Annotated in this window: 47 protein-coding genes, 1 tRNA gene and 1 riboswitch (1 of these 49 running past the window's edge); of the genes, 26 read left to right on the top strand and 22 right to left on the bottom strand. The window is 45.3% G+C overall.

Annotated elements, in window-relative coordinates; genetic code table 11:
• The 7 genes from QT984_RS13850 to QT984_RS13820 form a co-directional block, all read left to right on the top strand.
• Nucleotides 1-574, top strand: partial view of a response regulator gene (locus QT984_RS13850; RefSeq protein WP_333374207.1) — the end only. 851 nt of this gene lie to the left of the window's left edge; only the last 574 of its 1,425 coding nucleotides appear in the window; its start codon lies off the left edge, out of view; its stop codon occupies nucleotides 572-574.
• A 380-nt stretch (nucleotides 575-954) separates the two neighbouring features.
• Nucleotides 955-1,347, top strand: a complete 393-nt coding sequence (locus tag QT984_RS13845) for a response regulator (RefSeq protein ID WP_333374205.1) — start codon at nucleotides 955-957, stop codon at nucleotides 1,345-1,347.
• Entirely contained in the window at nucleotides 1,344-3,902 is a 2,559-nt protein-coding gene (locus tag QT984_RS13840; protein ID WP_333374203.1) for a response regulator, read from the top strand. Before QT984_RS13845 ends, QT984_RS13840 begins: the two co-directional genes overlap by 4 nt.
• Entirely contained in the window at nucleotides 3,877-5,535 is a 1,659-nt protein-coding gene (locus tag QT984_RS13835) for an adenylate/guanylate cyclase domain-containing protein (RefSeq protein WP_333233414.1), read from the top strand. Before QT984_RS13840 ends, QT984_RS13835 begins: the two co-directional genes overlap by 26 nt.
• 68 nt (nucleotides 5,536-5,603) lie before the next feature.
• Nucleotides 5,604-6,119 (top strand): DUF1499 domain-containing protein, encoded by a 516-nt coding sequence (locus QT984_RS13830; RefSeq protein WP_333210579.1) that lies wholly within the window; start codon nucleotides 5,604-5,606, stop codon nucleotides 6,117-6,119.
• Between the two features lie 658 nt (nucleotides 6,120-6,777).
• Entirely contained in the window at nucleotides 6,778-7,638 is an 861-nt protein-coding gene (locus tag QT984_RS13825) for a DUF2382 domain-containing protein (RefSeq protein WP_333374200.1), read from the top strand.
• A gap of 221 nt (nucleotides 7,639-7,859) precedes the next feature.
• Entirely contained in the window at nucleotides 7,860-8,753 is an 894-nt protein-coding gene (locus QT984_RS13820; protein WP_333374198.1) for a DUF2382 domain-containing protein, read from the top strand.
• A gap of 26 nt (nucleotides 8,754-8,779) precedes the next feature.
• Here QT984_RS13820 and QT984_RS13815 read toward each other — a convergent pair whose 3' ends face one another.
• Entirely contained in the window at nucleotides 8,780-9,025 is a 246-nt protein-coding gene (locus QT984_RS13815) for a hypothetical protein (protein WP_333262597.1), read from the bottom strand.
• A gap of 18 nt (nucleotides 9,026-9,043) precedes the next feature.
• Here QT984_RS13815 and QT984_RS13810 point away from each other — a divergent pair, with 18 nt between their 5' ends.
• A complete protein-coding gene (locus QT984_RS13810; protein WP_333161383.1) occupies nucleotides 9,044-9,529 on the top strand; it encodes a glutathione peroxidase in 486 nt (161 codons plus the stop codon).
• Nucleotides 9,530-10,043: 514 nt separating this feature from the next.
• Entirely contained in the window at nucleotides 10,044-10,505 is a 462-nt protein-coding gene (locus QT984_RS13805; protein WP_333212880.1) for a VOC family protein, read from the top strand.
• Between the two features lie 345 nt (nucleotides 10,506-10,850).
• Here the strand turns inward: QT984_RS13805 and QT984_RS13800 are convergent, their stop codons facing one another.
• From QT984_RS13800 to QT984_RS13780, 5 genes are all read right to left on the bottom strand, one after another.
• Entirely contained in the window at nucleotides 10,851-13,436 is a 2,586-nt protein-coding gene (locus QT984_RS13800; protein ID WP_333374196.1) for a PAS domain S-box protein, read from the bottom strand.
• A 131-nt stretch (nucleotides 13,437-13,567) separates the two neighbouring features.
• Nucleotides 13,568-13,843: a hypothetical protein gene (locus QT984_RS13795; protein WP_333212169.1), complete on the bottom strand. Its 276-nt coding sequence runs from the start codon at nucleotides 13,841-13,843 to the stop codon at nucleotides 13,568-13,570.
• Between the two features lie 544 nt (nucleotides 13,844-14,387).
• Complete coding sequence (locus tag QT984_RS13790; protein WP_333374194.1) at nucleotides 14,388-16,526, bottom strand: ATP-binding protein; 2,139 nt, start codon at nucleotides 16,524-16,526, stop codon at nucleotides 14,388-14,390.
• 147 nt (nucleotides 16,527-16,673) lie between these two features.
• Nucleotides 16,674-17,018 (bottom strand): slr1659 superfamily regulator, encoded by a 345-nt coding sequence (locus tag QT984_RS13785; protein WP_333056031.1) that lies wholly within the window; start codon nucleotides 17,016-17,018, stop codon nucleotides 16,674-16,676.
• Nucleotides 17,019-17,035: 17 nt separating this feature from the next.
• Nucleotides 17,036-18,304, bottom strand: coding sequence for a transposase (locus tag QT984_RS13780; RefSeq protein WP_333212172.1), 1,269 nt, complete (start codon nucleotides 18,302-18,304; stop codon nucleotides 17,036-17,038).
• 553 nt (nucleotides 18,305-18,857) lie between these two features.
• Between QT984_RS13780 and cynS the strand changes: the two genes are divergently transcribed.
• The 7 genes from cynS to QT984_RS13745 all read left to right on the top strand — a co-directional run bounded on the left by cynS (nucleotide 18,858) and on the right by QT984_RS13745 (nucleotide 25,714).
• Nucleotides 18,858-19,301 (top strand): cyanase, encoded by a 444-nt coding sequence (cynS, locus tag QT984_RS13775; protein WP_333055975.1) that lies wholly within the window; start codon nucleotides 18,858-18,860, stop codon nucleotides 19,299-19,301.
• A 359-nt stretch (nucleotides 19,302-19,660) separates the two neighbouring features.
• On the top strand, nucleotides 19,661-21,040 hold the full coding sequence (gene clpX / locus QT984_RS13770; protein WP_333055974.1) for an ATP-dependent protease ATP-binding subunit ClpX: 1,380 nt from the start codon (nucleotides 19,661-19,663) through the stop codon (nucleotides 21,038-21,040).
• Between the two features lie 148 nt (nucleotides 21,041-21,188).
• Nucleotides 21,189-21,335, top strand: a riboswitch (cobalamin riboswitch).
• 22 nt (nucleotides 21,336-21,357) lie between these two features.
• The gene (locus QT984_RS13765; RefSeq protein WP_332960812.1) at nucleotides 21,358-21,768 is read left to right on the top strand and encodes a DUF1636 domain-containing protein; all 411 of its coding nucleotides are present in this window, start codon (nucleotides 21,358-21,360) and stop codon (nucleotides 21,766-21,768) included.
• Nucleotides 21,769-22,034: 266 nt separating this feature from the next.
• Nucleotides 22,035-23,069, top strand: a complete 1,035-nt coding sequence (gene cobW, locus QT984_RS13760) for a cobalamin biosynthesis protein CobW (protein WP_333055973.1) — start codon at nucleotides 22,035-22,037, stop codon at nucleotides 23,067-23,069.
• Nucleotides 23,070-23,307: 238 nt separating this feature from the next.
• Entirely contained in the window at nucleotides 23,308-24,279 is a 972-nt protein-coding gene (locus QT984_RS13755; RefSeq protein ID WP_333055972.1) for a GTP-binding protein, read from the top strand.
• A 98-nt stretch (nucleotides 24,280-24,377) separates the two neighbouring features.
• Entirely contained in the window at nucleotides 24,378-24,623 is a 246-nt protein-coding gene (locus tag QT984_RS13750; protein WP_333273547.1) for a hypothetical protein, read from the top strand.
• A complete protein-coding gene (locus QT984_RS13745) occupies nucleotides 24,608-25,714 on the top strand; it encodes a WD40 domain-containing protein (RefSeq protein ID WP_333055970.1) in 1,107 nt (368 codons plus the stop codon). The genes QT984_RS13750 and QT984_RS13745 overlap by 16 nt, the downstream gene beginning before the upstream one ends.
• A 158-nt stretch (nucleotides 25,715-25,872) precedes the next feature.
• Here QT984_RS13745 and QT984_RS13740 read toward each other — a convergent pair whose 3' ends face one another.
• Together QT984_RS13740 and QT984_RS13735 are read right to left on the bottom strand one after the other, a co-directional pair.
• Nucleotides 25,873-26,709 carry a metal ABC transporter permease gene (locus QT984_RS13740; RefSeq protein WP_333055969.1) on the bottom strand — a complete coding sequence of 279 codons (837 nt, stop codon included), beginning with the start codon at nucleotides 26,707-26,709 and terminating at the stop codon, nucleotides 25,873-25,875.
• Between the two features lie 256 nt (nucleotides 26,710-26,965).
• Nucleotides 26,966-27,685, bottom strand: coding sequence for a metal ABC transporter ATP-binding protein (locus QT984_RS13735; RefSeq protein ID WP_333055968.1), 720 nt, complete (start codon nucleotides 27,683-27,685; stop codon nucleotides 26,966-26,968).
• Between the two features lie 66 nt (nucleotides 27,686-27,751).
• Between QT984_RS13735 and QT984_RS13730 the strand changes: the two genes are divergently transcribed.
• Nucleotides 27,752-28,852, top strand: a complete 1,101-nt coding sequence (locus QT984_RS13730; protein ID WP_333055967.1) for a metal ABC transporter solute-binding protein, Zn/Mn family — start codon at nucleotides 27,752-27,754, stop codon at nucleotides 28,850-28,852.
• Nucleotides 28,853-28,965: 113 nt separating this feature from the next.
• Here QT984_RS13730 and QT984_RS13725 read toward each other — a convergent pair whose 3' ends face one another.
• The 3 genes from QT984_RS13725 to QT984_RS13715 all read right to left on the bottom strand — a co-directional run bounded on the left by QT984_RS13725 (nucleotide 28,966) and on the right by QT984_RS13715 (nucleotide 31,016).
• A complete protein-coding gene (locus tag QT984_RS13725) occupies nucleotides 28,966-29,226 on the bottom strand; it encodes a DUF7219 family protein (RefSeq protein WP_333055966.1) in 261 nt (86 codons plus the stop codon).
• 289 nt (nucleotides 29,227-29,515) lie between these two features.
• On the bottom strand, nucleotides 29,516-29,683 hold the full coding sequence (locus tag QT984_RS13720; RefSeq protein ID WP_333055965.1) for a metallothionein: 168 nt from the start codon (nucleotides 29,681-29,683) through the stop codon (nucleotides 29,516-29,518).
• A gap of 163 nt (nucleotides 29,684-29,846) precedes the next feature.
• Nucleotides 29,847-31,016: an RNA-guided endonuclease TnpB family protein gene (locus tag QT984_RS13715; RefSeq protein WP_333374235.1), complete on the bottom strand. Its 1,170-nt coding sequence runs from the start codon at nucleotides 31,014-31,016 to the stop codon at nucleotides 29,847-29,849.
• A 128-nt stretch (nucleotides 31,017-31,144) separates the two neighbouring features.
• Here QT984_RS13715 and QT984_RS13710 point away from each other — a divergent pair, with 128 nt between their 5' ends.
• Nucleotides 31,145-31,552 (top strand): metalloregulator ArsR/SmtB family transcription factor, encoded by a 408-nt coding sequence (locus tag QT984_RS13710; RefSeq protein WP_333056029.1) that lies wholly within the window; start codon nucleotides 31,145-31,147, stop codon nucleotides 31,550-31,552.
• A gap of 2 nt (nucleotides 31,553-31,554) precedes the next feature.
• On the opposite strand, the gene QT984_RS13705 is transcribed toward QT984_RS13710, so the two are convergent.
• From QT984_RS13705 to QT984_RS13695, 3 genes are all read right to left on the bottom strand, one after another.
• Nucleotides 31,555-31,755 (bottom strand): heavy-metal-associated domain-containing protein, encoded by a 201-nt coding sequence (locus QT984_RS13705; protein ID WP_333055964.1) that lies wholly within the window; start codon nucleotides 31,753-31,755, stop codon nucleotides 31,555-31,557.
• A 306-nt stretch (nucleotides 31,756-32,061) separates the two neighbouring features.
• Nucleotides 32,062-32,913 (bottom strand): 3-deoxy-7-phosphoheptulonate synthase, encoded by an 852-nt coding sequence (gene aroF / locus QT984_RS13700; protein ID WP_333212182.1) that lies wholly within the window; start codon nucleotides 32,911-32,913, stop codon nucleotides 32,062-32,064.
• Nucleotides 32,914-33,055: 142 nt separating this feature from the next.
• Nucleotides 33,056-33,268, bottom strand: a complete 213-nt coding sequence (locus QT984_RS13695) for a hypothetical protein (RefSeq protein ID WP_333055962.1) — start codon at nucleotides 33,266-33,268, stop codon at nucleotides 33,056-33,058.
• 227 nt (nucleotides 33,269-33,495) lie between these two features.
• Between QT984_RS13695 and QT984_RS13690 the strand changes: the two genes are divergently transcribed.
• The 3 genes from QT984_RS13690 to QT984_RS13680 all read left to right on the top strand — a co-directional run bounded on the left by QT984_RS13690 (nucleotide 33,496) and on the right by QT984_RS13680 (nucleotide 34,528).
• Nucleotides 33,496-33,711, top strand: a complete 216-nt coding sequence (locus QT984_RS13690; RefSeq protein ID WP_333055961.1) for a plasmid partition protein ParG — start codon at nucleotides 33,496-33,498, stop codon at nucleotides 33,709-33,711.
• Between the two features lie 204 nt (nucleotides 33,712-33,915).
• Complete coding sequence (locus QT984_RS13685) at nucleotides 33,916-34,131, top strand: hypothetical protein (RefSeq protein WP_190739384.1); 216 nt, start codon at nucleotides 33,916-33,918, stop codon at nucleotides 34,129-34,131.
• Nucleotides 34,121-34,528 carry a hypothetical protein gene (locus QT984_RS13680; RefSeq protein ID WP_333055959.1) on the top strand — a complete coding sequence of 136 codons (408 nt, stop codon included), beginning with the start codon at nucleotides 34,121-34,123 and terminating at the stop codon, nucleotides 34,526-34,528. The genes QT984_RS13685 and QT984_RS13680 overlap by 11 nt, the downstream gene beginning before the upstream one ends.
• Nucleotides 34,529-34,645: 117 nt before the next feature.
• Here QT984_RS13680 and QT984_RS13675 read toward each other — a convergent pair whose 3' ends face one another.
• Both QT984_RS13675 and QT984_RS13670 read right to left on the bottom strand, forming a co-directional pair.
• A complete protein-coding gene (locus QT984_RS13675; protein ID WP_333338972.1) occupies nucleotides 34,646-36,778 on the bottom strand; it encodes a phosphodiester glycosidase family protein in 2,133 nt (710 codons plus the stop codon).
• A 115-nt stretch (nucleotides 36,779-36,893) separates the two neighbouring features.
• On the bottom strand, nucleotides 36,894-42,386 hold the full coding sequence (locus QT984_RS13670) for an AAA family ATPase (protein WP_333374190.1): 5,493 nt from the start codon (nucleotides 42,384-42,386) through the stop codon (nucleotides 36,894-36,896).
• Between the two features lie 1,561 nt (nucleotides 42,387-43,947).
• Between QT984_RS13670 and QT984_RS13665 the strand changes: the two genes are divergently transcribed.
• Nucleotides 43,948-48,675 carry a glutamate synthase-related protein gene (locus QT984_RS13665; RefSeq protein WP_333374188.1) on the top strand — a complete coding sequence of 1,576 codons (4,728 nt, stop codon included), beginning with the start codon at nucleotides 43,948-43,950 and terminating at the stop codon, nucleotides 48,673-48,675.
• A gap of 224 nt (nucleotides 48,676-48,899) precedes the next feature.
• Here QT984_RS13665 and QT984_RS13660 read toward each other — a convergent pair whose 3' ends face one another.
• The 5 genes from QT984_RS13660 to QT984_RS13640 form a co-directional block, all read right to left on the bottom strand.
• Nucleotides 48,900-49,319 (bottom strand): type II toxin-antitoxin system VapC family toxin, encoded by a 420-nt coding sequence (locus tag QT984_RS13660; protein WP_333058478.1) that lies wholly within the window; start codon nucleotides 49,317-49,319, stop codon nucleotides 48,900-48,902.
• Nucleotides 49,316-49,585 (bottom strand): type II toxin-antitoxin system VapB family antitoxin, encoded by a 270-nt coding sequence (locus QT984_RS13655; RefSeq protein WP_333058477.1) that lies wholly within the window; start codon nucleotides 49,583-49,585, stop codon nucleotides 49,316-49,318. The genes QT984_RS13660 and QT984_RS13655 overlap by 4 nt, the downstream gene beginning before the upstream one ends.
• Before the next feature lie 99 nt (nucleotides 49,586-49,684).
• Nucleotides 49,685-53,062: an Eco57I restriction-modification methylase domain-containing protein gene (locus QT984_RS13650; RefSeq protein ID WP_333374186.1), complete on the bottom strand. Its 3,378-nt coding sequence runs from the start codon at nucleotides 53,060-53,062 to the stop codon at nucleotides 49,685-49,687.
• Nucleotides 53,063-53,116: 54 nt separating this feature from the next.
• Complete coding sequence (locus QT984_RS13645) at nucleotides 53,117-53,704, bottom strand: Uma2 family endonuclease (RefSeq protein WP_333273529.1); 588 nt, start codon at nucleotides 53,702-53,704, stop codon at nucleotides 53,117-53,119.
• 53 nt (nucleotides 53,705-53,757) lie between these two features.
• A complete protein-coding gene (locus QT984_RS13640) occupies nucleotides 53,758-53,907 on the bottom strand; it encodes a hypothetical protein (protein ID WP_333212026.1) in 150 nt (49 codons plus the stop codon).
• Nucleotides 53,908-54,108: 201 nt separating this feature from the next.
• On the opposite strand from QT984_RS13640, the gene QT984_RS13635 reads away from it, so the two are divergent.
• The 3 genes from QT984_RS13635 (at nucleotide 54,109) to gcvT (ending at nucleotide 55,883) form a co-directional block, all read left to right on the top strand.
• Complete coding sequence (locus QT984_RS13635) at nucleotides 54,109-54,312, top strand: hypothetical protein (protein WP_333058474.1); 204 nt, start codon at nucleotides 54,109-54,111, stop codon at nucleotides 54,310-54,312.
• 153 nt (nucleotides 54,313-54,465) lie between these two features.
• Nucleotides 54,466-54,538: transfer RNA gene (locus QT984_RS13630), tRNA-Ala, on the top strand.
• 193 nt (nucleotides 54,539-54,731) lie between these two features.
• Nucleotides 54,732-55,883, top strand: a complete 1,152-nt coding sequence (gene gcvT, locus QT984_RS13625) for a glycine cleavage system aminomethyltransferase GcvT (RefSeq protein WP_333233811.1) — start codon at nucleotides 54,732-54,734, stop codon at nucleotides 55,881-55,883.
• 188 nt (nucleotides 55,884-56,071) lie between these two features.
• Here the strand turns inward: gcvT and QT984_RS13620 are convergent, their stop codons facing one another.
• Nucleotides 56,072-56,896: an alpha/beta hydrolase gene (locus QT984_RS13620; RefSeq protein WP_333374183.1), complete on the bottom strand. Its 825-nt coding sequence runs from the start codon at nucleotides 56,894-56,896 to the stop codon at nucleotides 56,072-56,074.
• 59 nt (nucleotides 56,897-56,955) lie between these two features.
• On the opposite strand from QT984_RS13620, the gene gcvH reads away from it, so the two are divergent.
• Nucleotides 56,956-57,345 (top strand): glycine cleavage system protein GcvH, encoded by a 390-nt coding sequence (gcvH, locus tag QT984_RS13615; protein ID WP_333338961.1) that lies wholly within the window; start codon nucleotides 56,956-56,958, stop codon nucleotides 57,343-57,345.
• Nucleotides 57,346-57,671 lie beyond the last annotated feature (326 nt).

Genomic DNA, 57,671 nt, shown 5'->3' with positions numbered 1-57,671 from the left:
GGAAGTAGTGTTAAATAGTGCTTACCAGTTTGCAAGCTTTAAAAAAAGTATTAGCCTGATACAAAGAGCGACAGCGAAGTCGGGAAAAGTAGTATTTGCCTTAAAAACCTACGCTCATTTTGATAGCAAACCAGAAAAAGTCCAGGCGAACTTGCATGATGGCATTGAAACGGTATTAACCCTTTATCAAAATCAGCTAAAACACGGTATAGAAGTAGTTAAAAACTATGGAGATTTACCCCAAATCATGTGCTATCCCGATGACTTAAATCAAGCTTGGACTAATCTCGTTCATAATGCCCTGCAAGCAATGGATTATAAGGGTACTTTAACAATTGAAACTCGGCAGCAAGAGGCAAATATTTTCCTCACGTTTACTGATAACGGCAAAGGTATTCCCTCAGAAGTTATTACCAAAATTTTTCAGCCGTTTTTTACGACTAAATCTGCGGGCGAAGGTAGCGGTTTGGGATTGGATATTGTGAGAAAAATTGTGGCAAAACACGGAGGAACAATTGCTGTAGATTCTGTACCGGGGCAGACAACTTTTACCGTCTCGCTGCCAATTTATTAAACAAAACTTACCTGTAGGGGGCAGATTCCCTATGACCGAAAGCATCCAGGATGCAAGCCCCCGGACTCATTCCTTCGCAGACTCATGACCCAGAAATAAAAAAACTGTATCCGATGAAACTTGCCACCCGAATTGATCCGTGGGGTCAATGCTTCAATTGTTTAATCTAAAATCTAAAATCTCAAGTCGATTGACATTCATTGCTGTCTCGCTGACAAATACAAGATTTATTACAAGAAACCGGGTTAATCTTCGGAAGTCCTATTAAAATAAGGTAGGGGACAGATATCCTGGATTCTTTCCCAAAATCAATAATCTAAAAGCAATGTAAAAGCAAGTCATGTCGGTAAACCTACTAAAATTTAAGCAAAGAGGAAAAGATGAATAGGCCTATAATTCTTTGCGTTGATGATGAACCAGATATTTTGAATACTCTCAAGATTCAGCTAAAGAAGGAATTTAAAAATGATTACTTTTATGAATTAGCTGAAAGTGGTGATGAAGCTTTAGATTTACTGGAGGACTTTCAAGAAAAAGCTCAGGTGATTGTGGTGGTTTCTGATTGGCTGATGCCGGGAATCAAAGGTGACGAACTTTTAATTAAAGTTCACCAAAAATATCCTAAAATTATTAAAGTGATGTTGACTGGACAAGCGGATGCAGCGGCTGTTCAGCGGGCAGTAGAAAAAGCAGATTTATACTGTTGTTTGTACAAACCCTGGCAAAGCAAAGACTTAATAGAGACTATAAAATCTGGGCTGGCTAAGTTATGAAAAAACCTGTGATTGTTTGTATTGATGATGAACCTGATGTTTTGAACAGTTTAAAGATTGAACTGAAAAAGGCGATCGGCGATCGGTGTATAATTGAAACCGCTGAAGGTGGGGCTGATGCCTTAGAGTTGCTGGCAGATTTGCAGGCAGATGAATACGAGATTGCTTTGGTGCTTTCCGATTATATCATGCCGGATATTAAAGGGGATGAACTGCTCAGAAGAATTCACGAAAGCTCGCCGGAGACGCTGACTATTATGCTAACGGGGCAAGCTGATTTGGAAGCCCTGAGCAATGCTATTAAGTATGCTAAATTGTACCGTTATATCCCTAAACCTTGGCAAAATGAAGACTTAAAATTAACAGTAGTAGAAGCAGTTCACAGTTATTTACAAGATCAAAAGTTAACAGATGAAATTCATAAGCGCCAAGAAGTAAACGAGGAGTTAAAGCTAGTAAATGAGGCGCTGTCTGCGAGTGAAAAGCGCCTGAGTCAATTTTTAGAAGCTTTACCAGTGGGGGTATCTGTTTATCATCCCGATGGCTCGATCGCCTATTTCAACCAGGCAGCGCGGGATTTACTGGGTGCAGACACTATCCCGGAAAGCACTGCGGGACAATTAGCTGCGACTTATCAACTTTATGTTGCCAATACTGATGAGCTGTACCCGCCGGATAATCTGCCAATTTTGCGCGCACTGAAAGGAGAATCTGTCAAGGTTGACGATGTAGAAATCCGTCAAGATGGCACAAGAATTGCGATCGAGATCAATACCACGCCGATTTTTGACGCTAGCGGAAATATTGTTTATGCGATCGCAGCTTTTCAAGATATTAGCGATCGCAAACAAGCGGAAAAAATACTAGCAGATTACCACCACACCTTAGAAGCCCAAATTGACGAACGTACAGAACAACTGCAACAAGCTGCATTAGCTGCTGAAGCAGCAAACAAAGCTAAAAGCACGTTTCTCGCCAATATGAGCCACGAGTTACGCACCCCTCTCAATTCTATACTCGGCTTTGCACAAATCATGGAACCCAGTCCGGATCTTACTGTCGAAAACCGAGAAAATATGAGAATTATTCGCCGTAGTGGCGAACACTTGCTTACCTTGATCAATGAAGTCTTAGACTTGTCAAAAATCGAAGCGGGGCGGATGACACTTAACCCGAAAAACTTCGACATCTACCGCTTGCTTGACGATTTGCAAGATATGTTTCAACTGCGGGTACATAATCAAGAATTGCAGTTGCATTTTCAGCGCGATGCTGACGTTCCTCAGTACGTGCGAACCGATGATATTAAACTGCGGCAAGTGTTGATTAATCTTCTGAGTAATGCGATTAAGTTTACCCAAACAGGCGAAATCATCTTAAGAGTTATCAAGTTAGAAAAATCGGGTTTTCTGGATTTACTGGATAGTTCTACAGCTTGCTTTGATACCACAAGAAGTATTCGGGAATTTTCGAGAACTAGCAGTGATTTTGCAAAGGTTGAATGGAGCGATGAGGCTGAGGGTTCAACTGTGCCTGGTTTTTTTCTTCTATTTGAAATTGAAGATACAGGAGTTGGCATTGCTCCTGAAGAATTGGGCAGCATTTTTAATGCTTTTGTGCAAACAGCTTCCGGTCAAAAAAATCAGAAAGGCACGGGTTTAGGATTGAAGATCAGTCGTCAATTTGTCCGCCTGATGGGAGGCGAAATTGTCGTAGAAAGTCAACTGGAACTCGGCACTACTTTTAAATTTGAAATTCCAGTGGGTGCCGTTGATGCTGCTGAGCTTCCCGATCCGGAACTTAACCGCGAAGTGAGTGGTTTGGAACCCAATCAACCGTGCTACCGGATTTTAATTGTGGACGATCGCGAAGACAACCGCCAACTTTTAGTCAAAATGCTTTCTCCTTTAGGTTTCGGGGTGGAAGAAGCCACCAACGGCCAGGAAGCAATAGAAATGTGGGAAAATTGGCATCCGCACTTAATTTTGATGGATGTGCGAATGCCGGTGATGGACGGCTACGAAGCTACTAAACAAATTAAGACTAGAATCAAGCAGAGAGAGCAAGAGGGGGAAATGAATATTTCCGATCCCGAATCCCCGATTCCGAAGATTATTGCTTTGACAGCTAGTACAATTGAAGGAAGGCAAGCGTTTGCTTTATTGGTCGGCTGCGACGATTTTATTAGCAAACCTTTCCGCAAAACCGATATATTTGATGCCATCACCAAACATTTGGGGGTGAGGTATCTCTACTCTAACTCAACGGACTTTATCTCAATAGGCGATCCAAATAATTTATCTGACTCGCTCTCTAATGCTGCGCTTGCTTATTTACCCATACTTCCCGCAGAATGGATAGACAACATGAAGCAGGTAATCCGCAGTGCTGATTTTGACTTAATTGTCAGGACAATCGACGAAATAAGGAGGCCTCATCCTGAATTGGCGGAAATCCTCCAGGGTCATCTCGATAATTTTGATTACCAGAAAATTCTCAATTTAATTGCCGAGGCGGAGGAATCAGATAATGCAGATGAAGGCGGAACAAACTGAAAACCATCAAGCGGATATTTTAGTAGTTGACGATACACCAGATAATCTGCGTTTGTTAATTAGAATTTTGCAAAAAAATGGCTATAAAGTTCGACCAGTTACTAATGGTTTTTCGGCGTTAGATGCTATTCAATCTAGCGCGCCAGATTTGATTTTGCTCGATATTATGATGCCGGATATTGACGGGTACGAACTATGTAAAAAATTAAAATCCCAATTGCAATTTCGGGAAATTCCCATCATTTTCCTGAGTGCGCTGGAAGAAGGAATAAATAAAGCCAAAGCTTTTGAAGTGGGCGGCTCGGATTATATAACTAAACCTTTTCAGGTGAAAGAAGTATTGGCACGAGTCAGCAATCAACTTACTGTGCGTTCATTGCAAATGCAATTGCAAGAAAAAAATCAAAAATTGACCGATCAAAATATCCAGTTGCACCAGGAAATCGCTGAACGCCACCAGGTGGAAATGGAAACAAGATTGCTGCTGCAGGCTACACAAGCTATTAGCAAATCTGAAGATTTTGAGTCGGCTATAGATGTGATCTTAGGTTTAATTTGCAAAACTATTGAATGGAATCTGGGCGAAGCTTGGATTCCTTGCAGTGAGGGTTTTTTAAAATGCGCTACAGGTAGGTACGTCAGTGACTCCAGTTTTGCCCAATTCCAACAAACAAGTTGGGAGTTGATTTTTGCTCCCGGTGTGGGACTTCCGGGTAGGATTTGGCAGTCGCAGCAGTCTGAATGGATAGATGATGTTTCTACTGCACCGGAACAAGTTTTTTTAAGAGCTAAAATTGCGCTGAGTGTGGGATTGAAAGCGGCTTTTGGGGTGCCAATTTTGGCGGAAAACCAAGTGTTAGCTATTTTGATTTTTTATCGCGAGAAAGTTCTGAATTGTCAGCCGCGCTTGTTGGAATTAGTGAGCGCGGTTGCTACGCAGCTCGGTTCGTTGATTCAGCGCAAACAAGCTGAAGCAGCTCTGAAAGTGCAGCAAGAGCAAACAGAAAAATTGCTGCTGAATATTTTACCGAAACCTATTGCGGATCGTTTGCAAAAAGAGCAAAAGTTGATAGCGGAGCATTTTGATGAGGTGAGCGTCTTGTTTGCTGATTTGGTGGGTTTTACAGAGTTTTCGGCTCACAAAAGTCCGACGCAGTTGGTAGAAATTTTGAATGGGATTTTTTCGGAGTTCGATAGGTTGTCTGAATTGCACGGGTTGGAAAAGATTAAGACGATTGGGGATGCTTACATGGTGGTTGGGGGTTTGCCGACGCCGCGGGAGGATCACTCCTCGGCGATCGCACTTTTAGCTTTGGAGATGCAGGCAGCTTTGGGGAGGTTTAATGCCAAAATGGGAGAAAATTTTCAATTGAGGCTCGGAATTCACAGCGGTTCGGTGGTGGCTGGAATTATTGGGATTAGTAAATTTAGCTATGATTTGTGGGGCGATACTGTTAATGTTGCTTCACGCATGGAGTCGAACGGATTGCCTGGTAAAATTCAAGTGACGGAGGCGACTTACGAGCGTTTGAAAGAGCAGTTTGTTTTGGAAGAACGGGGTCATATCCCGATCAAAGGCAAAGGAAAGATGCTGACTTACTGGTTAATTGAAGAACAAAAGAAATCTTTTTAAGTTTATGATGTAAATTTCAATTAATATGAAAGGTAGACCGCATTTATACTTTCAGGAGGGCTAATCCTTTGCAAACAGTTGAAACAAAATCGCCGACAGCGTTGAAAAGAGTCCTAGTTATTTTAATATCACTGCTAGCAGTAGCGGTACTGTCGATCGCTACTTTTATCGCTCTACCCGGAGAAAAAACAATGTTTGCTGGAACTAGACCTGCCAATATCGGAATTCAGTCAGGAAAACTCGCAGCGTGCCCGAGTTCCCCCAACTGCGTCAGCAGCTTCAGTCAAGATGCCGAACACAAAATTGAGCCTTTGGCATACACTTCGTCCCAGAGTGAAGCGATGGTAAAGCTCAAAGGGGCGATCGAGTCCTATGGCAAAACTAAAATTATCACGGCAACTGATAATTACCTGTATGCGGAGTTCACCAGTGCTTTGATGGGGTTTGTTGATGACGTTGAATTTTTGGTAGATGATGGAGCGAAAGTGATCCATGTGCGATCGGCTTCGCGTCTGGGACAGTCGGATTTGGGAGTTAACCGCAAACGGATAGAAGCTATCAGAACTCAATTCAATCAACTCTGAACTTAAAATTTCTAGCTTTCCCGAAGCCCCTCTCCTACACGGCTGTTTCATTATCCGTAGGGGCAAACCCCCCGTGGTTGCCCCGATATTTGAAACACCGATTCCCCACGTCCGTGGAGGGGGTAGGCACGGGGGCGCTACCCCTACAAAACGATGATTTCCCTTCATCCGTGGAGGGGGTAGGCACGGGGGCGCTACCCCTACAAAACCATGATTTCCCCACGTCCGTGGAGGGGGTAGGCACGGGGGCGCTACCCCTACAAAACCATGATTTCCGTGAGAATAAAACAGCCCTGCCCTCTCCTACAAGATGAGGGGCTTTGAGATTTGTGTACTACTATGTAATGTTGATTTGTCACTACCTAGTTAACAATTATTAACAGTAGGCACAGCGCAAAGGAGTGTCCAGCAGGGGGAGTAGGACACCGCAATGCCGTTTTCCTACGGTTGGCTTTCAGTTTTAAAACTTGTTATAAGATTGACGATTTTATAGTTTTACAATCTTTAAAATAGCTGAGCGCGCTAGCACAGAAGAAGAGATGCCGTAGTATTCCTATAGGATTAAACAACCTAAATGATACACTTCTGACTTTAGGGAGAGGGAACTGAACGAATTAATTTCTACTATTAAATTAAGTAGAACAAAGAGGAAAAACACATGGCACTTCAAAAATTAGCAGACTTTTATCCTAATTATCAGGAAGAAATCTTTGCTGGAGACGACATCAAGGGATTTGATGTTTATGCTGGCGACTCGGATGAAAAAGTAGGCACGGTTTATGACGCTTTGGTTGATGACAGTGGTCGTTTTCGCTATCTGGTAATTGATACCGGTATTTGGATTTTTGGCAAAAAAGTATTGTTGCCAATCGGCTCGGCTCGCTTCGACTACGGCGCCCGTCGCGTCCACGCCACAGGTCTTCGCAACAAAGCTCAAGCAGAACAATTGCCAGCTTACAATGAATTAGAACCATTAGATTACGATCGCGAAGAACAGGTAAGAGGCGTCTACCGCAATCAAGACACTGCCGCGGCCCGCACTGCAACTCCTGCTAGCTACGATCGCAGCAGCTACAGCTACGATATGGATCGCCCCCTCTACGAAACCAACGAACAGCAGCACCAAAATCTCAAGCTTTATGAAGAACGCTTGATTGCTAACAAACACCGCGCAAAAACAGGCGAAGTAGCAGTTGGCAAGCGCGTGGAAACTGAAACAGCGCGAGCTTCAGTACCCATTGAAAAAGAACGAGTTGTAATCGATCGAGTAACCCCGGTAGAAGCGGGTCGAGTAGTTTCAGTCGGTGAGGCTGACTTCCAATCAGGGGAAGTTGCACGCATGGAAGTCTACGAAGAAACGGCCGACATTCACAAGGAAGCTTTCGTCCGGGAAGAAGTCAACGTCAGAAAAGAAGTTGTTCGCAGCACGGTTGAGGGCGAAGAAACCTTGCGTCGTGAAGAATTAGACGTTAAGACTGATGGCACTGCGGTTGTAGATAATAAAAATAAAAAGATCTAAACCAACCGCAACAGCTATTGCATAGGAATTGCGCCTTAATGACATAATTCTGTCACCGCGCAGGTTTGATTGAATTGGTGGCGATCGCGCAATTCCTATGTGATTGGCGGGGGGGGTACAAAACTTGTCTAGTTTTGGCAACGTTTATGCACTTTCCCCGCCTTTACCAATTTCCCCTTACCAATTCATAATAAAAATCCCTAAGCAGGAAAGTTTAAAAAATGAACGGTCAAGCATCAGCAGAAAAAATAGCAACTGCCAAATCAATAACCCGTCTCAACCGGGTACCTGAAAAAGTCAGAACTAAGCTAAAAAGTTTTACCGTCAAAGACAACCAAGGTCATTTGGTCGGCAAAGTTAAAGATGTCTATTTTGATGCTAACGGTCAGTTAAACTTTGTCGTGACCGGGCTAGGCAGCGAAAATCCCCGCATTTTTTTATTAAGTGTTAAGCTGCTCAAGAAAGTGGATTATCACCAAAAAGCGCTGTTTGTAACTATTAATTCGGCTCAAGTCGATCTGCTGCCCGTAGTTTCGGCAAATGGCGAGCATCCGTATTTAGAAAATCCCTCGGAACCGGATAATGAATTTAGCAACCGTGAATTAACAAATCCCTCAACAGTTATGTCAAATCTAACAGATGCCGATCGCACTGATGCAAATTGGGAGACCGATCGGGATGAGGAAAACTTGGATATTGTCGATCGAGAAGTAATTCGCCTGCTAGAAGAACGATTGGTGATCAATCGCAGCAAGCGCAAAGTCGGCGAAGTCATAGTACGTAAAGAAATTGAAACTCGGATGGTACAAGTACCTATCCAGTGGGAAAAGCTGATTGTCGAACAAGTCGGCGACGATCCGAAGGTGTTGGCAGAAATAGATTTAGGCGAGGGAAACATCACCGGTATAGATTTGACGGAGATTAAGAGCGATCGCCAAGAACCGACAGTTAAGGCTGAATTTACCTCTGTGCAGAAAGCTAGCAAAATCTTAAATTCGATCGCCTCTCAACCCCGTCACGGTTGCGTCAAAGTCCGCCTAGAACTCGTTCTCGAAGACAAGCAACTTGAGGATACTTACCAAAAATGGATGACGGAACACCACTCAGAGAGTTAAAATATTCGTCCTTTTCGGTCTAGATTTTAGCTATTAGCGAGAAACTTAAATCTAAGAACGGACTGTGGCGATTCGTGCTGGGGAGAAAGTTCACCGCCATCTACTAAGATCATGTTCGGTAAATTAACCGTAATTTTGGTAGTGGCGGGTTTACCAATATCTATAATATAAGCCCGATATCCGTCAACCCGCCCCGACCGGGATATGGAAATTTTTAGCGATCGACCTCTAGACAAAATTGTAGCGACTTGCGGTAAAATTGTGGTGGTCAAATTTAAAAGTATTTGAAAATGCCCAGCACAATCTCCGACATTAAAGTAAAAACGATCGCAGGCGAAGACAAGCAGCTAGGAGAGTACGCTGGCCAGGTACTCTTGATAGTTAATGTAGCTTCCAAATGTGGCTATACACCTCAATACAAAGGACTCGAAGAATTAAGCCAGAAGTACAGCGCGGCTGGACTCCGTGTTTTAGGATTTCCCTGCAACGACTTCGGAGGTCAAGAACCCGGAAGTAATCCAGAAATCGTCAATTTCTGTACTACAAAATACGGCGTCACCTTTGAATTATTTGACAAAGTACGCGCTAAAGGCACTCAGCAGCACCCGCTGTACGCTAAGCTTACGAGTGCAGTCGAGCCCAAGGGTGAGGTTTCCTGGAATTTTGAGAAATTCTTAGTTAGCAAACAGGGTGAAGTGGTTGCCAGATTCCGCAGTAGTGTTGGCCCCGATTCGCCCGAACTGATCGCTGCCATCGATCGAGAATTGGCGAAATAAGAAGTTCGGCAACTAAGCAGTGTACAGGATTTAACTGATTTAACGGATGGATGTTTAGGGAAGAGGGAAGAAATTAATAGGCTTTTTTTCCAATAAGTTGAAAGCTATTTTTTTCCTTCTGCTTTTCCCCCTTGTGTGCAAGCACTAAACCATGAACAAATACCGATGATTGTATTTAATTGGAGAACTGTTTAATTTAATGGAAAATACATCGGGATTAGATTTAGTTGTAGGTGTACTTGCCTTCGCAATTCTGGCAGGTGGTCTGGCCATGCTATTTGTAGGCATGGCATCATTTCCTAAAGAAAAATAACAATACTAGGACTTACTCACAATTGTTGAGAAACCGGGTTTTTTTACGAAAAGACACGTTGTAGACCGCACCAAAGGTAAAAAACCCGGTTTCGAGGCCCCGATTAAGTCCTGACTACCAACTTAAAATGCTTATTTTACAGCAGACCATCTGAATAAATCAAACTCCTTTCAATTTGAACATTCGCAATTGATGACAATCATGCAAACTACCGAAAACAACGTCAAAATTGCCCTCGCGCCGGGGAATTTGCGCCGCGTTCACCATATTGCTTTAAACGTGCGCGACATGAAAGCTTCCCGCCACTTCTATGGTACAATTCTCGGTCTGCACGAACTAACAGGTGCAGAAATTCCCGCAACTTTAACAGAAATGGTAGCCGCTGGTAAAGTCGCTAATTTCGTTACCCCAGACGGTACTGTTATTGACTTATTTTGGCAGCCCGACTTGGAACCGCCAAACCCAGACCCGGAGAAAGCTTTTACCCGCGCCAACCACTTAGCCTTCGATATTGAGCCGGATTTGTTCGATCGCGCTCTGGAAGTGCTAAAGTCAAATCAAATTGCGATCGATAGCGGCCCCGTTACTCGCGCTACAGGACGCGGCATTTACTTTTACGATCCTGATGGATTTATCATCGAAATCCGTTGTGATCCAGCTTAAACACTCGCTATCGGGTTCTCTGTAGTCCGGGTGCACCCTACATTTACTCTTTGGATTGCGGTAATCCCTAACGATCGCTAATTAAATAACTTATACAGCACTTTCCAGGTAAGTGAAGTACAGAGAAACCGGGTTTCTTGAATAAAACCGGTTTCTGGCGAGAAATCCAGAAGAAACCCGGTTTCTGGGGTGTACTTTATAAACCTGGAATCCGCTGTAATTTTAATTATTATTGTGGGATGGGCGTCCCGCCCGTCCAAAAAGGACGGGCGGGAAGCCCATCCCACTTTCAAGAGTGGAAGTTATTTAATTCTCATTCCTAAACATCCTACCTTTAAAGTTGTTTTATTTTCCGTCTTGGCTAATAGGTTGCTTCGGCCAAGTAAACCGAAAAGTTGCTCCCTCACCTTCGGCAGATTCTAGGGAAATAGTGCCCCCTTGACCTTCGACAATTTTTTTCACCAGCGACAAACCAATCCCAGTATTTTCAACTTTATCACGAGCTTCCAAGGTCTGAAAAATCACAAAAACTTTATCGTGATATTGAGGATCAATTCCCGGCCCGTCATCCTCTACAGAAAACTCGTAAAAATCATCTAACTCTTTAACGGATATGTTTACGTGACCCGATTCAGATCGGTTGTGCTTAATTGCGTTGCTAATTAAATTAGAAAAAACCTGCTGCAACAGCAATCTTTCTGCCACAAAAGTTGGCATTTTCGGTTCAACTTTCACCTCAAATCCAGACGGCGGCGCCAACGAATCAATAATTTCGGCTAATAAATTCTCAACTTTTACCATTTCTGAAGGCACTTGAATCCGTCCGACGCGGGAATATTGCAGCAGTCCCTCAATCAAACCTTCCATGCGGTAAACTCTGCCCCGCAGCAGGTTCATTTGGTGCAGAGTATCCTCTGTCATCGACTCGCTGAGGTCTTCTTCTATCCAACTGCTGAGATTGGCGATCGCCCTGAGTGGCGCTTTCAAATCGTGAGAAACTACATAAGCAAACTGGTCTAATTCTTGATTCCGCTTTCTTAAAACATTCGTCGTTTGAGCCAGATTTTGGGCTGTTAACCTCAATTCTTGAGCGCGCAACCGCAGCGATTCCTGCGCTTGTTTGCGATCCCTAATATCTTCAACCACACTCATCAAAAATTGAGTGCCATTTTCTTCTCGCAGCAGCGAAACCGTCAAGTTTGCCCACACCAACTCTCCGTCTTTGCGGATGTAGCGCTTTTCCAAAGAGAAATTTTCAATTTCTCCTGCTAACAATTGGCGCACAAGTTCCTGTTCACTTGCCAAATCTCCAGGCCAAGTAATCTCCTGAAATCTTTTCTCCAGCAATTCTTGCCTGCTGTAGCCCAAAATATCGCAAAGTTTTTGATTGACTAACAGAAATTTGCCTTCCACACTCGCTTGCACCATGCCGACTGCCGCCTGCTCAAAAGTAGCGCGAAACCGCTGGGCGCTTTGGGCTAAAGCAATTTCTGAGCGTTTGCGATCGCTAATATCGTTGCTGATTTCCAAAATAGCAATCGGTTGATCTTGATCGTCGTACTGCAAAGTCCATCGGCTTGCCACCGTTATTTTTGTCCCGTCTTTCTTAGTTCGCACCAGTTCTCCTTGCCAAGAACCCTTCTCGAAAAATACTTTTTGAATTACCTCAAAAGGTTGAGCCCATTCTGTTTGTAAAAGCTTGTGAATATTTTTTCCTACTGCTTGCGACCTCCGCCACCCGTAGAGCCACTTCGCCCCCAAATTCCAATAAGAAATTGCCCCATTCAAGTCTAGTACCGCGATCGTATCGTTGGCCAAATCCAGCATTTGCGCTTGCTTTCGCAGAGTTTCCTCCGCTTGTTTCCGTCCTCTGGCATCGCGGCAAATCGCAATAAACAAGTGTTGATTTGCCAGACGCATTTCGCTGATAGCTAAATCCATCGGAAACTTAGTTCCGTCGTGGCGAATTCCAACTGTTTCTTGTTGGTAAGTCTTCAGCGTAGTATCTGGATGTAACACAAAATATTCGATCGAATAATCCCCCACGGTGCTGTAAGGCTGGGGTTGAGCTATCAGTCGCCGCAAGTTAGAGCCAATTATTCGATCGGCTTTCTCGCCAAAAATCTTTTCTGCTGCCCTATTAAAAGACTCAATATTTCCCCCTGCGTCCAAAGTGATAATCCCGTCAGCCGCATTGTCTACCACAGCTTGAATGCGACTTTTACTTTCTTCCAAGCCTGCTTCCCGCTTCCTTAATTCCTTCTCTAAACCATCAAATAAATACCAGGAAGCCCCGGCGCCAAAACAGCCGCAAAGCAAACCAGCAACTTGCACAAAATTAGTGAAATCTATCAAACCCCGTCTTTGCTGATCTAGAGCTTTCTGGTAGGCTTCGCCGGCATTAGCAAACACATTAATTTTTGCACGCAGGTTATCCCTCCTCGCTTTGCCTTGAGTGAACACCTCAATTATTTCCGGCGACTGCACGCTTGTTGCCGAACTGTCGAGCTTATTCAAAGTGTTTTGCAAGAAATTTATATGCTGTTCGGTACTTTTTTTGATATCTTCAAATCGCTGAGCTTGCAGTGTATTTTCTTGAACCATAACCTTGAGTTCAGCCAGCAGCGGAGGCAAACTCTTCTTGGCTTCTAAGTAGGGCGAGAGAAATGTGCGGCGCTTCGTCAACCCGTAACCTCGAATGCCCGTTTCCGCATCCACCACGAGGGTTAACAAGCGGTTAGTTTCCTGAAGTATTGCCCTATTAGTATCTCCTCGCTCTCTTATCTGTATGGTAATCTCCCGGAGGGCTGCAATTGCTAGCAGGGAAGCAAACAGAAAAATAATGGGGATAGCAACGATGATTGCTCCCCGCTGGCGAATTGGTCGGTCTGTCCATACAAAGTGGAGGCAGCGATCGAGCAAATACTTCACGAATATTGAAGGAGAAAGTTTGCTGCCAGTATATCGCTTTTTGGTCGTTTAGGCTATGGATAAGTTTGTTTTGTTTAGTTGGGCGAGCGTTGGGGACTAACCGTGGAAACTAGATTAGACCCCTGCTATAGCTACCTGCTGACACTAACAGCAGATTTTTTGGCACGGTGTTTAAACGGAGGCAGGGAGAAAGAAAGGACTTTTTTCGACACCGAGACAGCAGGCGAAGCAGAAAGGATCGTTTCTGTTTTACCTTCGTTTTCGCCTTCGGCTTCTGCTTTTAAACTAGAGTCTGTTTCGCCAGTGTTTGGAACACTTGTAACTACAGTAGTCCACCTGCCTGTAGCCGGATCGCGATAACAAGTAAAAGGGTTTATTTTTAGCGGTTGACTGCAAGGTTTAATCATGTAGATGCACTCCTTTGATTCTGAGAAATTGTGCATTGCTTTCAGCAGCAATGCTATCTCGCCCGTAGAAGCAGTATGAAGGCAAAAAGCAGAATTGTGTTTCTGCGTCCAGAGACTTTTGAAACTTCCTGATTTCCTGTTAAATTTTGCCTTCTACTGCTTCGCGACCATAGCATTACTTTTACCAAATTGCCTTTCTGGAAGCAACCCCCCACCGCCTTAATTAGGTTGAGGTGGGACTTGTGAATGCAGCGAGGCCCCCGATCGTGCCTGCAGGACAATCTTGGAATAATATAGGTATTCTAGGCTGAAAAAAAATGCTACTGTGTGATCGACAACAGAGGTCGATCGCGATCGGTGTCACAATTAAAAAGGGAATGGGTAATTGGTAATGGGTAATTGGTAATTGGAAAATTGGTAATGGGGAAATTATTCCATCTTTTGCCATCCGTTAAATCCGTTAAATCCGGTACACAATTTCGGGAAAAATTCCCACCCGTTAAATCCCTTAAATCCCCTACATTGCTAGTTGCCCAACTTGTTTCTAACTAATATCAACTTTTGCATTTAAATGCACCGTAAAAGTAGAGCCAACATCCAACTCACTCTCAACAGTAATATCGCCGCCCATCATCTGGCAAAACAAGCGACTAATGGCCAATCCTAAACCGGTGCCGCCGTACTTGCGAGTAGTCGAAGCGTCCCCTTGAATAAAAGGTTGAAACAAACCCTGCTGCTGTTCGGCCGACATTCCAATCCCCGTATCAGATACCTGTAAATAAACCCAATCGCTGTCGCCTGCGGGTTCGCGAGTCGCGCTCAACAGCACCGTTCCACCTTCGGTAAACTTCAGGGCATTCGAGAGCAAATTGAACAGAATTTGCCGGACTTTAGTCAAATCTGCATACATCACTCCCAAATTTTCAGAGCAAGAAACTTGCAATTGATTGTGATTTTTTTCGACCAAAGGGTGCAAAGTAGCAACAACTTCTTCTATTAAATTACAGAGGTCAAATTTTTCTAAATAAAGCTCCATCCGACCGGCTTCTATCTTAGAAAGGTCTAGAATATCGTTAATTAAAGTCAGCAAGTGTTTGCCGGCGTTATAAATTTTTTGGGTATCGGGAATGATTTCTTCGAGTCCCGATTCCCGTGCTTCTTCTTGTAGCATTTCGCTGTAACCGATAATCGCGTTGAGCGGTGTCCGCAGCTCGTGGCTCATATTGGCTAAAAAAGTGCTTTTAGCTCTCGAAGCTGCTTCAGCTTTGTGTAAGGCTTCTTGCAAGGCTATTTCGGCTCTTTTGCGCTCGGCAATTTCGATGCGGAGCAGTTTATTGGCGGTGGTGAGTTGAGCGGTGCGCTGATCGACGGTCATTTCTAGCTGTGCTTTGGCTTTGGAAAGGGCTTCCTGAGCCCGCTGGCGCTCAAATCCTTCGATCGCCAGTGCTACCAAATTTGCCAAAGAATCAGCGAAGGTGCGCTCCTCCAGAGCCCACTGGCGGGGCGCGCCGATATGTTCGAGAGAGAGAATGCCCACGATCTGGCCACCGAGCCTAATTGCTACATTTAATATGGATGAATTCGGCTTGCTGGCATTTGGCAGCACACCGGAATGTTCGGCGAGGGAAGATGAGTGGGACAAATTTGTTTGTAGAGAGTTTTGAGTCTTTGTCGTAGGTTCTAAACCATTGTCCGATCGCAAATTTTCGCGCGGTGCGTCGCCTTCAACATCTAAAATTGATAAATTTAAATCGCTTGCCGATATGCACTCCCGGCTCAAATGATTCTCCTGGGTGCGATCGTACACGTCGAGACAAACTAATTTGAGGTTGGGGATTTTAAACTTAGAATGATTAACTCCCTCGTGTTGCTCTGGGGCAGCGGTATCTGTCTCGATTGCCTCTGTTTGGTTGTGGGCGAGTAATCTCTCAGTAAAATTTAGCTGGGGATCGCTGGGGTAGCGATTTCCAAATCTTCCATGGTTGTAAAGCCAGACGCTGACTTTTTCGACATCCAAAGTCCGGGCTGCAGCCTCGGTAATTTCGCGAATTCCCACATTCAGCGCACCGCTGTTGAGAGTCCTCTGCCTACCTAGCTGCAACAAAGCCAAACTCTGGCGGCGGAGGCGCTTTTCGCTCTCTTGGAGGGTTTGTTCTGCTTCCTTGCGCTGGGTGAGGTCGTACAAGGCGCACAATGCCGTCGGCTGGCCGTTAAACACCAGCGACTGAACCGAGATCATGGCCCAGAAAGCGGTGCCGTCTGATTTTTTGCAGTGGAGTTCGTAGTTTTGGAGGTATCCGTCCTTAGCAAGTGCCTCAAGTACCTGTGGGCGATCGGCGGGGTTGAAGTAAAAGTCTGGAGTGCTGCAGCCGATCAATTTTTCTAGGGGTATGTTCAGGAGAGAAGCCAATTGAGCGTTCGCATACATAATTAAGCCGTCACAGAGGCGAGAAACTAATATCGGCACGGGAGTTGCCGAGGCGATCGCCCGAAACTGCTCTTCGCTGGAACGCAGCGCCAACTGAGCTTTGCTCAGCAAGTGAGCTTCCATCGTATCTGAATGTTCGGTGGTAGTCTCCAGCAAAAGTTCTAGGTCAACCTTTTCGCGCTTCAAGTTTTCAAGTTCCGCACTCAGCCGCTGAACGTCGAAAAGTAGCTGTTCTGTCGATGGTTCTTCCTGCATAGCAATTGAAAATTGGTAAATTTTAGTCGGTTCTGAAGTTTTTTATGGTTTTGTGCTAGTTTAACTATGACTTATTCCGATTAACTTCAGCCACCCCGATCCTGGTTCGCGGACTTAGCCGGGGATTACTGTCTACCTTTTTCGCTATTATTCCAATTCTAAGTGCAAGGAAGGCATCAGCCGCTGCAAGTTTTTCAGGGATTTTATCTGCCAGGGGATCTGTTTAGAACCTTTGATGGCGATTTGAATATTTTTTTGCTGGCGCACTTTGATCACAAATTTTGAGAGAATATTAATTCCAGAACTATTTAAAAATTCTAGCTTTCGCAAGTCTAGAGTCACCGTGTTTGGGCAGGAGTCAGCCACTTCGTTGAGCAGATCGACGATCGGTGCGTATTCTTCCACCTGGCTGAGTCGGAACGACCCGCTACAGGTGACTGTTTGCGTAGTGCGATCGTACTGGATCGTGTAATCTTTGGTCTGAATCTCCATAGCTGGTAAAAGTATAGTCATTTATAGGCATGGGAGGCTTCAAGTCCCTCCCCCTTCACTTTTACTTTGAGCGGATTAACCCGCCTCGGCTGAACTACGCAGCTCCCTATCCCATCGCTGAAGGCATTTGGGATTGCTTTTCTGAGGATGTTGTACGAAGCGTTGATATCAGAATTAATTAACTGACCAGTCGATGTTTTGTACAAACCTCGCTTGAGCCGCTTACCAGTGAACACAGGCTCTTTATCAGTTTTTCCGTAAACAGGGATTGGGTCTAAGTCCAAAAAACTTGACCGCGACGTGTAGGATTCCTCCTGCACGATTACCTTAATTCCCGCCAACCAAGCTTTGTATTCCAACATCTCAATTAGTCGAGCGTGAGGGAGACTGACAAAGTTTTGGTTGGTTTGCTTCCCTAGATAAATTCCAGTTTTCCACTGTGCATTCTTGCCAATTACTAGCGTCCCAATCTGCTTGGCCGTTAAAATGTCAATAATTAGGCGGCTGGCATGATGTAAGTAATTGTCAACTTTCTGATTGCGACAGCGAGTTAAGCGCTGAATCCGGGGTGAAGTTTTGCGATTCCCTTTCAACTGGGATTGTAATCGTGAACAGCGTTTGTTGTAGAACTGGTTAATCGATTTTAATGGTCGCCCGTTAATCAACAAAGGGATAAATCCCGGCTGATTTGAAGTTAACGCCACTAAATTATCCAGTCCTAAATCAATACTAGCTACAGAGTTGGCATTGCCAAGGGTGGACTCCGCTTCATCATAAATCACCTCAATTACATAGGAATCACATTTCGGAACCAGTCTAACTTGACAAATCTGGTTGGGATTGAGTTGGGTTTTAATTGAAAGTTCAGTGCCGGAAAGTTTAATGATTCCTTTCTTCAACTGTTTGCTGCTAATTGCTTGAATCGTGTAGACGAGAAGGTTTCGCCCTTTAGTCTTATCTTTGTACTTTGGCAATTTTGGGCTACCCGTGAATCTTGAAGAGTCAGCTTTGTAAGCTTTAATGGCTTCAAAAAACGATTTCCAATTCTTGTCTAGCACCATTAAGATTTGCTGACTTACTTTAGCAGGCAAAGCCTTATATGCTTCGTGAGACTTCATCAATCGGTTCATTTCGTTGTAATTGACATAACCCCATCCATAAATAAAGCTCTGACGAATGACGTAATTGGCGGCATTGTAGAGGTTTTTGGACTTGAAAGCTAGTTCGTCTATTTGGGCGAAACGGTGTGACGTTGATTTAATGATGTGCCTCTGTGTTAGTTGCATTTGAGAGTTGCGTTTTTTGGGCGATGCGTATTCCTTGTTCAACACTCACAACAATAGAATACCATTATTGTTTATAATTGCTTATAAACTCAATGAAGTTTTACAATACTTTTGTCAGTTGCCGATTTTGAGTGGTAAAGGGGCTTTGGCTGCGTGAGCGAGGATTGAGCTTCAGGCTAGCACGATCAAAATTCACCCGTTTGCCGAATGCCGAAGGCCTTGGCGTGTGTAACTTTTGTTACATATACTGCCAACTGTACGATTGCCCCTGGGCAGTTAGGAGTTATTTTAGGATTTAGCGGTTGTGATACGAGTTGGCAAAAATAATGCAACTGTTGACTAGCTCTCAACCCTGGTAGTCATCAGTCATTGCCAATCTAACATTTCCAATCTCAAATCTCAAATTGTATGAGTTGTGGGGGTAGACGAGACCAGCTTTTGCTGAAGTTCCGAGCTATCAATTTGATTTTTTTTATCAATTTGGTATTGACAAAATCCCCAAAATGTGAGACATATTGCACATCTGGCACTGAAGTGAAGGGGAGAATATTTAATGGCAATTTCAGGAATTACAGAAAAGCTTTTGGCTGCTAAAAAAGCTAAGGGAATTAGTTTTGCAGATTTGGAAAAAGTTTTGGGGCGCGACGAAGTTTGGATTGCGGCGGTTCTTTACCGTCAAGCTACCGCATCAGCAGATGAAGCCGAGAAAATTGTATCGGCTTTGGGACTAGATAGCGAGACGGCTGCGGTTCTCTGTGAACCTCCGTTAAAAGGTTCTTTGGAATCCTCGGTTCCGGTTGACCCGCTGATTTATCGTTTCTATGAAATTATGCAGGTTTACGGGATGCCACTCAAAGCAGTGATTCACGAAAAATTTGGTGACGGGATTATGAGCGCGATCGACTTTACTTTGGATGTCGAGAAAGAAGCAGACCCAAAAGGCGATCGAGTGAAAATAATTATGTCGGGAAAATTTTTGGAATACAAAAAATGGTAAGCCCGTGCGGCTTTATTTTCAAGTGAAAATGAAAAATTAAAATTGGCTCCCATGACTCATGACTAATCACTAAAGCCTCAAAAGTGTTAACTTAGAAACAGAGATCGCGAAGCTTGACTGCGCCAAAAAACCGAGACAAGCCCCCGACTTAAGTCGTGCAGAGCCCCAAATTTTAGACCCTAGTTCAGCTCCAAAATTCATCTGTGGAGTAAATCTAAAATCTAAAATCTAAAATCTAAAATCGACTGACTGGCTTGGGTGTCCGATCGGGAAACCCCTCTAGGGCACAGCTAAGGTAACTCCCGCGGCAACTTCCCCAGTCGAAACAAGCAACCGCAACCGTAAAGTAAGAGGCAAATATGTCAAAATATGACTCCCATCTCAGATGCTCCTTTTGCGGCAAGTCGCAAGAGTACGTCCGCAAGTTAATAGCTGGGCCCGGCGTCTACATTTGCGATGAATGCGTGGAACTGTGCAATGAAATTTTAGAGGAGGAGTTCTTTGACTCCAGTAAAACAATTGGCCAACAGATTCCCCAATCAGAGGTGCGAGAGTCTCAGGGACAAGGAACCAGGCGCCCAGGTCGATCGAATAAATCGAAAATTGTTTTAGGTCAAATTCCGAAACCAACAGAGATTAAGCAGCATTTAGACAACCACGTCATCGGCCAGCACTCAGCAAAAAAAGTCCTTTCTGTAGCAGTTTATAACCACTACAAGCGCTTGAGCGTTGACCAAGTAAAAGATAGCGACAAGTCTTCCCCTGACAGCGATGTAGAATTGCAAAAATCCAACATCCTGCTAGTAGGACCCACAGGTTGTGGCAAAACTTTGTTAGCGCAAAGTTTGGCGCAAATGCTCGAAGTTCCGTTTGCCGTAGCTGATGCGACGACACTGACAGAAGCTGGATATGTCGGCGACGATGTAGAAAATATCTTGCTGCGGCTGTTGCAAATGTCCGATTTTGATGTGGAAGCGGCGCAGCGGGGCATTATTTATATTGATGAAATTGACAAGATTGCTCGCAAAAGCGAAAACACTTCGATCACTAGAGATGTATCGGGAGAAGGAGTGCAGCAAGCGCTGCTAAAAATGTTGGAAGGAACAGTGGTTAACGTGCCCCCGCAAGGCGGCCGCAAACATCCTTACCAAGATTTTATTCAAGTTGACACTAGCAAAATTCTATTTATTTGTGGCGGTGCTTTTGTCGGTTTGGAAAAAATAGTTGAACAGCGTTTGGGTAAAAAATCCTTGGGCTTTATTCAGCCAACAGAAAGCGACACCAACTCAACTTTGCCGGCGAAGGATAAGCGGGCCGCTGATATTTTGCAGCAGGTACAGCCGGACGATTTAGTCAAGTTTGGTTTAATTCCTGAGTTTGTGGGGCGGATACCGGTGGTGACGGTGATTTCGCCCCTGGATGAAGCAGCTTTGATGCAGATATTGACCGAGCCCCGGAATGCGCTGGTGAAGCAGTATCAAAAGCTGTTGAAGATGGACAGCGTGGAGTTGGAATTCCAGCCGGAAGCGCTACGGGCGATCGCTCAAGAGGCCTATCGTCGTAAAACTGGCGCGAGAGCTCTCCGCAGCATTTTAGAAGAGTTAATGCTGGATGTGATGTACGAGTTGCCTTCTCGCAAGGATGTGGCTAACTGTATGATTACTCCTGAAATGGTCGAGAAGCGATCGACTGCTGAATTGCTGTGGCATCCCGCATGGCGGCAGCACGAAACTGCATAATTTGTAATCTGTAGGGTGCTTGTGGCGCATCCTACAAACTACTAAACCAGCCCCCAGATTTATCCCTGGGCTCGCTTTCTCCCATCTAAAATCTAAAATCTAAAATCTAAAATCTAAAATCTAAAATCGATTGGCGGTAAGTGCGGTATGATGTGATTTCGCGATCGGTTCTAGCGGGGAGCAGCCGTTAGAGGAAACGGGGAAAGTTCGGTGCAAGTCCGGCGCTGTCCCGCAACTGTAATGAAACCCTTGGGGTTTCTCAAGTCAGAATGCCCGCCGATATATAACTCACTTTTGAACGCATCTGCGAGGTACGGATGATGGATGGAATTAACACGGCTGTACGCACAAAGCACAGTCTATTTGTTTGCACTGCTTGCGCTAGTGTTTGGAAAAACGGCAAGCGCGAAGGTAAAAGCGGCGGTCAACAATTTATGGAAAATTTGTCGCAACTCGCTAAAGATTGGGAGTTTTCTGATAAGTTTGAGATTCAAGAGGTTGAGTGCATGAGTGCTTGTAGTCACTCTTGTGCGGTGTCTTTTGCTGCTGTTGGAAAGTACACTTATCTGTTTGGCGATTTACCAGCAAATGAGTCGGAAAGCGTCGAGGCGGTACTCGAATGCGCGGGTCAATACTATGCTAAACCAGACGGTTTGTTGCCTTGGTCTGAGCGTCCTCAAGCTCTGAAAAAAGGTGTTTTAGCAAAGATTCCACCACTACCAAATTAGAGTTTTTCTCCTTACCATGCTCGGCCCATCGGCGATAACTAAGACCACCAATCCGCCAGGGACTTAAGTCCCTGGCTAATAGCGAAAGTCCTCTAAAGAGGACTGAGAATAAAAAATTTAAACTCATTAGTCCTCTTGAGAGGACTTTCGCTTTGAGGCAGGGGTTTAAACCCCTGCCGGAATGTCGGTTTAACGAGTTTCCTGTCAGCAATTGACTGACCCAAAATTGAAAGATATTCAATCACAGTACAACAACTAAATTATCAATGCACAAAATTCCTGTTACTGTCATCACTGGTTTTCTTGGTAGCGGTAAAACTACCTTAATTCGCCACTTATTGCAAAATAATCAAGGTCGCCGCATTGCTGTTCTGGTTAACGAATTTGGCGAAATCGGAATTGACGGAGAACTGCTGCGCGATTGCCAAGTTTGCGACGAAGAAGAAAATGTCAGCAGCAATATTGTTGAACTAACAAATGGTTGTCTTTGCTGCACTGTTCAAGAGGAATTCTTGCCCACTATGCAGGAATTGTTGAAGCGTAGAGAGCAAATAGATTGTATCTTAATTGAGACTTCGGGCCTCGCACTTCCTAAACCTTTGATTCAAGCTTTTCGCTGGCCGGAAATTCGCACGGGTGCTACTGTAGACGGTGTGGTTGCTGTTGTCGATTGCGAAGCTATTGCTAGCGGTTCTTTTGTCGGTGATATCGATGCTTTGATGGCACAGCGGCAGGCTGATGATAGTTTAGATCACGAAACTCCGATCGAGGAATTGTTTGAAGACCAGTTAGCCTGTGCCGATATGGTACTTTTAACGAAGGTCGATCGCGTAGATGTGGAAACTCACAAGAAAGTCCAAAGCTGGTTGCAGCAAGAGTTACGTCCGAGTGTGAAAATTGTGCCCTGCAAAGGTGGCGAAATTAACCCGGATGTGTTAATGGGATTTAATGCGGCGGTTGAGGATGATTTGGAGTCTCGCCCAAGTCACCACGACACTGAGGAGGAACACGAGCACGATGATGATATTAACTCGACTTACTTTATTGCCGATCGCGAATTTGAACCTGAAGCTTTGGTGAAAAAACTGCAATCCTTGATGCAGCAGGAGGAAATCTATCGGATTAAAGGGTTTGTGGCGGTTCCCAAGAAACCGATGAGGATGGTGTTGCAAGGTGTGGGCTCTCGGATAGAATATTTTTACGATCGCCCTTGGCAATCTTCCGAGATCCGTCAAACCAAATTAGTGCTGATCGGTCGAGAGTTAGAGCGCGATCGAATTGCAGCTATGATTAACAATTAATTGTCATCAGTCATTAGCCACACACGCTGACCTCAGAAACCGGGTTTCTTCCTATATTTCTCGTTCTTCCAAAACTCGTAGAAACCCGGTTTCTAGCCCTATGGGTAAGCCCTGAACCAAAGACTGCGTATTCCTGTAGTTAAAAACTCTTAACATTTTTTAATAAACTTGCTACTACCAGCAAGTTTGGTGTAAAATAACGATAATGGTTATCATTGTACACTAATCGAGGTCAAGTATGGTGAGTGCTGGGGCGATCGAATCAGTTCCTGTTACCGTTCTCACGGGCTATCTGGGTGCAGGCAAAACTACGCTACTGAACCGAATTTTAACAGAGGAACACGGCAAAAAAGTTGCAGTCATCGTCAACGAGTTCGGCGAAGTAGGCATCGACAACCAACTGATAATTGATGCCGACGAAGAAATTTTCGAGATGAACAACGGCTGCATTTGCTGTACAGTGCGAGGCGATTTAATTCGGATTATCGGCAACTTGATGAAGCGGCGAGACAAATTCGACCACATAGTCATCGAAACCACAGGTTTAGCCGACCCCGCACCCGTCATTCAGACATTTTTTGTAGACGAAGATATGCGGGACACATTACTGCTAGATGCAGTTGTCACCGTAGTCGATGCCAAGCACATCTGGCAGCACTGGGACGCAGACGAAGCTCAAGAGCAAATTGCATTCGCCGATGTAGTTTTGCTCAACAAAACAGATTTAGTGACTGAGGAAGAATTGGCAGAATTAGAAAAGCGAATTCGCGCCATGAATGCAATGGCAAAAATTTACCGTACTCACAACGCTGAATTACAAATGGATGCTTTGTTGGGCGTCAAAGCATTTGATTTAAACCGGGCATTAGAAATAGAACCCGACTTTTTGGGCGAAGACACTCACGAACACGACGAAACTGTTACCTCGGTAGCAATAGTAGAATCCGGCGCCATTGACGGCAACAAATTTAGCGATTGGGTCGGCGAATTGTTGCGAACTCAAGGCACGAATATCTTTCGGACAAAAGGCATTTTGAATATGGCTGGAGAAAACAACAGATTTGTGTTTCAAGGAGTGCATATGTTGTTCGATGGCAGACCGGATCGACCTTGGAAAGATACAGAAATTCCGAAAAATGAGCTTGTATTTATCGGTCGGAATTTAAACGAAAATCAATTGCGAGAGGATTTTCGTAAATGTCTGGTTTAACTGACATATTGAAGCATTTTCAATAAGCCTTTTAGCAACAGGCAAGATGCCTGTTCCACAAGAAGAGAATTCATCTCTTGTGGAAGGGAACAGGCAAGATGCCTGTTCCACAAGAAGAAAATTCATCTTTTGTGGAAGGGAACAGGCAAGATGCCTGTTCCACAAGAAGAGAATTCATCTTTTTGTGGAAGGGAACAGGCAAGATGCCTGTTCCACAAGATGAAAATTCATCTTTTGTGGAAGGGAACAGGCAAGATGCCTGTTCCACAAGAAGAGAATTCATCTCTTGTGGAACGGGCATCTTGCCCGTTCTTAAGAATAGTACAATATGTCAGATTCAATAAATATGGGTAACAAAAAGACAAATAAAAGTGAACTAACCCTGCAATTTCACGCTAAAAAAATGCTGTCTGACTACGTAACTGCTGTTACTTGGTCGCCGGATGGCAAAACTTTAGCAGTCTGTTCCGCTGCGGGCGAAGTGATGTTAGGGACTGTAGGGACAATGAATGAATTGTCCTTGCAACCGCTACAAACTGCTACGGGTAAATCAGCCGATTGCTTGTCTTTTTCCCGCGACAGTCAATTCCTAGCTGCTGGCGGACAAGACGGACGGGTGCAAATTTGGCGCGTTAATTCTGGGGAATTAATTGCTAATTTGGACAACCAGCGCGTCTGGGTGGACAAGTTAGTTTGGAGTCCGAACTGCAATCAGTTAGCTTTTAGTATGGGCCGCTGCGTTCAAGTTTGGAATGCTGATGATGATGTTGTTGAAGTAACGCTGAATTTCGACTCATCATCTATCCTCGATTTAGCATGGCATCCTGTTGTTAAATATCTGGCAGTTAGCGGCTATCAAGGTGTCAAAGTTTGGGACGGCGAAGACTGGGACGAAGACCCGCACGTCTTGTCAGTACCGTCTGCAACAGGTGCAATTTCTTGGGATACGTCAGGGAAATATTTAGCTTGCGGTAATATTGACAACACCCTAATTGTTAATGAATGGGGCAGTTCTCAACCGTGGATAATGCAGGGTTTTCCGGGGAAAGTTCGGCAGTTAGCTTGGTCGGGTAAAACTAATTCTTTGGGTGCACCTTTGTTAGCTGCTTCGAGTTCTCAAGGCATTTCTGTCTGGGAAAGAGACGCTGATGAAAGAGTCGGTTGGGAAGGTTGGGCGTTAGAAGTGCATGAAAAAGTTGTAAATGCGATCGCCTTTCAACCTACCACATTTTTATTAGCTTCTGCAGCCGCAGATGGTCAAGTTTGTTTGTGGTATGAAGCAGAACAATTGCTGCAAATTCTCAAAGGTGCAGAGGGCGGTTTTTCCTGTCTCGCATGGCATCCCGAAGGCCAGTTTCTCGTGGCTGGCGGCTGTGGAGGCGAATTGCTGGTTTGGTCAAAGTCTATGCGTGGCAAAGGCTTCGGGGGGCGCTAAGTTCGCATAGGCGCCGGTTTGACCAAAACATAAACAATTGAAAACTTTAGGATTTACCCATGGATGCCGAGAAACCGGCTTTTTCGAGCGTCTACTTCGTTGCATACCGCATCGAGTAAAAAACCCGGTTTCTAAGCGTCGAAGTGCGTCCTGGAGTGTTATCCTCTCTTTCTTGTCAAAATCCCTTGACTGGGACTGAACAGCAAAGCTACTAAAAATAACCCAAAAACAACTAATACAATTGCCGCACCAGACGGCATATTCCAATAATAGCTGAGATACATACCAGTCACGCTAGCTGTAATCCCAATAATAGCTCCTAATCCCATCATTAAATGTAGCTCTTTTACCAACAAATACGCCGTCATTCCCGGCCCGATTAACAGCGAAATTACTAACAGCGCTCCCACGGTTTGCAAACTCGCAACAATCGTCAGCGTAATCGCCGAAATCATCCCCAAATAAATCCAGTTTACAGGCAAACCGCAGGCTTGCGCCCCCAGGGGGTCAAAAGTATAGAATAGCAGTTCTTTGTAAAAGATTTTAACGATCGCCAAAATAATCAAAGTTATCACAAAAGTCTGCTGCACGTCAGCAGGTGCAACTGACAATATATTCCCAAACAAAAACCCATCTAGGTCTAATTTTGTTGTCCGCAACAGGCTAATTAAGGTGACGCTAATTGCTAAAAATGTCGATAAAATTAATGCCATGACTGCATCAATTTTTAGGCGCGATTGGGATTGAATCCACGCCATAATCACGGCGCTGATAATTCCCGATATAAAGGCACCGATCGAAATATTGAAACCTAAAGAAAAAGCTACGGGCAATCCTGCTAATACTGAATGGGCAATCATGTCAACCATCATTCCCATTTGCTGTACAATTAGGTATGAACCGACAACGGCGCAGAGAATTCCTAGCAAAATGCCGACGGCGATCGCATTTCGCATGAACTCGAATTGTAGCGGCTCAATTAGTAGGTTTAACATTGAATTAGGTTAATAATAGGTTTTTTTTAACTACAATCAATTGCACAGGCGGGACGCCTGTGCCACAATCCACTTCACAGGCGGGACGCCTGTGCCACAATCCACTTCACAGGCGGGACGCCTGTCCCACAATCTACTTCACAGGCGGGACGCCTGTGCCACAATCAATTGCACAGGCGGGACGCCTGTGCCACAATCCACTTCACAGGCGGGACGCCTGTGCCACAATCAATTTTAAAGATAAATCTTTTTTGGCTTACGCTGACACTAAACTTAAATCGTATCCATAGGCTTTTTGAATATTGGCTGCGGTGAGCACTTCCTGGCAGGAACCGCTCGCAATTAACTGCTTGTTGAGCAATAATAAATTGTCGTACTGTTTTAACGTTTCGCCTAAATCGTGACTGATTACTAGCAATGTTTTATTTTCTGCTTTTAGTTCGGCAAAAATATCGAAAATAATTTCTTCGGTTGCTTTGTCGATCGCGTTAAAAGGTTCGTCGAAGAAAAATAAATCGGCTTGTTGGGCGATCGACCTTGCTAAAAAAATCCGCTGTTGCTGTCCGCCAGACAGTTCGCCAATTTGTCGATCGCGCAAATCCCACATTCCCACCCGCAGCAAAGCGGCTTTGACCAATTCTTGGGACTGCTTCGAGGGGCTGCGAAACCAGCCAGTCTTAACGGTTCGCGCCATCATCACCGCATTCCACACCGTAATCGGATAATCCCAGTCAATTTGCGATCGCTGGGGCACATAAGCCACCCGCGATAACTGCTGCTTCAACAACCGCCCCTGATATTTCACCAAACCGCGACAAGCCGGGATCAATCCCAGCATCGCTTTCACCATCGTGCTTTTCCCCGCGCCGTTGGGGCCGAACACACCCGTTAATTGTCCGGGATCTAACTGGAAATTCACGCTGTTGAGGGCTGCAATTCCGCGATAATTGACAGCCAAGTCTTGCACTTCTAGCATAATTAGAGATTTTGAGAACGATTCTTGTTCGTAGCTACTACAATAGGATAACTCGAAAAAGCAATAATGATTATCGTTCCAAAGGTGAAAATGTTAAAGAACTTGCCTGGAAAAACCCGCAGATTTTGCGGTGCCACTGTTTTGGCAATTGGCTGCGGGCTGGTTGGCTGCAGTGGAGGACAGAACGCAACCAATCCGGTGTCAGAGAGTCCCGCCGCAACTCAAACTCCAGCCAGTCAGGCCGCCAACTTGCCCAAAGTCGTCGCCACGACTGGCGTTATCTGCAACCTAACTAGAGAAATCGCTCAAAGTTCGATCGACACCACCTGTCTAATCAAGCCGGGAGACGACCCCCACGCCTATCAAACTAAGCCGGAAGACCGCAAAGCGATTGAAACCGCAAATCTGATTTTATACGGCGGCTACAACCACGAACCCAGCATCATTAAGTTAATTGAATCTAGCAGTAATTCCGCACCCAAAATCGCCGTACACGAACTCGCAGTTCCCAAACCGCTGATAGGCGAACACGAGCACGAACACGGCGAAGAGAAAGCGGAAAATGAAGCCCATGCAGAAGGCGAAAAAGTCCCTGACCCTCACGTTTGGCATAACCCTCAAAATGGCATCCGTATGGTAGAAACAATTCGCGACCAATTGATCGAAGTTTCTCCCACCAATGCTCAACTTTATACAAAAAATGCAGCCGCCTTAACAGATGAGTTGCAAAAAGTAGATACTTGGATCAAAGCTCAAATTGCGACTATTCCAGCCCAAAAACGCAAGTTAGTAACAACTCACGATGCTCTGAGTTACTATGCCGATGCTTACGGTTTGGAGATGGCTGGAGCTTTACAGGGTGTGACGACAGAGGAACAGCCCACGGCCGCAAGAATTGCCGAATTGTCCTCAGAAATTAAGAGTACAGGAGTGCCGACTATTTTTGCCGAAACTACAACTAATCCGAAGTTGATGGAGACTGTGGCGAGGGAGGCAAATGTCAAAATTTGGGACAAGGAACTTTACAGCGACGAGTTGGGCGGCCCCGGCACCGGTGCTGATACTTATCAGGGAATGCTGAAAACTAATACTTGCACGATTATTTCTGGCCTCGGCGGCAATTGTACTTCCTTTGCAGGAGAAACTGCACCAAATCCCAAACCATAGACTTTCTAAAGTTCGCCTAGCAAGCACCTTACATTTGCTGGATACGCAGCAAAACGCAGCGTTTGCAATCGCAGGGGTTTTCGATTGCAAACGCTGCGTTGGCTGCGATGACTTTAAGGTGAATTTTGCTCCTCGGTACTGGGGGGGTTTTGGCCAATTCCCAATTGCTTCTTAGAGGATTTTAAGTCTTTCCAAAGCATCTTAATATCTTTATAGGCTTTCTCAGCACTAATTTTCCCCCCTGTTTCCAGCGAGCAAATATAAGTTATTTTTTGAGCAAACTCCTGCAAATTGGCATTAAACGCCAAGTTTTCTGGCGTGAAATCACCGTAGTAGCGATTGCGAGGATGTAAAAAATCTTCCCGCTCTTTCATTGCCCCCTCCTAATTTAACTTTTGGTATTCAACTTTTGGTTCGGTCTCTGCTGTTAATAGCACTATTTGTACTCTGTATCGCGGCGCCAACTTGCTTCTATTGTATTGCGTAAGTAGCAATTGTGCTTTTTCGCTCTGTATTTAGTCTATTAATGCAGTCTTAACCTTAAGTTAGCTTTATTTTAACTTTTCTTTAACCTAAAAGCAAAAAAATTGGGAAATGCGCGGTTCGCATCTCCCTTTAGAGATATTTGGCAGTGGGTGATTAACCTTTTCTGAAGCCGAATATTTATTTGTTGCACTCGCAGCCTGTATGGCCGCAGCCTTGGCCGTTGGGGTGTCCGTCAGCGCAAGCACTGGAACAATATGTTTTGCCGTCTTTTTCAATGGCTTCGCTGGGACTGACAACGCACGAACATGAAGGGCAGGCACATTTTGTTTGGGTGGCGGTAGTCATTTGAGCTTCTCCTGGTGGGGTTGTTTGTCTATACTTATATATGAACACATATTCAGATATAAGTCAAGGGAATGTAAAAGTTTTGTTACAAAAGGTTTGCCGATCGCACTAAAATGAAATTGGCATCCACCCCGCCCTGAAGTGCGGGGATTCCCAATCATCACTAATTGGGTTTCTGCTTCATAGCACCAGCCTTCCGAGACTTACTCTCTTCGGGTCTTACAGTTGCTCCACAGACTGAAACGGCTAGCCCAGCCGCCAAAATATTCTTTGCCGCATTGATATCGCGATCGTGGTTTGTCCCGCACTTAGGGCATTCCCATGCGCGAATATTCAAAGGCAATTTCTCAACAATGTGACCGCAGTTTCCACAGCGCTTAGAACTAGGAAACCAGCGGTCTATTTTTATTAAATTTCGCCCGTACCAATCGCACTTGTAGCTTAGTTGGCGAATCAGTTCACTCCAACTAGCGTCACTAATAGCCAGAGCTAACCTATGGTTCTTTACCATATTTTTGATAGCCAAATCCTCAACTACAATCGTTTGGTTTTCACGAACGAGTTGAGTCGTTAGCTTATGAAGAAAATCCTTACGCACATCGACTATCTGTGCGTGGACTTTTGCCACCTGTCTCCGGGCTTTCTCTCGATTGTTGCTTCCCGGATGTTTACGAGCTAAAGCTTTTTGCTTTCTTTTCAACTTTTTCCGAAGCTTTTTAAAAGGCTTGGGATTGGAGATTTTATCGCCGTCGCTAGTAGCAATCAAACTTGTAATTCCCACATCCAATCCGATAGTTTTATCTGTTCGGGGAAGTGGTTGGATTGTGTAGTCATCTACCAATATAGAGACAAACCAAAGTCCAGCGGGTGTTAATTTCACCGTAAGAGTAGAGGGAATGCACCCTTCAGGAATTTGTTTGCTCCAGCGAATAGGTAATGGCTCATTACATTTAGCCAAAAATACCTGCCCGTTTTTCCAGCGGAAGGCAGATTTGGTAAATTCAGCACTACCGCCGTTATGCTTTTGCTTGAAATTAGGATACTTGGCTCGTCCTGCAAAGAAATTGGTGAACGCTGTTTGGAGGTGGCGCAGTCCTTGTTGAAGAGGCACGCAGCTAACTTCATTCAAAAAATCAAGTTCTTCCTCTTTCTTCCAGTTCGTTAGCATAGAGGAAGTTTCGCCGTAGCCAACTCTTTCTTGGCGTTCGTACCAAGATTCTGTCCGGTAAGCCAAAGCCTTGTTGTACACTAACCGAGTACAACCCATTGTCCGTCGCAAGAGTTTTTCTTGCTCGGTGGTGGGGTAGATTCGGTAGCGATAGGCTTTTTCCATATCGTCACAGTCTAACACGTCTTTTGTGATAGAGTTGGCTGAGTGTTGTATATTTTTGTCAAGCCGTCCTATAAGGACGGGGTTTCCACCCAGTTTTTTTGATGAGAACTAAAACCAGCCTGGAAAAGATGTCACCCAACTCTGCTGTTAATGGAGCGATAAGTCAGCCTCACGAACAAAACGATACACCAACGTGCGATCCATCGCACCTAGTTGACTGTTGGCGGGTCGGGGACATCCAAACACAAGTTCTCAACACCGCAAAAGCCCAGCGGATGGCTGAGTTTTTCAGTCTTTTGGGAGATGCGAATCGCCTGCGGCTGCTGTCGGTTTTGGCAAAACAAGAACTGTGCGTGTGTGACTTAGCTGCGGCGTTGAGTATGAGTGAGTCAGCAGTATCGCACCAGTTGCGGGCATTGCGGGCGATGCGGTTGGTAAGTTACCGCAAGGTTGGGAGACAAGTTTTTTATAGTTTACTCGATCGCCACGTTTTTGAACTTTACCAAGCAGTCGCCGAACACTTAGACGAAACCTAATCTTATTCTCCTTGGATGGTGTGGCCCGTAGCTACCACAGCTTGTTTGATTGACTCATCAGAAGCTTGGGCTTCAACAGTAACAGTCTTAGCTGCGACATCCACATTGACAGTAGCTTCGGAGTCAACAGTTTTGATGGCTTTGGTAATTGTATCACCGCAGCCAGAACAGACGATCGAGGGAACCTTAAGTAGTATTGCCATAATAAAAGCCAAATATTGTAGATGACAGTGTTGATTGTGCTTTTATTTTAATCTAATTTCGCTTTCCCCGCAAAAGTGCGCCAGAATAAATTCTGACCCTACAAAAGCCAAGTCCTGCGGCGCCAACTAATGACTAAGGATATCATCTCCGATCGAGCGATTAAAAGGGCGGGTTTTTGAGATTGTTAATTATTGGCAGATATTGTGGGTGAACCCGCCCCTACCGTATTAGGGGTAATCGACCGGACATAATATGACTGATGACTGATGACTAATGACTGATGACTAATAACTAATAACTAATGACTAATGACTGATGACTAATGACTTAATATCTGGTATGCACCGGCCAACGGCGGCGGCTACAGGCCGTAAACTCGCAACTAAATCTACCATATCTGGTAAAGAAAGAGCTTGCCGCGCGTCAGAAACCGATTTTTCTGGTTGCGGGTGACATTCAATAATTAATCCGTCTGCACCGCAAGCAACCGCTGCTTTGGCGAGTGGTGCGACTAATTCTCGCTTGCCGACGGCGTGAGAAGGGTCTACAATTACTGGCAAATGAGTTAACTGTTTGAGGGCTACGACTGCACCTAAATCTAATACATTCCGGGTGTAATTGTCGAAGCTGCGGATGCCTCTTTCGCAGAGAACTACATGAGGATTTCCGTGACTGACAATGTATTCGGCGGCCATCACAAATTCTTCGATTGTGGCTGACAAGCCGCGTTTTAACAAAACTGGTTTTCCGGCTTGACCGATCGCCTTTAGTAACTCGAAGTTTTGCATATTCCGACTGCCTAATTGCAGCATATCAGCATAGGTGACAACTGGCTCAATTTGGGCGCTCGACATTACCTCTGTCACCACGGGCAAACCGTAACGCCGGCTGACATCGGCTAAAATTTCCAGTCCCTCAATTCCCATCCCTTGGAAAGAATAGGGAGAAGTGCGGGGTTTGTAGACTCCGCCTCGCAAAGCTTGCACGGAGGCGGCGGATAGTTGGCGGGCAACTGTTTCCATTTGTGCGGAACTTTCTACGGTACAGGGGCCACCGATGATTAATAATTCTGTGCCGCCGACTGAGACTGTTTCTGAAAGTTTGACAATTGTTTGGTGTTCGGGATGAGATTTGGTTACGAGTTTGGCTTCTAACATGAGGATATTTTCCAGCAAAATTAAGTGGGTGGTTGACAACAAAAAACCCGGAACTTTTAGGAGTTCCGGGTTCGTGCGAAAAGACAGCGCGACAATTTACCCAGAACTCTTGTTGGGCCAAAAATAAAAGCTGTAGTACCAGTTACTGAATAATGTCATTGCTGTTTTCGCTTGTACTCGATTGGTTGTTGGGGAAAGAAGTAGAAAAAACAAAACCGCAGGTGTTAATCTGCGGTTCGCCCGGATGTTCACAGTGAATTGCAAATTCACTCCGGGCGAACTTGGCTGTACCAAAAATAAAAATAGCTGTTGGCTGTGAACATAGCTGAAGTGCTGCGATTTGTGGATTAAACACAATACTATTCGACAAGCTAGCACAGGGAGACTGGGATGTCAAGCATTGTTTGCAAAATGTATGGAAACGGCAATGGCGTTTAACTCGGCGCGGTTGTCGTTTTTTGGCTATGTCTGTTATTATATCGATATAGGGACAAGGCGACAAGTCCTTATATCGACAAGCGACCCTATCCGATCGCGCGCCTGTGTGTCAGGCTAGACACATAGACAAATCGATATAGCGATATGGAAACTTTGACTACAAGTAAAACTGTGTCCGTAAAAATCTATCTACCTGAAGAGACAAGAGCCAAGTTCAAAGCATCTTGCGCCATGCGTAGCCTCAGCATGAATGAGGTTCTGTTGGAGTATATCGAAACTTGGTTACAGGAAAACGAACCCGTTTTAGAGCCAAAGCCCCAGCGCGTCAAGACGATCGCCAAAACTGAGGAAACACACTGATGACAAGCGAATTTCTTCATGTGGTAGCCGCCACGTGATTTATCTCGCGCAAATCAATCGAAAGCATCTCAAATCTCAAATCCTTGCGTCCCCCGAATTTATCTCGCGCAAGTCAATCCAAAATCCAAAATCTAAAATCTAAAATCGAATGACCGATCGACTATATCGAATAAATGGCATCCTCGAACCAACCGCGAGGGACAAATGCTGAGAGATTCAGACAACCCAGAGAAATCTTGGGAGGATTTAGAAGCGGAACTGCTTCCTCACCGTCCTTTTTATGCCCCCGGCGAGACTGAAATTGAAAAAGACCTTTATGCTAAGCGACGATGTGCTCAGCATAAAATGAAGGCTGAAAAACGCCCCGATATTGCAGGCCGTTCTTATTACTACTGCACGGAGACAAATAATGATGACTAACTCGAATTACCGACTGCTACCTGCCAGAGATGAGTATGTGCAAGTGTCTATCTATCTCAATCGGGTGCATTTAGACGGATATACGCCCGATCGCGCGATCGCACAATTGATCGAAATGGGTTATGCTCCTATTTTGCAATATCAGTGGAATCCAAAACGAAATGAGTTTGATTTATTTGCTCTGATTCACGATCGCCCGATCGCCGATTCACTGATGGATAAACAGGCTTGTGATGCTCTCTGGGCTGCTTTTAACCAATCTTCGCTTTACGTGATTGGTTGCGAGGCGGCGCAAAATTCTAACTGGCTAGCGGCACGCAGCTTTAATGATCCGCGCCGTCACGCTACGCCGGAGGAAATCGAGCCTCTGGAAGCAAATGCTACGGCCGCTGCTTAATATTTTAGTCCTGAGCGCAACTGGCACAAAAAAGGTATGTAGTTGCGTTTAAGCGCTCTTAATATCTATGAAAGAGCGCTCTCTTGGCAACTATGTGCCTCAAAAATCTTTAACTACTTATGGTTGAATGAAAATACCGATCGCATTATGAACTCTCGCAGCAGTTGACGGAGGTCGATCGAGCAAACTACCTCCCAAATACAAACCCGTCGAACTTCCCCCATCCAAATTTAAAGCATCCACAGCACCCATTTGCTGCAAAATCTGCGCCAGTTCTGCGAAATTTGGCCCCGCCCCGCCCGCGCGATTGTGCACCGCTACAATCAGCAAATTCCCCGCAGCATTTCGCCCGATCGCACTTCTAATTGCTGTCTGTCTAACAAACGCATCGCTAAACCCTTCCGCCTTAGCATCCAGCACAACTTGACTGTTTTGTACCAACACCGGGCCGCCGCCGATAATGTAAGGAAAACGGTTGAAATCAGCAGGAAAAGTGTTAGTTTCCAAACGCAATAAAGTGCCGATAGAAAGTTCAGATGCCGGGAACAAATCGGCACGCAAAGCCAAAATATAACCGTTAGCTGGAATGGGAAAAGTTGTTGTTCCCGGCGCACCTCCGGGGGATTGGCTGACAACTCTATCGCCAGCAACTGTCACAACTATTTCATTGCCAGACAACGGAGTATAAGTTGTTCCCCAATCAGAATTGTAGCGACCGATTCCCGGTTGTACGTAGGCACTATTGAGATGAGAAACAGGCAAAAGTTGATTGGCCGGAGTCATCACAGTTTCTTGCAAAGTTAAACGATCGATCGCAAATTCTCCCCGATCGTTCCACGCGATCGCCCCCCGGTTCAATATCGGCCCGGAAAGCCATTTATTGTCGCGCCGAATTGCGCCTAAAGCTAAGCGATTAATTCGATTGAAAAACCCTGCATTAATCGCCGCAGCAGCACCCGACACTTCTGCTGTTTGCAATAAAGGTGCAGTGCCTTGATCTGTCGGCGGATTGCTGAGAATTGGTCGAATTTTCACACCCGCTTGACGCGGATTAACTTCTAACCAAACTACCGGAAAACGATCGGTTCCTAAATTTTGATACTGCTGCCGCCACTGCACACCGGGCGCCCAAACGATGTTTTTTTCTACTAGCGAATCTGGCCGAATGTCGATAACTAATCGATTGGGATTTCCCAGGCCCAAAACTTGCGGCCGCCAACCTAAAGGAATCTTCACTTTGACTTTGGTTCGATCTCCGTCAGGTTCGACTTTTAGTGATAGCAATTGTTGGCTGGTTTGAAAAGTTTCCTGAAGTAACGCCGGATCGACTTTGGCATCGATCGCGATCGACCATTCTTGACCGGCGATCGGCGCTGCGGGCGTTATTGGCAGCGGGAGAGCGGGTTTGGTCGGGTCGTCTGGTGTTTCGAGGTTTGGCGCTGCGCGGAGGTTTGGCAGTGGGATAGCGGGCTTTGTGGGGTCGTCCGGGGGGTTGGGTGTGGGTGTCGGCGACGGGATTGGTTTATTGACAAAGTTGACTTGCCAAGGGGCGGGTCGATCGATATCTACTACAATGCGATCGCCCGATTCTATTTCTGCTTGCCGAATTCCGGTAACACTTGCAGTTTGAGAAGTAATTTTTAGAATATTCCCATCAGCAGATATCTCCCAGCCCGCAAGTCTAGCAAAATCGGTAACATCTAAGTAACGATACGGGCCTGTTGCCCAGGTTGCTAAGCTTTGAACCCCCGTTAAAGATACCGAAAACCACTGCACAGGTTGTTTGGTACTGTCGGCGCTGCTAAGCAAATCCACTCCCGCACCTTGCATCAATCCAACATCAGCAATCCAAGTTCGGAAATTCGCAGAAGTGCTGTTTGCCGGCTGCTGAGTCCAACTTAGGGGGAGAATGCGGCCGTTTAGAGACACTTGGCGGCCTTGTTTGATTCTGGAATCTGGCGGTAGAGATTGAGCCAAAAACCTATATTCCGACAGGGAATGAATTCCCTGTCTCATAGCTGAAGTCCTCTCAAGAGGACTATCTGTCAATATTTCAGTCGGTTTTAACCGACTTTCGCTATCAGCCAGGGAATTCATTCCCTGGCGGGCTCTCGAAGCATGAATCAACCCAGCCCTTTCCCCCTCTTGTGCTCTGGCGGGTTGATTCCAGACTAAAGACGGGACGATCGCCATTACGGGTAAAATCGAGACTAACAATATTAGACGCCAATAGAAAAAATTACGTTTCACAGCTTACCACTCACAATTTCACTTCTAAACACATGGGGATTTAGAAACCCGGAAAATCCGTATGTCTCTTCTTACTCAACGGCACTAATTGCCCTCAAGCCTTACTACAAAAGGCTCACACCGGAATAGAAATCACAAACTCCGAACCCTCCCCCAAAGAAGAATTCACGAGTAACGTACCTCCATGTTTTTCCACCACAATTTGATGGGCGATCGACAATCCTAATCCCGTTCCTTGACCCACAGGCTTGGTTGTGAATAAGTGGTTAAAGATATTTTCTTGGACTTCCTTCGACATCCCCACTCCATTATCCTTAATCCGAATCAAAACCTGATTGTTGTCTTCGCTCAGAGCAGTTTGAACCGTGATTTGATTAGGTAGAGCTTTAATTTCACTAAAACTGCGCCCCTTATTTGACTCCTCCAGAGCATCAATGGCATTAGCCAGTATATTCATAAATACCTGGTTTAACTGTCCGGGAAAGCATTTCACTAGAGGCAATTTACCATACTCTCTCACAACTTCAATGGCAGGGCGGAACTCGCTGGCTTTTAAACGGTGCTTGAGAATTAGCAGAGTGCTCTCTAGTCCATCGTGAATATTGAAAGAAACTGGTCGATCGCTATCAGCCCTAGAAAACGTTCTCAAACTTGTACTGATATTGCGGATGCGCTCGACTCCCTCCTTCATCGAGCCAATCAATTTTGGCAAATCTTCTCGCAAATACTCCAAGTCCATATCCTCTATTTCGGCTTCAATTTCCCCTCCCGGATTGGGAAATTTTTCTTGATACAAATCAATCAAATTGAATAAATCCCCCACGTAGTCTTGAGCAGGTTGCAAGTTGCCGGCGATAAAGCCTACGGGATTGTTAATTTCGTGGGCTACCCCTGCGACTAAATTTCCCAAAGCAGACATCTTTTCACCCTGTACCAATTGCAACTGCATCTGTTTGAGATTCTGAATAGACTGCTCCAGTTTTTGGGCATAATCCTGAGATTGTTGATAAAGCTGTTGAGATTGCTGATACAAGCGGGCGTTTTCCAGCGAGATGGCAGCTTGGGAGCAGAGGATGTTGAGGAGGGCGACGCGATCGCCAGTGAATGCCCCCGTCGTCAGATTATTTTCCAAATACAGAATTGCCATCATTTTGCCTTGATGGATAATCGGAGTACATAGGATACTCTTAGGTTGGTGCTGCTTGATATAGGGATCAGAAGCAAATATCAATTCAGTCTTGACATCATCGAAAACTAGGGTTTTATTGCTACGTTTAACGTAATTAATCACAGTCTGGGGAATAGATTCGCTCTCCTCAATCCCAATAGTTTCTTGCAGAAGACAGCCTTGGCGATCGCTACAGTGGACGGCGATAGTCCAGTTGTCGTCTTCTTTTAAAATTAATACTCCTGTTTGAGCGCCTGCATTCTGAATCGCCACTTCCATCAGGGTAGTGAGCAATTGTTCCAGCTTAATTTCGCTAGACAAAGCTTGATAAGCTTTGATAACAGTTGGTAAATCTATGACTGTGGTACTCGTACTGCCAGCAATTGTTTGGCGATGAATAGAAATCAATGAAGTCTCATGGGAGGTAGTACCTTTCTCCAATGAACGAGCGTTTTCCTGTTTGAATATAGGAGCCAGAAGTTCGGGATAGCGTTGTTCTAGAGCGTCGATTTTTGCTTTCGCTCCCCAACGAGCATAAGCATAGTAAGCATCTATTAAATATACCTGGGCAACTTTTTCTTTCCCCCATGCCAGGTAGAATTTAGCAGCCAATTCATTCGCCAGAGCTTCTTCGTTGAGATAATCGTTTTCTTTAGCCAGAAAAATGGCGCGATCGTATGCCTCCATCGCCTGCACATTCTCACCCAGCACTCGGAACAGTTCGGCTTCCACTAGGTAACATTTGTGCGAAAAATTCATGGGGGCGTGATGTGCCCATTTATGAAGGATTTCCTGGTTGCTTCTCACTTTTTGCAGATGTTCTTGTTTCTCTTGGGATGAACCCACATCGCTACAAACTCCCAGCCGTGCTAGAGAGTCATAAAAATAGAATATCGGCACATTAAGCATACCCATAACCGCGTCTAAATACTGTTCGGCTTGCCGAGCATTTTCTAAAGCTTGCTCGGTTTCTCCAAACAGGTAACACACAAGCAATTTATGGAAATAAAAATAGTGGAGTCCGTTGCGATCGTTTGCTTGGATGTGAAAGGGGAGCATTGTTTCTTCATTGTAAGCATTTCCCACAAATTGACAGGGATTTTCCGATCGCCCCAGCAGATTTAATAAAGCCTGATGAACGATTTTAGTATAATTTAAAGCTGCTTCTTGTTTAAATTGAACCAGCGCATTGCAGTAAGTCGCCACCTCCTGTTCGAGTCCCGCAATTTCCCGACCGATTAAATATGAATATTGAGAGATTTCTTTGGCAGAATATCCTAATTCTAGCTCTCCTGTTTCCAGTCCTCTGGCGTAACCCTCTTTTAAAAGAGGGATGGTTTCTTTAACATGATGTTTACCATGTATGATGTGAACGCCGACTGTATAATATACTTTAGTTTTGAGATAATTAGCATTAAATAAATCTACAATATTTAACGCTAGTTTTCCAAATTCAAACCCTGTTTCAATGTCTTGAACTACACCGCTTAATACCAATCCATACAAGCCGTAAGCAAAAGCAGATAAGGGCGCATTGCCATAACTAACCGACAAATTAACCATTTCGACAATAACCAGTGGCAGGAGAAGTGGAGCCGTGATGTAGGCTGGAGAAACTAAACCTGATAAAATTCGCAAGGCTGCTTGTTTTTGGAGATTTTCCATTTCTGGCAAATCAATAAAGTCGGCAATTTTTTTGCCAGCAAAAAGTGATGCGGTTTGTCCTAGTCCCTGCTGAATATCTGCCGGAGTTGGATTTTTTGGGAAGCAAATTCCCAAGAGTTTGAGAACTGCTAAGCCCATTTCAACGGCTTGTTGAGGTTTGACTTGCGCCGTACAAGCAGAAAGCTCGATTTCATAAACTTTGACCTTATCCAGCAGCGTTTTGGCATTGTGCAGGACTAAAGCTGCTAATTCCTCCATTTCCTGAAAATCATAGCTCAGGTATGCGGTTTCGGCCGCTAATACGTGCAGTTCCAGGGCTGTTTCATAGTGAGTGTGCCAGCTATCGGGAGCTAGGATTTGCCTGCCAAAACTTAAATATTTGCGTGCTGCAGCATAAGCAGTAGAATTCTTCGCCTTGCGTCCAGCGATTAAATTCAACTCAGCCAGTTGGTAACGCTCTGTTGGTTCGGTAATTAAATCAACACCATAATTCAACTGGTTGACTATATTAAAAATTTTCTCTTCTCTTTCTGTTGTTGGAGTATTAATCAACAAAAGTTGACCAATATTGAGGTGAGTGGATTGTTTCTGGGATTCTGGAATCAAAACGTAAGCTGCTTGCTGTACGCGATCGTGCAAAAATTTGTAATAACAGGAGTCGGGATTCTGGAACCACGAGTCAGAAGTATTGCTTTCTTCTTCTGAATTCTGATTTGTGAATTCAAACTCCTCTGAACTGAAAAATTTATAAACTTCAGTTAGTGGCAGAATCAACCCTGCTTGCAAAGCTGGCCACAAGTTGGCTGCCGTATCTGAAGAAGATTTTTCACACACTACCGCCAGCGTTGCCAAATCGAATTCGTTGCCAATGCAGGCCGCTAACTTTAAAACTTCTTGCGTCTGGATCGGCAACTTTTGCAATTGAATCGCCATGAACTCGACAACATCATCTGTCAGAGCTAAGGTTCGCACTGTGGCGATATCGCACTGCCAATACCGCTCGTCAAAATTAAAGGTAATTAGCCCATCTTCATGCAAAGATTTGAGAAATTGTGTGCTGAAAAATGGATTGCCTTGGGTTTTTTGATCGACCAGTTCTGTTAAGGGCATGGCCAACGCTCTAGAACAAACTAAAGTATCGGCAATCAAACAATTTAAATTGAAACAATCGAGTGGCGCGAGAGTAATAGTGTTGACTGTGGCTCCGGTTTGTTGAATGTCGGATAATGTCAGCATTAAAGGGTGCACGGGACTGACTTCGTTATCTCGATATGCTCCTATTAAAAAGAGATAGTGCCGATCGCGATCGCTCGTCAAAAGTTGAATCAAGTTTAATGAGGCTGAGTCTGCCCATTGCAAGTCGTCTAAGAAGATGACGAGGGGATGTTCTTTGGTTGTGAACAGTTGAATGAACTTCTCTAATAAGCGATTGAAGCGATTTTGGGCAGCACTGCCCGAAAGCTCTGGTGCGGGTGGTTGCTCTCCGATAATCCGTTCTAGTTCAGGAATTACCTCAACGATTACCTGAGCATTCTCGCCCAATGCTGTCATAATTTGAGTCTTCCACTGTTCAACTTTAGCGTCGGTTTCACTCAACAATTGACCCATTAAATCGCGAAAAGCTTGTACAAAAGCTGAGAATGGTTGGCTGCGTCCAAATTGGTCGAATTTGCCTTTGATGAAGTAGCCTCTCGCTGCGACAATCGGTTTGTGAACTTCGTTGACGACGGCGGTTTTGCCAATACCTGAGAAGCCAGCCACCAGCATCATTTCGGCGCTTCCTGCACTCACGCGATCGAAGGCTGCTAGTAGGGAGAATACTTCGTTCTCTCTACCATATAATTTTTCGGGAATGATGAAGCGATCGCACAAATCTCGCTGCCCTAGCTTAAAAGAGGCGATTTCTCCAGTTTCTTGCCACTGGTACAAACAAGTTTCCAAATCAAACTTGAGTCCGATCGCACTTTGATACCTATCTTCAGCATTCTTCGCCATCAGTTTGCTAACAATTTCAGACAGCACCAATGGAACGCTTTTGTTGAGGTGATGGAGTGGGATAGGCTGCTTGGCAAGGTGACAGTGTACTAACTCTATCGGATCTTCGCTTTGGAAAGGCAACTGTCTCGTCAGCAGTTCGTAGAATGTGACTCCCAGAGAGTAGAAATCTGTGCGGTAATCAATGCCTCGGTTCATTCGCCCAGTTTGTTCGGGAGATATGTAAGGTAAAGTGCCTTCAAGGAGGTTGGGATTTTGAATTTCTTGGGTTTGGCGCGGCAACAGGGAAGCGATGCTGAAGTCAATAAGCTTAACTTGTTTGCTGGCAGGGTTAATGAGAATGTTCGCGGGTTTGAGGTCTTTATGGATGACGTGGTGGCGATAAAGTCCGTCAAGCGAGTTGGCAATTTGAATGGCAATGGGAAGAAACTCGTTAATAGGCAACCCTTCCAGAGGTTCCTTGCTGGCGAACACTAGACTAGCGAGGTAGCTATTTAAGGAAATTCCGCCAAAGTCTTCCATCACCAGAGCATAGTGGTTATGGTATGTCTCCAGGCTGTATGCCTTGACAGTGCCGGGGATCTCTAAGTTTTTAGTAATGACAAACTGATTGCGGAAGTGAACGAGTTCGTGGAAGCGGGGAAAGTCATTTCGCAGCAGTTTGATCACTACGGGCTGCCGATCAGCAGACCGACGGGCACGATAAACTAGAGTTCGATTGCCTGCGTATATTTGCTCGTTAATCTGATATCCTCGCAAAATATTTGTTATACTAGCCATACCTACCTATTCCTACTGCTTCTGTCAAGCCTGAAGCTTTTTAGAGTTACTATCTAATATTTTCGCTCTATCGGCCGTGCTATTGATTAACTATATTTAGTTTAATCTACTTTGTAGCTCAAATTATGAAACCCCCCTTTTCAAACCAGACTTAATATTTTGGTTGTTTTTGCTTGTATACTTGTTTTGAGATAGCGTTGACCTAAAATTACTTTAGATTTTGGTCTATTTGCTGAGTCATTAACACGCATTGATACAAGTGTGTGGGGTTAATTTAATCTCAGATGTTCCTTACAAAAAAAGCGTAACTTCTCAACAGCCCTGCCATTTTAATCAGTGTCAAGTTATTTTAATTATATCTCTCATATAATAGGATTACCATGATTTATATCACTTGGCTTCGGTCTACCTGTATGCAGAATTGAGCGTAATAACCCTCGGCACATTTTTCCAGTCTTACTATTTCTGCTAACTAACTTTATTTTATAAAAGATAGGCATGAAATATTCCCCATGCCAATCAAATCTGTAAAAACGCTCACGGTTGAGCTAAACAAAATTACCAAGGACAAGCTTGTGAGCGTTAGTTGAGTTGAGTTTGAGGTTTGAGGTTTACTTCAATCCATCTGGCAGTTTGAACTGTGGTCTAAAATTTTGGCCTTTCCCCGAATCCTGTCAGCAAGCAAGTATCCATTTGGGGCGTGGTTGAAAAGGTGGCGCCGGCTCTACCAGATGCTCCTAATGTGTCAGAAATCTTTGAAATAGCCTGCATTGATGAGTGATATCCATTCCGGTGGTATCGGAATGATTAAACCGCAGAGAACACAGAGGATACAGAGAAAGGGAAGAGAGACATGAATAATTTCGATGCCAACGGATTGGAGATGACAAAACTTTGTGGGTAAAAAAAACAAAATAGGCTTAGGGAAAACTGTCAACCTTTTTGGGCTAGGCATCTTAGCCAGGGTTCTGAACATCCCTGACAAGACTTGCACGCAAACTCTGACTGTAATGGGTGAAATTTTATCAATTTTTTGATAAACTTGATGTTCGCAGCTTGAGAGTTGACTTCACAATAAGACAGGTTTCACCAGTTGTGAACCGCGCTGCTACATTGCACCTACCGACTTAGCGGGCAGGTGGCTTTTGTGTCTGCGGGCGCTGACGAAAGCAACTCAACAGCGCAGCAAGCAAAATTACGCTAAAGTTACTATCTACCTGTGTTCGCAAGGCTACCCTTCCGAACTCAGGAAAAACCCACACAAAAAACTAGATCGCCTGCAATGTATATAGTTGCAGGGCGGCGATTTCCCAAAGAATCACAGCTTTTTAACAGCAAGGTATTCTAGGAGACATCTCCGAGGCGATGCGAGCGAGATAATTTGAAATCTGCCAACAGGGTTTTAGTGCTAAGTACAGGCAGCATCGACGTAAATTTTTATCCAATCAGCTTCCAATGTGCTGTTTTAAAGTTTACTAGGCTCCCACCGCTCGGCAGCCTTCTCTCTCCGAGCTATAAAAACACATCAACCACACAATCACGGAAATAACATTCAATCAACATGGGTAACACGATCGATCCAAACAGAAACGTGCATCAAACAGAGCGAGGAACTCCATTCGCCGGCCAAAGCTGGTTAGTGGAAGAAAGAGATGCCTGCGGTGTGGGGTTTATTGCCAACCAAAGCGGCGAAGCTACGCACTCGATTATTGAAAAAGCGCTGCCAGCTTTAACTTGTCTGGAACATCGCGGCGGTTGCAGCGCTGACTCAGATTCCGGCGACGGTGCGGGTTTGATGACCGCGATTCCTTGGGAATTGCTGGATACTTGGTTCGCCGAACAGGGAATTGTGCCTCCCGCACGGGAAAACTGTGGCGTGGGAATGCTGTTTCTGTCTCAAGATAAATTTCAAGCGACTATAGCGCGGCAGGTGGTTGAGCAAGTTCTGACCGATCGCGGGCTGAAACTTTTGGGATGGCGCCAAGTTCCCATTGTACCATCGGTTTTGGGCGAGCAAGCGCTAGAAAATCAACCTCAAATCGAACAAGTAATTGTCAGTTCACCGCACGCTTCCGGAGACGAACTCGACAAACATCTATTTTTGGCGCGCCGCACCATCGGACACGCGCTGTCAAATCGCCCCAACTTCACCCGCCGAGACTTTTATACTTGCTCTTTTTCCTGTCGCACGATCGTCTATAAAGGCATGGTGCGATCGGCCGTACTGGCAGAATTTTACCCAGACCTAAAAAATCCCGCTTATAAAAGCTCCTTTGCCGTCTATCACCGGCGCTTCAGCACCAACACCATGCCCCGGTGGCACTTAGCCCAGCCGATGCGCTTGCTGGGACACAACGGCGAAATTAACACGCTGTTGGGCAATATTACCTGGATGAAGGCGCGGCAAGCCAATTTATCTCACCCGAATTGGACTCAAGCTGATATCGACACGTTCAACCCAATTGTCAATCCCGAAAGCAGCGATTCGGCCAACTTGGACAACGTGATGGAATTGTTGGTGCACTCCGGCCGCACCCCCCTAGAATCCCTGACAATTCTGGTACCCGAAGCCTACAAAAATCAGCCGGATTTGGCTCCCTACCCAGAAATTGTCGATTTTTACGAGTATTACAGTGGCATTCAAGAACCTTGGGACGGCCCCGCACTGCTCGTGTTCAGCGACGGCAAACAAGTAGGTGCTACGCTCGATCGCAACGGTTTGCGGCCGGCCCGCTACTGCATTACTAAAGACGGTTTGGTAATTGTCGCTTCCGAAGCCGGAGTTGTCGATATTCCCGAAGCAGATATTGTCGAAAAAGGCCGTTTGGGGCCCGGACAAATGATTGCAGTTGACCTGCAAACTAAGGAAATTCTCAAAAATTGGCAACTAAAACAGCGAATTGCTAAGCGGCACCCCTACGGCGAATGGCTGAAACAAAACCGCGAAATCTTGCAACCGCAGCCTTTTGCCGAAACAGCAACCCTCGACTCGCAAACGCTGTTAGCAACCCAAACTGCTTTTGGCTACACAGCCGAAGATTTGGACATGGTAATCGTCGAGATGGCGAGTTCTGGAAAAGAACCGACTTTCTGCATGGGCGACGACGCTCCCTTAGCTGTATTGTCAGAAAAGCCTCAGTTGCTGTACAACTATTTCAAACAGCGGTTCGCTCAAGTCACAAATCCGCCGATCGACCCCCTGCGCGAGGGGATGGTCATGTCCCTGACGATGAATGTGGGCCTGCGGGGCAATTTACTGCAAGCAATCCCGGAAAATGCCAAGCTGCTAAAAATTGATTCCCCCGTACTCAACGACGCTGAACTATCTTTCTTGAAAGACCAAAAGTCTTTCACCGCAACCGAATTGTCAACGCTTTACAAAATTTCTGCCGGGCCTTCTGGTTTGAAAACAGCAGTCGAGCAACTTTGTCAAGAGGCGGCTGAAGCGGTGCGCGAGGGTTCGAGAATTCTGATTTTGAGCGATCGACCATCGAAGGAAGAAGGCGAATCTTCTGTGGGATTGAGTGCTGAATGTACTTATATTCCGCCCTTCCTGGCAGTTGGCGCGGTTCACCACCACTTAATTAGCGTCGGGCTGCGGATGCAAACTTCGCTAGTTGTCGATACCGCCCAATGTTGGAGCACTCACCACTTCGCTTGTTTGATGGGTTACGGGGCGGTGGCTGTTTGCCCTTACCTGGCCTTGGAAAGCGTGCGCGCCTGGTGGTCTGACGCCAAGACTCAAAATTTGATGCAGCACGGCAAAGTTCCCAATATTACCGTGACACAAGCTCAAGCTAGATACCGCACAGCGGTGGAAAACGGCTTGCTGAAGATTATGTCGAAAATGGGGATTTCACTGCTGGCTAGCTATCAGGGGGCGCAAATCTTTGAGGCGATCGGCATTGGCGGTGATTTGCTAGATTTGGGTTTCAAAGGCACTGTTTCCCGCATCGGCGGTTTGAGTGTGGCGGAACTCGCTAACGAGGTAATGTCTTTCCACAGTCAGGCTTTCCCAGAATTGCACCTCAAAAAGCTGGAAAATTACGGCTTTGTGCAGTACCGCCGGGGTGGTGAATATCACATGAACAGCCCGGAAATGGCGAAGGCTTTGCACAAGGCTGTGACTACTTTTAAGGCTCAGACTAACAGTAATGGCAACGGGGCCGAACCAAAAATGACACCCATGGGTGTCAAAAATTCGGAAACGGCTTACGATCACTACGAGGTTTACAAGCAACAGCTTGAAAACCGCCCGGTAACGGCTTTGCGCGATTTGCTGGATTTCCAGAGCGATCGCCCTTCCATTCCCATCGAAGACGTAGAATCTGTAGCAGATATTGTCAAGCGGTTCGCCACCGGCGGTATGTCCCTCGGCGCCTTGTCCCCGGAAGCCCACGAAACTCTCGCGATTGCGATGAACCGCATCGGCGGCAAATCCAACTCCGGCGAAGGCGGCGAAGACCCGGTGCGCTACAAAGTGCTAAACGATGTGAGCGAGGCAGGTTTCTCACAAACGCTACCTCACTTAAAAGGTTTGCAGAACGGCGATACAGCTTCTTCATCCATCAAACAGGTAGCTTCCGGGCGTTTCGGGGTGACTCCTGAGTACCTGATGAACGCCCAACAAATCGAAATTAAAATCGCACAAGGTGCGAAACCGGGTGAAGGCGGTCAATTGCCGGGGGCGAAAGTGAGCGAGTACATTGCTTATTTGCGCCGATCGAAACCGGGTGTCACGCTGATTTCGCCTCCTCCTCACCACGATATTTATTCGATCGAGGATTTGGCACAGTTGATTTTTGACTTGCACCAAATCAATCCGAAAGCAGGAGTTTCGGTGAAGTTGGTGTCGGAAGTTGGCATCGGGACTGTAGCCGCCGGTGTCGCCAAGGCAAATGCTGATGTGATTCAAATTTCCGGTCACGACGGCGGCACCGGTGCTTCGCCACTGAGTTCGATTAAGCACGCAGGTTCTCCGTGGGAACTCGGATTGACAGAAGTTCACCGGGTGCTAATGGAAAATAAATTGCGCGATCGAGTTTTGCTCCGCGTTGACGGTGGCTTTAAAAGCGGCTGGGACGTGATTGTAGGCGCTTTGATGGGCGGCGAAGAGTACGGTTTCGGCACGGTGGCAATGATTGCAGAAGGCTGCATTATGGCTCGCGTTTGCCACATGAATAGTTGTCCGGTGGGGGTAACAACTCAACAAGAACACTTGCGGAAACGGTTCCCCGGAACGCCGGAACACGTTGTTAATTTCTTCTATTTCGTAGCACAAGAAGTGCGGAGTTTGCTGGCGAAATTGGGTTATAAGTCGATCGCAGATATCATCGGCCGCGCGGATTTGCTGAAAATGCGCGAGGGGGTGCAACTAACTAAAACCCAAGCGATTAATTTGGATTGTTTGACTAAGTTACCGGATACTAAGAGCGATCGATCTTTCTTGATCCACGGCGACGTACACACCAACGGGCCTGTGTTAGACGATGATTTGCTGGCGGATGCTGAGATTCAAAGTGCGATCGCCAATCACGGCACTGTTAGCAAGAGTGTCAACTTGGTGAATACCGATCGCACTGTAGGCGCAAGAATCAGTGGTGCGATCGCACAGCAACACGGCAACACCGGCTTTAGCGGTCAAATCACCCTCAACTTCACTGGTAGCGCGGGCCAAAGCTTCGGCGCGTTCAATTTGCCAGGGATGACGCTGGTACTGTCAGGCCAAGCCAACGACTACGTTGGTAAAGGGATGCACGGCGGCGAAATCGCGATCGCACCGCCGGCTGGTGCGACTTATGATGCTTCCGAAAATGCGATCGTCGGTAACACTTGTTTGTACGGTGCGACGGGCGGAACTCTGTTGGCTGCGGGCAAAGCTGGCGAAAGGTTTGCGGTGCGTAACTCGATGGCGAAAGCAGTCATTGAAGGTGCGGGCGATCACTGCTGCGAGTACATGACGGGCGGCGCGATCGTCGTGTTAGGAAAAGTCGGCCGCAACGTCGGCGCTGGAATGACGGGCGGCTTGGCTTATTTCCTCGATGAAGATGGGACTTTCCCGGCTCACGTCAACGGGGAGATTGTGAAGATGCAGCGCGTTTGTACGGCGGCTGGGGAGGCGCAATTGAAGGAGTTGATTGAGGCTCAGCGCGATCGAACCGGCAGCAAGAAAGCTGAGAAGATTTTAGCAAATTGGTCGGAATATTTGCCTAAGTTCTGGCAAGTTGTGCCGCCAAGTGAAGCGAATTCGCCGGAGGCTTCGGAACAAAAGATTGCTGTGGAAGTGTAATTTTCCAATTGATTAAATAGAGGAGGGGCGACGCGAGTTGCCCCTTTTTTAATCTTCATATCCAATCCCTTGGTATCGAAATTTTTCATCTCTCTCTTCTCTTCCTCAGCGTCCTCTGCGCTCTCTGCGGTTTAATCATTCCTTTGATTTTATGCCCAAATGCTTCACCCCGTTTCTGGGATAGATTTATACCACAATGGATGCTTAATAAGCAGGAAGGAAGTTTAAGAAAACCAGTTTTCGATGGCCAAATCTTGAAAGTTTGCATAATCAGCAACATTTCGTGTCACCAGAATCAGATTATTGACTTTCGCGATCGCTGCAATTTGCCCATCAGCATAAGACGGTGTAAGACCGATCGGAATAAGTCTGGCTCGTTCTTTAGCGAACCACTCAGCCGCTTCTTGGGTATAAGGTAAAATTGGTAATTTTACTTTCACTTCTTCCTGAAGATAGGCTTCGATCGCGCGGCGGCGCTTAGAGTCTGGCATTCGATAGCAGCCTAGCAGAACTTCTTGCCAAACGATCGAGGCGATCGCAACAGTGGATTTTGCCTCAATTAGTTGAGTCATCACATTGGCATTTGGAAGAGGACGAAGAGGTTCGGAGATAATATTGGTATCGAGTAAATAACGCAGCGTCATTCAAAGATGACCTCGCGGCCTACAAAAGTTCGATCGCGAACCTCTCCCCAAATTTCATCAGGATTTAAACCCAGTTCGTGCAGTTGATATTTTTCACGAAATGCACTGAGAGATTCTCCAAAGCTCAGTTCGAGATTCTGTGGCTGTTTGCGGCGTTGAATGTATTCGCGCAAGGCGATTTCAACTAAGGTTTCGATCGCAATTTCTCGCTCCAGTTCGATCGCCTCTTGCAGCAGTGCCGTATCCACATTTAGGTTCGTCACCATTTGCTTTCCTCTTTTAATCGTTGTTTTATTATAAATGCAATCAATCCAAAACTGTTCTAGACTTTCTCAAAGGTTGACAATCTAAAATATAACATTCTATCAAATCTGTCGGGCGATCGGCATTCGCGGCGGCGCTGTTTTCCACATCAAATCTATCTCTTCCGGTGTCAATCCATAAGCTTGATTAACTAAGTCGGATAAACGGTGTTCGAGTCTCAACGCCTCAGCTTTGCGAGATTGAATGGCCGGTGCATATTCATTATAAGTTTCGCGGACTGCTTTTAGTCCAGCAACACCGAGAGGATCGGAGGATTTAGTTTTCGGCATTCGCTTTCTGATTTCTGCTACGAATTCAGCAAAGGAAAGGGCAGAAAAATCTTCGAGTTTTTGTCCGAGTTTATCAATTAAATAAGTGATTTCCAGCCATTGCAAGACATCTCGGTGAGTTTGTTGATTAGTTTTGGCGATTTCAATTAAACGGCTGACAATTAATTCGACTTCGGCACGAATTGAGTCAGTTGGTGGTGCGATGGGTAAAGTTTCTACCTGTTCTCTAAACATTCGGAGTGTGTCATTGATTCCTTTTTGCAAAATGTGGTGACAAATCCACCAAGTTATTGGCGAACACAGCCACCCAAGCATATAAAGATTTCCTGTTGGCCATAGATAGCAAGTATTCACTGGGTATACCTCTTGATCGAGGATGCAAAACCAAGAATAAGTAGCCAAATCTTGAGTGATAATTTTTGGTTCTTGAAAAATGTTATAGTAGGCACACGATCGCAGTTCCCACCAGTAACGCCCTTGATCGGAACGCTTAGACAGTTTTTCTTGCATCGGCTTCATATACTTATATACCGATGGAAATGTTTGTGCAAATATTTCCTCTGCTTGATCGTTTGCTTTACTCCACGGCCATACACTATCGCTGCTAGACTTCAGCAAAATAATCCAAAGATTTGCCCACTCTGGACTCCAGCGTTTAATATCTTGACCTCGTAAATAAGGCTTGATGATTTCAGCGGATTTAGGGTCTGCTTGAACCAGACTATTTTTAGTAGCTTCATCAATCAAAAAAGCTTCGTTAAATCCTGTTTTTATGCCATATAAAGGCTTAACCCCTGCAAAATCTTTTAGCGGAAAACCCACTCGTTGAATTTTCTGCATCAACTCATCAACAGCCGGAGGTTCCAGACTCCAAGCATTCGCAGTGAAACGATTTCGCGAAATTTGATAACCGTGTTGTTGAACGTATTGTGTAAGGTTGATATTAGCAATATCTTCGCGCGGAACCGGACAAACAATCACAGGCGAATTAGGTTCAGATTTACCTGGCTCAATCTCGCTTTCAGTTTCAGAGATACATAGAGAAGCGTTAGGTTTTCTGACTGCGACAATACAGGGAAAAGTATCAGCCTCCTCAAAAATTGGCGCGTGTCCGAAATCAATAATTTGCTCTAGTAAACCTTGACTGGCAAAGAACTTGCGTAGAGGTTCGCCGTATCCAGACCTCAGCCATTTATTTGTGACAATATACGAAAGCACTCCCCCCGGTTTGAGAATCTTTAATCCGAGTTCATAAAAGTAAGTATAAAGGTCTGCTACGCCGTTATAGGATTCATAATTTGCTTGCAAGTATGGTTTAATTGGAGATAGCAACTCCTGCCGCACATAAGGCGGATTGCCAAGGACAACATCAAAACCGCCATCAGCAAAAATCTGGGGAAATTCAGCTTGCCAATCAAACGCTGTATCTGCTACATTACTGTCAGCGACGATCGAGTTTCCCGCTTTAATATTATCATCCAAATAAGTCAGCGTTTTACCAGCTTGGGCCGTCTTCAACCACAGGGAAAGTTTGGTAATTTCCGCCGATTCCGGCAGCAAATCTACGCCGTACAGGTTGTTGCTTAAAATGCTTCTGTCAAATTCCAGCGAGTTGCCGTTTTTTGGCTTATACCCCAAAGCATTCAATTCGCGATCGACTCTTTCGTACTGCTGCATCAAATAATCAAAAGCCGCAATCAAAAAAGCACCCGAACCGCACGCCGGATCGATGACGCGTGTTTTTTGCAGCACTTCGTCTCGATACGCTTTCCAAAACTTAATTGCAGTTTTCTTGGGTGGCTGAACCGACTTTTCAGCAACTTCGCCTAGGAATAAATCGCGCAATTCTTGCTCTCGACGCTGCAAATAGCCGCCGAGAGAAACCTCGACAATATACTGAGTAATAAAAGCTGGCGTGTAAAACACACCTTGAGTTTTCCGCTTGCCCTTTTTCTGATTGTATTCCTGTCCGGTAGTTTCAGCATTTAATTCTTCCAAATCTGTAACAGACTGCTCGAAAATATGCCCCAAAATATCGACGGAAACTTCAGTATCAAAATCAAATCGCGTCAAATTCTTAAGCAGACTGCATAAAGGATTTGGCACAGTCAATTGTACGTCTAAAACCGGATCGAATTTAAATAAACCGCCGTTGTATCCCGGTACAGGAGGGTCATCATTTCCCACATCAACCCAGCGAAATACAGATTGATAATTTTCCCAAATTAATCTAGGATTGTATTGGTCTTTGTGGTCGTGAGCGTTGCTGAGGGTGTTTCGCGGCAGCAATCCTTTATCTTCACAAAAAGCAATGAATAAAACACGGTCTAAAGTTTTTTGAGCTTTTTCGATGAGTACGCGATCGCGGTTGGGGATATCCTGCGGCCCAGAAAAGCGAAAATGTTTGACGAGAGCGAGTCGAATTGCTTTGTACTCTTGATATAATTTATTGGTGATTTCTTCTTGAGCTTCGTCAGAGTCTTTTAACAGTCTGTCAATAACAGAACCTGTTTGCTCTTGGTTTTTAGGCAAAAAATTGCGGCGACACAGCAGAAAGTAAAACCGCTTAAAAGCTTCAATATCCGCCAAGTCAGCCAGAAAAAATTGTTCGTAATAAGCGGGAGTTTTATTGGTATGATAAAGTCGCAACTCTCGATAATTCGAGACAATAATCCAGCGACAATCCGGTGTATAATTAGCGTAGCGCCAACCTTGGTCAACTGCTGACTCGGCTCGACCGGATGCAGTACGGTCTAAATCATTTTTTGCTCCTTTTAGTTCAATGGGAGCAATAACTTTTCCTTGTAATTTAACTTTGCCTTTAGGATTGCCAGCAGCAGTAAAAAAGCCGATCGCCCCGTCAGCAGAACCGCCACCATCAGATATCGTTTGTTCCGCGTTAATTTCCCAAGCTTTACCCGCACCTTGAATTACCGAGCAATATCCCAAAATATCCTGAAAAATATCATTAATAAAACTGCCGTGCAGCGAAACTTCTTTAACTTCGTCTAACGTACCCATTTTAAGTGCAGCAATCCACGTTCCCAATTTTTGGCGGCGCACTTCCATATCTTGCGGAAAGCTAAAAGCACGCAAAGCAGTGTTCAGTGTTTTGCTGTGAAAAAGGGCGCGAGTAGAGCGATTTGTCATAAAGTTGAAAAGGCGATCGAGTTAATTTTACAGCAAAAAAGCGGTTGTGAAATCCTAACTAGCGGGAGTCGTTTCAAATCTAATCCCTTCATAAATGTCGCCCAATTGAATTTGAAACGGCAGCGAAGACAAAGCCAGCACTGCATCTGCCGATTCGTATTCACTTAAAAGCCACTTATTTTCCGAAGTCTTGACAAACTGTTCGACATAAAATTTATACTGATCGATTAAAATATATTCTCGAAACTCAGGAATCGATCGATAATAATCAAACTTATCCCCTTGATCGTAATTTTTCGTACTTTTTGACAAAACTTCAACAATCATCAAAGGATTAATTATTGTATCTGTGCGATCGTCTAAAAGCACTGGTTCGCCTTGAACCACCATCACATCTGGATAAGTATAGAGATGATAGCGCGGTATCGACAACCGTAAGTCACCGATAAAAGCCTTATAGTTTTGCCCCCGGAGCGCAAATTTTAAATGTGCATAAAAATTGCCCGCAATATCATTATGATTTGGAGTACCACCAGTCATAGGAACTATCTCGCCATCAATATATTCACTTTTAGACTCGGCCACTTCCTCTAGTGCCAAATATTCCTCTGGCGAGTAGAGTTTTTGAGTTTGGGTTAACATAGTTTATATCCTCAACAGCCGTGCATTTTGTTTTAATTAAAAGTACACCTATTTTACCAAATTTGAATCGGGTCAGGGTGCGATCGCACTGCTATCAAATCAGTTATAGTCCAAGGTCGATCCTCTTCGTTGGCGTAGCCCCCGTAGGGGCGGGCTTCGCTAACGCACCCTACCCCCTCAAAAAAGCGTGAGCGTTCGCTCAAGAGTCAAAAGCGCCACATCTAAAGCTGAGCTAGCTCTCATTTACTTTGCATATTGTAATTATTAAGAAAAGCTATCATTTTTTCTCACTAGCTTTCCGCTGCTCCCTCCGGGTTTTACAGCAAAAGTTAAATACAGGTGAGCCGATCTGCACGAAGTGAAAAGTTTTGTTACAATAGGTAAGCTGTTACAAATCGTAACTTATGCTGGTTCCTATTTTAATAATTGACGTTGCCCTCGTTGCCTGGTCTTTGCACTTAATGCAAGAGGCGATCGCGCAACGGGAATTTTCACTAATGCTAGCCGGCACCCTAGTTGCGGTATCAGCCGCCGCCCTGCTAGTCGTCTACTTCCTCATGGGGTCTTGTTTGAGCCATTTGAGCGAAATATCCCAACACACTTACTAAATGATAGTAGGCGATTGACCATTGTCCAGAAGCGAGGAGAGTTTGGTGGAAAAAAAGCCGAAAGCCTTGCCAGCCGAAGGCTCAAAACTAATTTCCCCAAAAAGCTTGACAAATATTGGTCAGTTAAGGCATGATTGAGAGCGCGAAAAGAAAGGGGAATTAGCTCAGTTGGTAGAGCACTACAATGGCATTGTAGGGGTCAGCGGTTCGAGCCCGCTATTCTCCATAAACATTAGAGTAGGGATACAGCACTGCCGTATCCTAATTTGTACCTAAACAGTACCAGCGCGTGCTTAAATTCGATCGCAACTTGTACCTAAACAGCATTGCGGTGTCCTTAAATTCGATCGCCCTACACACCGCGACAACCAATTTTCCCGTAAAATCAAAACAGTCTACCCGCAACCAAAGCGCTACCAGTGGCAAAGTCAACTGAACCCAACAATCCAGAGAGTCCGAGCCAACTTGCCCGCACGCCTCTGTACGACCTATCATTAGAACTCAAAGCCCGAATGGTGCCCTTTTCCGGGTGGGAGATGGCAGTACAGTACGCAGGCATCAGCAGCGAACACCAAGCAGTACGCCAGCAAGCAGGAATGTTCGACATTTCCCACATGGGAAAATTTGGTTTGAGAGGGAAACAAGTAAGAGAAAAATTTCAACCCTTAGTACCCTCAGACTTGAGCCGCTTGCAACCCGGTCAAGCTCAATATACAGTCTTGCTAAATGCCAAAGGCTGCATCTTAGACGACATTATTTTCTACTGCCAAGAACCAGACCCTATCACTAGCGAAGAACGTGCAGTAATCATTGTCAACGCCGCCACTCGCATCGCAGACAAAGCATGGATTACCACTCACTTAGAATTGAGCGATCTCACTTTTACAGACATCTCCGAAGATAAAGTTTTAATAGCAATTCAAGGGCCAGAAGCTGTTAACTATCTCCAGTCTTTTGTAGAAGGCAATCTCGCACCAATTAAGGCATTCGGTCACTTAGAAACAAATCTGTTGGGACAGCCGAGTTTTATCGCCAGAACTGGTTACACCGGCGAAGATGGGTTTGAAATTATGGTGGATGCCGAAGTTGGAAAAGAACTGTGGCAAAAATTGTTAGCTGCTGGCGTTGTTCCTTGCGGATTGGGTGCGAGAGATACCTTGCGTTTAGAAGCAGCAATGGCTCTTTACGGTCAAGATATCGACGACAATATCACACCTTTAGAGGCTGGATTGGGTTGGGTAGTTCACCTCGACACCAAAGGCGATTTTATTGGGCGGGAAGTTTTGGAACAGCAGAAAGCGAGTGGAGTATCAAAGCGGTTGGTAGGGTTAGAAATGCAGGGGCGGCACATTGCGCGCCACGGCTATCCGGTAATATTTGAAGGCGAAACAGTAGGAGAAGTTACTAGCGGTACATTATCGCCTACATTGAATCGGCCAGTAGCCCTCGCATTTGTTCCCGCAAAATTAGCTAAAATCGGTCAGCAATTAGAAGTCGAAATTCGCGGGAAAAACTATCCGGCTAGTGTGGTGAAAAAACCCTTTTATAAATCGCAAAACCGCCCCAGTTAGATTAAGTAGGTAAGCCTTAATTCAGGACTTACCTCCTGGGCCCAGAAACCGGGTTTTTTTACGAAAATAGTTCGTTGTAGACCGCAGATTCGGTAAAAAACCCGGTTTCTTTAGTAGGAGTGCGTCGAGGACTGATTGAGTTCTTGTGGAACGGGCTTCTAGCCCGTTGCTCATCTTGGTCAAGAAGACTAATCTACTAGCTTAGCAAATTGTCGCAAAGTTGCAGCATAGCGATCGCCCGCCACATCCATCAAATCATTATGACCGGCCCCATCAACCCAAAAATTCACTTTCGGCTCGTTGGCGGTGGCAAACAACTGTTCTCCATGCCAAAAATGCACCACCTCATCAGCCTTACCATGAATCACCAAAACAGGCGATCGAACTTTGCCAATCTTATCAATATTCACAAACTTGTCAAAGGGTAAAAGCGGAATCCGCGTCAACACCCGAAAAGCCGAAACAAAGGAACTTTCAACCACCAAACCGCCGACTTTTTGCCGCGAAGCCAAATCAATTGCCGGCCCACCCCCCACAGAACGCCCGTAAAGAATAACTTGCTTTGCAGGTACTCCCAACTGTTGGGTTAAATAATTGTAAGCAGCCTCAATATCACGATAAGTATTATACTCAGAAGGATTTCCCTGACTCGTGCCGTAACCTTGATAATCATAGGCAAACACAGCAAAGCCACTATCTCGAATCTCTCTGAGTACCCACAAAATCCCCTCCAAGTCTTCCGCATTTCCGTGACTGTAAAGTATGGTATATTTAGCTTGCGGGTTAGGAAAATGAACAGCAGAAATTTTCACGCCATTAGCTGAGCTAACTTTGATAACTTCCCTGTTCTCACTCTGACTAGATGGGGGAGGTTGAAAAATTAGCCGTTCTGAAAAAAAGAAACCGTAAAAACATAGAAATGCGTAAATAAAAATTATAGAGCGCATCAGTCTTTTGACAGAAAATTCTCCAAAAAGCAAGCGTTTAATATTTTTTTTGTTCCACTTAGTCATCAATAGATGCCCATAGTTCACTAAGATTTACTTGATACTTTTTTATTGCGAGAAAAGACATGGCACTAACATACCCCGATGACTTGAAATACCTAGACACCCACGAATACATCCGACTCGAAGGCGAAATTGCCACCATCGGCATTAGTGCCTTTGCAGTTGACCAACTCGGCGATATCGTGTTTCTAGATTTGCCCGAAGTCGGTGCAGGGTTGGAAAAGGGCGAAGCTTTCGGTACAGTCGAGTCAGTGAAAGCCGTTGAAGACTTGAAAGCACCAGTTACCGGTATCGTCGTAGAACGCAATGATGAGATTATAGAGTCTCCCGAAAATTTGGCCGAAGACCCCTATGGCGCTGGGTGGCTGCTGAAAGTGCGCGTTGACAATCCCAGCGAAGCAGACGACGCTTTCTCGGCCCCGGAGTATCGCAAAATGGTGGAAGGGGAATAGGGCATAGGGCATAGGGCATGGGGCATAGGGCATAGGGCATAGGGCATGGGGCATAGGGCATAGGGCATAGGGCATAGGGCTCGTTGATAATTCCACAATCCGCCAGGGGTTGAAACCCACGGGGCTAATAGCACAAGTCGTCTAAAGACGACTGAAATACCAAGCAGTTGGGCGAGGAGTTCCGATAAGTGCAGCTTAATCTACAGTCGTCTTCAGACGACTTTAGCTATGAGACAGGGGTTTCAACCCCTGTCGGACTGTCGGACTGTCGGACTGTCGGACTGTCGGACTGTCGGACTGTCGGACTTTGATACACGCAAAAAATC

This window comes from Microcoleus sp. Z1_B2 (assembly GCF_036700325.1).
Taxonomy (GTDB): domain Bacteria; phylum Cyanobacteriota; class Cyanobacteriia; order Cyanobacteriales; family Microcoleaceae; genus Microcoleus.
The sequence above is the reverse complement of the archived record's forward strand: the minus strand, read 5'-3'. Positions and strand labels throughout refer to the sequence as shown.

Bases quoted from the DNA above. Each gene is read 5' to 3' on its own strand.
- QT984_RS13620 (WP_333374183.1), bottom strand. From the start codon at position 56,896: ATGACTAAGTGGAACAAAAAAAATATTAAACGCTTGCTTTTTGGAGAA.
- QT984_RS13730 (WP_333055967.1), top strand. From the start codon at position 27,752: ATGATTATCGTTCCAAAGGTGAAAATGTTAAAGAACTTGCCTGGAAAA.
- QT984_RS13735 (WP_333055968.1), bottom strand. From the start codon at position 27,685: ATGCTAGAAGTGCAAGACTTGGCTGTCAATTATCGCGGAATTGCAGCC.
- QT984_RS13660 (WP_333058478.1), bottom strand. From the start codon at position 49,319: ATGACGCTGCGTTATTTACTCGATACCAATATTATCTCCGAACCTCTT.
- gcvH (WP_333338961.1), top strand. From the start codon at position 56,956: ATGGCACTAACATACCCCGATGACTTGAAATACCTAGACACCCACGAA.
- QT984_RS13710 (WP_333056029.1), top strand. From the start codon at position 31,145: ATGTCACCCAACTCTGCTGTTAATGGAGCGATAAGTCAGCCTCACGAA.
- QT984_RS13785 (WP_333056031.1), bottom strand. From the start codon at position 17,018: ATGGAGATTCAGACCAAAGATTACACGATCCAGTACGATCGCACTACG.
- QT984_RS13755 (WP_333055972.1), top strand. From the start codon at position 23,308: ATGGTGAGTGCTGGGGCGATCGAATCAGTTCCTGTTACCGTTCTCACG.
- QT984_RS13810 (WP_333161383.1), top strand. From the start codon at position 9,044: ATGCCCAGCACAATCTCCGACATTAAAGTAAAAACGATCGCAGGCGAA.
- QT984_RS13635 (WP_333058474.1), top strand. From the start codon at position 54,109: ATGCTGGTTCCTATTTTAATAATTGACGTTGCCCTCGTTGCCTGGTCT.
- QT984_RS13715 (WP_333374235.1), bottom strand. From the start codon at position 31,016: ATGGAAAAAGCCTATCGCTACCGAATCTACCCCACCACCGAGCAAGAA.
- QT984_RS13705 (WP_333055964.1), bottom strand. From the start codon at position 31,755: ATGGCAATACTACTTAAGGTTCCCTCGATCGTCTGTTCTGGCTGCGGT.
- cobW (WP_333055973.1), top strand. From the start codon at position 22,035: ATGCACAAAATTCCTGTTACTGTCATCACTGGTTTTCTTGGTAGCGGT.
- clpX (WP_333055974.1), top strand. From the start codon at position 19,661: ATGTCAAAATATGACTCCCATCTCAGATGCTCCTTTTGCGGCAAGTCG.
- QT984_RS13650 (WP_333374186.1), bottom strand. From the start codon at position 53,062: ATGACAAATCGCTCTACTCGCGCCCTTTTTCACAGCAAAACACTGAAC.
- QT984_RS13670 (WP_333374190.1), bottom strand. From the start codon at position 42,386: ATGGCTAGTATAACAAATATTTTGCGAGGATATCAGATTAACGAGCAA.
- QT984_RS13665 (WP_333374188.1), top strand. From the start codon at position 43,948: ATGGGTAACACGATCGATCCAAACAGAAACGTGCATCAAACAGAGCGA.
- QT984_RS13690 (WP_333055961.1), top strand. From the start codon at position 33,496: ATGGAAACTTTGACTACAAGTAAAACTGTGTCCGTAAAAATCTATCTA.
- QT984_RS13680 (WP_333055959.1), top strand. From the start codon at position 34,121: ATGATGACTAACTCGAATTACCGACTGCTACCTGCCAGAGATGAGTAT.
- QT984_RS13825 (WP_333374200.1), top strand. From the start codon at position 6,778: ATGGCACTTCAAAAATTAGCAGACTTTTATCCTAATTATCAGGAAGAA.
- QT984_RS13820 (WP_333374198.1), top strand. From the start codon at position 7,860: ATGAACGGTCAAGCATCAGCAGAAAAAATAGCAACTGCCAAATCAATA.
- QT984_RS13750 (WP_333273547.1), top strand. From the start codon at position 24,378: ATGCCTGTTCCACAAGAAGAAAATTCATCTTTTGTGGAAGGGAACAGG.
- QT984_RS13745 (WP_333055970.1), top strand. From the start codon at position 24,608: ATGTCAGATTCAATAAATATGGGTAACAAAAAGACAAATAAAAGTGAA.
- QT984_RS13805 (WP_333212880.1), top strand. From the start codon at position 10,044: ATGCAAACTACCGAAAACAACGTCAAAATTGCCCTCGCGCCGGGGAAT.
- QT984_RS13845 (WP_333374205.1), top strand. From the start codon at position 955: ATGAATAGGCCTATAATTCTTTGCGTTGATGATGAACCAGATATTTTG.
- QT984_RS13840 (WP_333374203.1), top strand. From the start codon at position 1,344: ATGAAAAAACCTGTGATTGTTTGTATTGATGATGAACCTGATGTTTTG.
- cynS (WP_333055975.1), top strand. From the start codon at position 18,858: ATGGCAATTTCAGGAATTACAGAAAAGCTTTTGGCTGCTAAAAAAGCT.
- QT984_RS13645 (WP_333273529.1), bottom strand. From the start codon at position 53,704: ATGTTAACCCAAACTCAAAAACTCTACTCGCCAGAGGAATATTTGGCA.
- QT984_RS13835 (WP_333233414.1), top strand. From the start codon at position 3,877: ATGCAGATGAAGGCGGAACAAACTGAAAACCATCAAGCGGATATTTTA.
- QT984_RS13655 (WP_333058477.1), bottom strand. From the start codon at position 49,585: ATGGTGACGAACCTAAATGTGGATACGGCACTGCTGCAAGAGGCGATC.
- QT984_RS13685 (WP_190739384.1), top strand. From the start codon at position 33,916: ATGCTGAGAGATTCAGACAACCCAGAGAAATCTTGGGAGGATTTAGAA.
- QT984_RS13765 (WP_332960812.1), top strand. From the start codon at position 21,358: ATGATGGATGGAATTAACACGGCTGTACGCACAAAGCACAGTCTATTT.
- QT984_RS13725 (WP_333055966.1), bottom strand. From the start codon at position 29,226: ATGAAAGAGCGGGAAGATTTTTTACATCCTCGCAATCGCTACTACGGT.
- QT984_RS13795 (WP_333212169.1), bottom strand. From the start codon at position 13,843: ATGATTAAACCTTGCAGTCAACCGCTAAAAATAAACCCTTTTACTTGT.
- QT984_RS13720 (WP_333055965.1), bottom strand. From the start codon at position 29,683: ATGACTACCGCCACCCAAACAAAATGTGCCTGCCCTTCATGTTCGTGC.
- QT984_RS13790 (WP_333374194.1), bottom strand. From the start codon at position 16,526: ATGCAGGAAGAACCATCGACAGAACAGCTACTTTTCGACGTTCAGCGG.
- QT984_RS13780 (WP_333212172.1), bottom strand. From the start codon at position 18,304: ATGCAACTAACACAGAGGCACATCATTAAATCAACGTCACACCGTTTC.
- aroF (WP_333212182.1), bottom strand. From the start codon at position 32,913: ATGTTAGAAGCCAAACTCGTAACCAAATCTCATCCCGAACACCAAACA.
- QT984_RS13740 (WP_333055969.1), bottom strand. From the start codon at position 26,709: ATGTTAAACCTACTAATTGAGCCGCTACAATTCGAGTTCATGCGAAAT.